Raw genomic sequence first — 57,512 nt, 5'->3', positions numbered from 1 at the left:
GGGGGGGGGGGGGCTCGCCGGCGGAGGGGGGGGGCCAGCCAACACAAGGGGGACTGACCCCCCTCTTCCGCGCGCAATCCCGCTCCCACAGTTGATCTCGACGCTCTTAAAAAATGCTGGCAATCCCCACCGCTGATATGCGCCACTAGCGTCATTGATTGATCCCGCGCAACCGCGCGGTGCACCTGGAGACCCCGTTTATGAGCGAGAGTGTGTTTGCCGATCGCATCGTGCAGAACCTGCTCGACACCGACTTCTACAAACTGACGATGATGCAGGCGGTGCTGCACAACTACCCCAACGTCGAAGTCGAATGGGAGTTTCGTTGCCGTAACAGCGAAGATCTGCGGCCGTATCTGGCCGAGATTCGCTACCAGATCGAGCGGCTGGCCGAGCTGAGCCTGAGTGCCGACCAGTTGAGCTTTCTCGAGCGCATCACCTTCCTCAAACCGGATTTCCTGCGCTTTCTCGGCCTGTTCCGCTTCAACCTGCGCTACCTGCACACCGGCATCGAGAACGGCGAACTGTTCATCCGTCTGCGTGGCCCGTGGCTGCATGTGATTCTCTACGAAGTGCCGCTGCTGGCGATCGTCAGCGAAGTGCGCAACCGCTATCGCTACCGGGAAATCGAACTGGTGCAGGCGCGGGAACAGCTGTATCGCAAGTTCGACTGGCTCAGCGCCAACGCCTCGGCTGACGAACTGGCGCAATTGCAGGTCGCCGACTTCGGCACCCGCCGACGCTTTTCGTACCGCGTGCAGGAAGAAGTGGTCAACGTGCTCAAGCACGATTTCCCCGGGCGCTTCGTCGGCACCAGCAACGTGCACCTGTCCCGGGAACTGGACATGAAACCGCTGGGCACCATGGCCCATGAATGGATCATGGCCCACCAGCAACTCGGCCCACGGCTGATCGACAGCCAGATCGCCGCCCTCGACTGCTGGGTGCGCGAGTACCGTGGCCTGCTGGGGATTGCGCTCACCGATTGCATCACCACCGACGCGTTTCTCGGCGACTTCGACCTGTTCTTCGCCAAGCTCTTCGATGGTCTGCGCCACGATTCCGGGGATCCGGTGCAGTGGGGTGAAAAGTGCATCGCCCACTACCACAAGCTCGGCATCGACCCGATGAGCAAGACCCTGGTGTTCTCCGACAGCCTGACCCTGCCGAAGTCGCTGGAGATCTTCCGCGCGCTGCACGGGCGGATCAACGTCAGCTTTGGCATCGGCACCAACCTGACCTGTGACATTCCGGGTGTCGAACCGATGAGCATCGTGCTTAAAATGACCGCCTGCAACGGCCAGCCGGTGGCGAAGATCTCCGACGAGCCCGGCAAGACCCACTGCAAAGACCCGAATTTCGTCGCCTATTTGCGACATGTGTTCCAGGTTCCTGCCGATTCCAGTCTATCTAGCAAGGAGTGAATTCATGCAAGCCGTACAGCGTGAGATTGCTGAACAGCTCAAGGTGCAACCGCCATTCGCCGGGCATCAGGCCCTCGAAGCGGAAGTCGCCCGGCGCATCACCTTTATCCAGGATTGCCTGGTCAATTCCGGCCTCAAAACCCTTGTGCTGGGCATCAGCGGCGGTGTCGACTCGCTGACCGCCGGCCTGCTGGCCCAGCGCGCCATGCGTGAGCTGCGCGAGCGCACCGGCGACGACGCCTACAAGTTCATCGCCGTGCGCCTGCCGTACGAAACCCAGTTCGACGAGCACGACGCCCAGGCGTCGGTGGACTTCATCGCTCCGGACGAACGCCACACGGTGAACATCGGCCCGGCGGTCAAATCACTGGCCAAGGAAGTGGCGGCGTTCGAAGGCAAACATGCGGTGTCGGTGGATTTCGTCCTCGGCAACACCAAGGCGCGGATGCGCATGGTCGCCCAGTACACCATCGCCGGCGCCGCGCACGGTCTGGTGATCGGCACCGACCACGCGGCGGAAGCGGTGATGGGCTTCTTCACCAAGTTCGGTGACGGCGCCTGCGACCTGGCCCCGCTCAGCGGTCTGGTGAAAAACCAGGTCCGGGCGATCGCCCGCAGCTTTGGCGCACCGGAATCGCTGGTGGAAAAAGTGCCGACCGCGGATCTGGAAGACCTGTCGCCGGGCAAACCGGACGAAGCCTCGCACGGCGTAACCTACGCCGAGATTGATGCCTTCCTGCACGGCGAGCCGGTGCGTCAGGAAGCGTTCGACATCATCGTCAGCACCTCCACCAGCCCCCACCACAAGGGGGCCATGCCGTTCGCGCCTTGACGGGCGACCGAATAAAAAAGCCCGCTGAGGAGCGATCCCCAGCGGGCTTTTCTTTGGCCAGTTCACCTGTCGATGCTCATGGCCTCTTCGCGAGCAGGCTCGCTCCCACATTGACGGCGCGAACCTGTGGGAGCGAGCCTGCTCGCGAAGAACGATAACGCGGTGAACCTGCTTACTTCACAGCAATGGTGCCTTTCATCATCGAGATGTGGCCCGGGAAGGAGCAGAAGAAGCCGTAATCGGTACCGGCAGTCAGCTTCGATACATCAATGGTCAGCGTGTCTTTCTCGCCGGCACCGATGATCTTGGTGTGAGCGATAACGCGCTCGTCGCCGTCTTTCAGGTAGTTCTTGTCGATGCCAGCGGCCAGGCCGTCGGTGGCGATCGGCTGCATGTCAGCGGTTTTGCTGACCACCAGGTTATGACCCATGACGTTCTTCGGCAGGCTGCCAGAGTGGGTCAGTTCGACGGTGAAGGTCTTGCAGCTCTTGTCGATCACGATCTCCTTGGTGTTGAAGGACATCTGGTCGGTGGAATCAACGGTGGTTTTGCACTCGGCAGCCATCAATTGGCTGCTGGCCAGCGCCAGCAGGGATACCGCAACAACTTTGGAAAACATGGTGAATCTCCAAGGCAGGGTTAACAAAAACACTAATGGTGGAAAGACTGCCTGAAATCTTCGCAAGTTCCTATGACTTGAGTCAAAAATTGTATACAACTTTCAGGCTATGACACTCATCGAAACAATCTACCGGCGATAATCCCGGGTCGGGCCTATGATCGGCGCATCTACTGAAACGGAGTGCCTGTCATGTTCTTTAACGGTCTGTTGTGCAGTTTGCTCGCCGCCTACGCCTGTGGCGCAAGCGGTACCTTTGAATCGCCAGAACGCGAAGCTTAGCCCTTGGATCAAGACGTGCCAGCCATTACCCTGTGACGGATTGACCCAGGAGGAAGGCATGTCTCTCAAATCCGTTTGTGTATTTTGCGGTGCCAACGCCGGCACTGATCCGGCTTATACCGAAGCCGCCCAAGCCCTTGGCCGGGCACTCGCCGAGCGCCAGCTGACGCTGGTTTACGGCGGTGGTGCCGTGGGCCTGATGGGCCTGGTGGCGGACGCCGCACTGGCCGCCGGCGGCGAGGTGATCGGGATCATCCCGCAAAGCCTGATGGACAAGGAAATCGGCCACAAAAGCCTGACCCGTCTCGAAGTCGTCGATGGCATGCACGCGCGCAAGGCGCGCATGGCCGAGTTGAGCGATGCGTTCATCGCGTTGCCCGGCGGCCTCGGCACGCTGGAAGAGCTGTTCGAAGTCTGGACCTGGGGCCAGCTCGGCTACCACGGCAAACCGCTGGGGCTGCTTGAGGTGAACGGTTTCTACAGCAAACTCACGGCTTTTCTTGACCATATCGTCGGCGAAGGCTTCGTTCGCGCCCCACACCGTGACATGCTGCAAGTGAGCGAATCAGCACAATCGCTGCTCGACGCCCTGGATAACTGGAAGCCGACCGTCACGCCCAAGTGGGTCGACCAAAAACCCGGCTAACCGCCGGGCACCGATACAGGGCAGAATACGCGCCGCTCAACCTCACCTTCGACCCCAGAGGATCGCCCATGGCCAAACCCAATTACTCCTTCGCCAAACGTCAACGAGACCTGGAAAAGGAAAAGAAGAAAGAGGAAAAGCTTCAGCGCAAGAAACAGCAGGCTGAAGAAGCGGCACTGAACCCTGACGGGGAAGTGGCGACTGATGACGATGTTGATGTTGATGCACCGAAAGACCAGGCGCCCGACGCCTGAGCCCCACCGGGTTTGATGATCGAGTCAGACCCTGCGGATTTGTGACGGGGCTGGCGGCTCAGCCGCTGGCTCTCACAGCCCTCCCCGTTTTCCGAACACGATACGACCTCCTGTGGGAGCGGGCTTGCTCGCGAAGGCGTCTTCACCTTCAACATTGATGTAACTGACACACCGCCTTCGCGAGCAAGCCCGCTCCCACATGGGGTGCTGTGTTATTCCAATGGCATCACCGTGACGCGGACCTCCGGGTCGTGACTGCCGCCCCCCAGAATCACCCCGCGCAACGGCGACACATCGGAAAAATCCCGACCCCACGCCAGGGTGATGTGCTCCAGCGCCGGCTGCACATTGTTGGTCGGATCGAAATCCACCCACCCGAGTACCGGACAGAACACCGACACCCAGGCATGCGACGCGTCGGCGCCGATCAGCCGTGGCTGTCCCGGCGGCGGTTGGGTCAGCAGATAACCACTGATGTAGCGCGCTGCCAGCCCTCGCGAGCGCACGCAAGCGAGCATCAGATGCGCGAAGTCCTGACACACGCCACGCCGGCGCTCCAGCACCTCGACCAGCGGCGTCGCCACTTGCGTGGCCTCGGCATCGAAGGTGAATTCGCTGAAAATCTTCTGCATCAACGCCTGCACGCCCAGCAACAAGGGCCTTCCCGGTGGAAAACAGCTTTCCGAAAATTCGACGAAACTGCGTTTCAAATGCACGTAGGGTGACTGAAACCGATAGCGACAAGCCTCGAGCATTTCGGCGGACAACGGCTGACTGCTGTAGGTCAGCGCGTTGCGCGTCTGCTCCCACGCCGGGGACAGACTGAAATCCGCCAGTGGCCGCGCCAGCACCTCAACCGTGAGCCGGGCGTTGACCTGCAACTCATCATGCGGGCGCTCGAAGGCCAGTCGGGTCAGCGGATTGCCGAACACGTCCAGCTCATCCCGCCGCGTCGTCGGCTGCGGGCTGATCAGCAATTGCTGCTCGATGCAGCGTTGCCACGTGCACTCACGCGGCCACAGGTGCGCCAATTGCTGTGCCAGCGAAACCGGGCTGTCGTAGTGGTAACAGGTGTCGTGGAAGATCTGGTAATGGGCGCTCATCAGACGGACACCGTGCGCTGGCTGACATCATCGACATGGGCAAAATGGCGCAGCGCCAGACGATCGGACACCTGACCGCTGGCTTCGGCAATCTCTTGCAGCAGATCCGCCAGACCATCGAGCGCGGCACGCACGCTGTTTTCCCCGAACAGCGGGTTCTCCAGACAGCCCAGATCGAACCGCGCCAGACGCTCGACCAATTGCGGCAGCCCGGCCTCACGAGGTACGCCGAAATCATCGTTCAAGCGTTTCAAAGTGCGGGTCACCAGTTTCAACTGAAACAGCACCGCGTGCGGGTTCTGCTCATCCAGCAGCAACAGGTCGAGCACCGGAATCAACTGCGCCACCGCCAGATACCGCGAACGGTAGGTGATGCTGCTGTTGCCCAGCTCCAGCAGCCATTCCAGCCCCGCCTGATCGAACGCCCCGGCGCCGCGCAGAAACGCCGCCAGACTGCTGCTGAGAAACTGCAACCGCTCGATGCGCCGGCCGATCATCAAAAAGCGCCAGCCTTCGTCGCGCGTCATGTCGTCGAGCGCGAATCCCGAGAGCGCAGCCAGCGACATCACCAGCCGGTTGAGGAAATCCAGCAACTCGCCGAAGTCCGGCTCTTCGGTGTCCAGTTCCAGCGCCTCGCGCTGCAACTCGACCAACGCCTGCCAGTTCTCCCGCGAAAGCTTGCCGCGCACCTGCGAGGCCGCCCACTGCAAGCGCTGCAGGTTGGAGCGCAGGCTGAACGACCAGTCCTCGCCGAGCAGCGCCGCCAGCAGCCGCTCCGGCAGCTCACCCTCCTCCGGCAGCAACATCAGCCGCTCGCCCAGCTCCACGGCCGCCTGCAAGGCTTGCGGATCATCGCCATCGACATACCGCGCGAGCATGATCCGCAGCAGTCGCGCACTGTCGTCACAACGCTCGCAGTAACGACCGAACCAGAACAGGTTTTCCACCACCCTCGAGGGCAGATAAGGATCGCGGCGCACCAGATCGTGTACGCCGACGTTGCGCTGGGTTTTCCATTGTTCGCCGCTCGGCGCACGCTCGCCCAGCACCCAAGTGTCCTTGCTCGCGCCACCGCGCTGCATCGACACCACTTCGGCATCGGCATCGGCGGCGACCCGGGTCAGCCCACCGGGCAATACGCGATAGCCGTCACCACTGGCCACCGCGTACACGCGCATGCCGATCGCTCGCGGTTGCAGTTGGCCGTCTTCGGCCTGCCAGATCGGCGCCTGGGACAGCTGCGCCAACTCTTGCGCGACATACGCGTATGGCCGCGCCTGCATGCGCTCGGCGAGTGCCTGGCGCTGTTGTTCACTCAGATCGCGGCCGAATACCGGGGCGAAGCTTTGCGAGGGAAAAGCCGGTTTGATCAGCAGCTCGGGAAGCTTTTCCAACGCCTGCGCCAGCACTGGCGCCTCGCCGCACCACCAGGTGGCGATGGACGGCAGCAGCAGTTCTTCGCCGAACAGGTACTGATTGATCTTCGGCAGAAATCCAAGCAACCCCGGCGACTCCAGCACGCCGCTGCCCAACGCATTGGCCACCAGCACCCGGCCCTGACGCACCGCTTCCAGCAGGCCAGGCACACCAAGTGCCGAATCGGTGCGCAGCTCCAGCGGGTCGCAGAAGTCATCGTCGAGCCGGCGCATGATCGCGTGCACCCGGCGCAGACCACTGAGGGTTTTCAGGTACACCGTGGCATCGCGCACGGTGAGGTCGCCGCCCTCCACCAGCGGGTATCCGAGCTGGCGTGCCAGATAAAGGTGTTCGAAATAGCTTTCGTTGAAGCGCCCGGGCGTGAGCAACACCACCAGCGGCGCGTCGTCAGCACACGGTGCCTGACGCGCGAGGGTTTCCTGCAGGGTGCGGAAGAACCCAGCCAGATGCTGCACTTTCAGATCGCGGTACAACTCGGGAAAGGCGCGCGACACAATGGTGCGATTTTCCAACGCATACCCCGCGCCCGACGGCGCCTGAGTACGATCCGCCGTGACCCACCAGCGCCCGTCCGGTGTGCGCGCCAGATCCACGGCGTATAGATGCAGAAAGGCATCTTCCGGTGGCGCGATGCCCTGACACGGCCAGAGAAAATTGTTGTGGCCGAACACCAGCTCCGCCGGTAACAGCCCTTCGCTGATCAGCCGCTGTGGCCCATACAGGTCGGCCAGTACCGCGTTGAGCAGGCGTGCTCGCTGGGCAATCCCCGCTGACAGTTGCTGCCACTCATCAGCAGCGATCACGTGCGGCAGAAGGTCCAGCTCCCACGGACGGTCGGCGCCCTTGGGATCGGCATAGACGTTGTAGGTCACGCCGTTTTCCTGAATCTGCCGGGCCAGCAACGCCTGCCGCTGCACCAGTTGCGCCGGGGTGCTGCGCTGCAATTGATCGAACAGCCGCCGCCAGTGCGGGCGCACTTCCCCGCTGTCATTCAGCAGTTCGTGATAAGTGCCCGCGGTCAGCGGGTAGCGGTCTAGCAGGTCAGGCATGGAAAGCTCGGCAGACAGCAGGGAACGGTCAGACTAACGCAGGCACATGACGTGCGGATATACGAAAAATCCGCATGTCGTGCAGGACTTAGAAACGTCGCAAATCGAGCGTCATCGGCAGCTCGTCGGAGATTGTCAGGTTCGGTATCGGAAGTTTCCCCGGCGTGTGTCCGATGCGGAAAAACCGCGCCATGCGCCGGCTCTCAGCTTCGTTGGCATTGACCGGTAACGTCTCGTAATTGCGCCCGCCCGGGTGCGCCACGTGGTACTGGCAACCGCCCAGCGAACGCTGCATCCAGGTGTCGAGCAGGTCGAACACCAGCGGCGCGTGCACCGGGATGGTCGGTTGCAGGCAGTTGGCCGGTTGCCAGGCCCGAAAGCGCACGCCGGCGACGAACTCACCGATGCGCCCGGTCGGTTGCAGCGGCAGCGGAATACCGTTGCAGGTCAGCAGATAGCGCTGCGGCGGCAAGCCGCTGAGCTTGATCTGCAAACGCTCCAGCGACGAATCGACATAACGCACCGTGCCGCCCGCCGTACCCTCCTCGCCCAGTACATGCCAAGGTTCCAGCGCCTGGCGCAGCTCCATCTCGATGCCGCTGACCGCGTAATCGCCGACCTTGGGAAAACGGAACTCCAGATGCGCAGCGAACCACTCGGCGCGCAATGGATAACCGGCGTTGTTCAGTTCAACGATGACGTCGGCGAAATCCTGCTCGATAAAGTGCGGCAGCATGAAGCGGTCGTGCAGCTCGGTGCCCCAGCGCGCCAGTTTCGGCGGCGCATAGGGCTCGCGCCAGAATCGCGCAACCAGCGCACGCAGCAACAACTGCTGAGCCAGGCTCATCCGCGCATGCGGCGGCATTTCGAAGGCGCGCAGCTCCAACAGGCCAAGGCGCCCGGTAGCGCCATCCGGCGAATACAGTTTGTCGATGCAGAACTCGGCACGATGGGTGTTGCCGGTGACGTCGATCAGCAGATTGCGCAGCAGGCGATCCACCAGCCACGGCGCACACGCTTCGCCCGGTTCAGGCATCTGCGCGAAGGCGATTTCCAGTTCGTACAAGGCGTCGTTGCGCGCTTCATCGACCCGCGGCGCCTGCGAGGTCGGGCCGATGAACAAGCCGGAAAACAGGTAGGACAGCGACGGGTGGTTGTGCCAGTAACTGATCAGGCTGCGCAGCAGGTCCGGGCGGCGCAGGAATGGTGAGTCTGCCGGGGTCGCGCCACCGAGGACGAAATGGTTGCCGCCGCCGGTGCCGGTATGGCGCCCGTCGATCATGAATTTCTCGGTGGTCAGGCGGGTCTGCCGCGCCTGTTCATAGAGAAACTCGGTGCGTTCGACCAGTTCGTCCCAAGTCGCCGACGGCTGCACGTTGACCTCGATCACGCCCGGGTCCGGGGTGATGCGGAAGTTGCTCAGGCGCGGATCGCTCGGCGGCTCGTAACCTTCCAGCAGCACCGGGCAATGCAGCTCTTCGGCGGTGGCTTCGATGGCCGCCACCAGTTCCAGATAGTCCTCGACCCGCTCCAGCGGCGGCATGAATAGATACAGACGCCCTTCGCGGGCCTCGGCACAGAAGGCGGTGCGGGTCAGCCAGTCGGCGGACTCGTCGATTTTCGGCGCACGTTCGGCGGCTGCGGCGGGTTCGGCATGACTGTTGAGCTGCGCGGTGTCCGGCAGCTCGGGAAAGTCCTGATTCGGATCGTTGGGATGAATGAACGGATACTCGGCGGCCTTCACCCACGGCTGTGAACCGAGTGGCAAGCGATAACCCAACGGCGAATCCCCCGGCACCAGTCGGCAATGCTCGTCGCGCAGATACCAGCGCCCGCTCTGCCATTGATCACCCTTGGCAGTGCGGGCCAGCGGTAGCACCTTGCCGATTACTTTATCCAGCCCCTGAGCGAAAACCTTGCGCAGACGCGCACGCTCCAGCGGTTCTTCAAGACGCGAGTCTTCAGCGCTGACGTTGCTCGGCAATGCGCCCTCACGCCAGAGGTAATAAAAATTGTCTTCGTAGGCTGGAAACACGAAACGAGCAGGCAGTTTCAGGCGTTCGGCAACACTCGCGAGAAAGCGTCCCGCCAGTTCGCCATCGGCGCCGTAGTCCTGCTGCTCATCGGCGATCAGCGCGCTGTTGTGCCAGATCGGCACGCCATCGCGGCGCCAATAGCAGTTGAGCGACCAGCGCGGCAATTGCTCGCCCGGGTACCACTTGCCCTGACCGAAATGCACCAGACCTTTCGGCGCATAGTGCTGGCGCATGCGCTGGAACAGTTCGGCGGAGAGGCGGCGCTTGTCCGGGCCCAGCGCGGCGGTGTTCCACTCGGCGCCATCGGGGTCGTCGATGGAGACGAAGGTCGGCTCGCCGCCCATGGTCAGGCGCACATCGTCTTTGAGCAGGTCGGCATCGATCTGTCGGCCCAGCGCCTGAATCGCCAGCCACTGCTCATCGGTATAGGGCTTGGTCACCCGTGGCGCTTCCCAGATGCGCTCCACCGACATTTCGTGGCTGAACTGGCATTCGCACGGCTCGACCAGACCACTGATCGGCGCGGCTGAGGATGGATCGGGGCTGCAGGCCAGCGGGATATGCCCTTCGCCGGCGAACAATCCGGACGTAGCATCCAGACCGATCCAGCCGGCCCCCGGCAAGTACACCTCGCACCACGCGTGCAGGTCGGTGAAATCCACCTCGGTACCGGACGGACCGTCGAGGCTCTTCACGTCGGCGGTCAGTTGAATCAGATAACCGGAGACGAACCGCGCGGCCAGCCCGAGGTTGCGCAGCAGTTGCACCAGCAGCCACGCCGAGTCGCGGCAGGAGCCGGAGGCATGTTCGAGGGTGTGTTCCGGGGTTTGCACGCCCGGTTCCATGCGGATCAGGTAGCGGATGTCTTCGCTGAGGCGCTGATTGAGCATCACCAGGAAATCCACGGCGGGCAGCGGCGTACGGTCGATCCCGTCCAGATAGGCTTTGAATGCCGGGGTCAGCGGCAAGGTTTCGAGGTACGGCGCCAGCTCTTTGCGCTCATCGGCCGCGTAAGTGAAGGGGATTTTCTCGGCGTAGGGTTCGAGGAAGAAGTCGAACGGATTGAACACCGCCATCTCGGCCAGCAGGTCGACCTCGATGCGCAACTCGTCGGTTTTCTCGGGGAATACCAGACGCGCGAGGTAGTTGCCCTGCGGGTCTTGCTGCCAGTTGATGAAATGCTGCTCGGGCGAGACCTTCAGCGCATACGAGAGGATCCGCGTGCGGCTGTGGGCGGCCGGGCGCAGGCGTACGATCTGCGGGCCGAGTTCGACAGCGCGGTCGTAGCGGTAATGCGTGACGTGATGCAATGCGACATGAATCGACACGGCGTGCCTCCTGCGAGCCTAAGCGTATTCGAATGCGCGCAAGACTTATGCCATGCAGGGGCTTGGGCGCTTTCCCGGAATGCTCAGGGCAGTACAGCACCAAAATCGGGCGATGCGGGGAAATGGTTCGAGGAAGTTGCGCCTAAATGTGGCGGAAGCGGTAGATGCGGCGCCTGAGATGACGCCTTCGCGAGCAAGCCCGCTCCCACAGGAGACCGCATTCCAACTGTGGGAGCGGGCTTGCTCGCGAAAGGGCCAGTCGTTTCAGCACACTTCTTGAACCCTGAAATGCAAAACGCCAACCCGAAGGTTGGCGTTATGTTGAAACAAAAAGCGACTTAGCGCGGAACGACGGGCTTGCGAGCCGGTTTCGGCCCCTTGCCCTTGGCTGCTTCCTTGCGCTCCTTGGCCGCCTGCTGGTTGCGGGCGAATGCCGCAGCCTTGGCCTGTTCACGCTTGTCCCAAGGATTGCCACCGTCGCTGGCACGCGGCGGCAGGCCGTTGTGCTGGGTGAGAATCTTGGTGGTCTTCTCTTTCGCGACCTTGTGGCTGCCGGCCGGCGTCGAGTTCTTGCGACGGGCGCTCTGGTAGCTGTCGGTGGCCGGTTGATGCAGCGGAATCAACTGATCCTTGCCCGGACCGATCAGGTCACCACGTCCCATGCGAATCAACGCTTCGCGCAGCATCGGCCAGCCTTTCGGGTCGTGATAACGCAAGAACGCCTTGTGCAGACGACGCTGCTCTTCGCTCTTGACGATGGTCACGCCGTCGCTCTTGTAGGTGACCTTGCGCAGCGGGTTCTTGCCCGAGTGGTACATCGCGGTGGCGGTGGCCATAGGCGACGGATAGAACGCCTGCACCTGGTCGGCACGGAAGCCGTTGCCCTTGAGCCACAGCGCCAGGTTCATCATGTCTTCGTCGGTGGTGCCCGGGTGCGCGGCGATGAAGTACGGGATCAGGTACTGCTCTTTGCCTGCTTCCTTGGTGTACTTCTCGAACATGCGCTTGAACTTGTCATAGCTGCCAATGCCCGGTTTCATCATCTGGTTGAGCGGACCTTCCTCGGTGTGTTCCGGGGCGATCTTCAGGTAACCGCCGACGTGGTGGGTCACCAGCTCTTTGACGTACTCCGGCGATTCAACCGCGAGGTCGTAACGCAGGCCGGAGGCGATCAGGATCTTCTTCACACCCGGCAGGGCACGGGCACTGCGGTACAGCTGAATCAGCGACGAGTGGTCGGTGTTCAGGTTCGGGCAGATGCCCGGGAACACGCAGGACGGCTTGCGGCACGCGGATTCGATTTCCGGGCTCTTGCAGGCGATGCGGTACATGTTCGCGGTCGGGCCACCGAGGTCGGAGATGACGCCGGTGAAGCCCGGGACCTTGTCGCGGATCTCTTCGATTTCGCGAATGATCGACTCTTCGGATCGGTTCTGGATGATCCGGCCTTCGTGCTCGGTGATCGAGCAGAAGGTACAGCCGCCGAAGCAGCCACGCATGATGTTCACCGAGAAACGGATCATGTCGTAGGCCGGAATCTTCTCCTTGCCGTACGCCGGGTGCGGAACCCGTGCGTAAGGCATGCCGAACACGTAGTCCATTTCTTCAGTGGTCATCGGAATCGGCGGCGGGTTGAACCAGACGTCGATCTCGCCATGTTTCTGCACCAGCGCGCGGGCGTTACCCGGGTTGGTTTCCAGGTGCAGCACGCGGTTGGCGTGGGCGTACAGGACCGGGTCGTTACGCACCTTTTCCATCGACGGCAGGCGGATCACGGTCTTGTCGCGGGTCATGCGCGGGCTGGCCAGGATCTGTACGACCTTGGCTTCCTCGGGATCATCCACCGGGCCCTTCTCTTGCTCGATGGCGCAGGCCTGGGTGTCCTGGGTGTTGACGTACGGGTTGATGATCTTGTCGACCTTGCCCGGACGGTCGATGCGCGTGGAATCGACTTCGTACCAGCCCTGCGGCGTGTCACGACGGATGAACGCGGTGCCGCGCACGTCGGTGATGTCTTCGATCTTGTGCCCGTAGGACAGACGCTGGGCCACTTCGACGATGGCGCGCTCGGCGTTGCCGTACAGCAGAATGTCGGCGCTGGCGTCGATCAGGATCGAGTTGCGTACACGATCCTGCCAGTAGTCGTAGTGGGCGATGCGGCGCAGCGAAGCTTCGATGCCGCCGAGGACGATCGGCACGTGTTTGTAGGCTTCCTTGCAGCGCTGGCTGTAGACCAGGCTCGCGCGATCCGGACGCTTTCCCGCCATGCCACCCGGGGTGTAGGCGTCGTCGGAACGGATTTTCTTGTCCGCGGTGTAGCGGTTGATCATCGAGTCCATGTTGCCGGCCGCGACGCCGAAGAACAGGTTCGGCTCGCCGAGCTTCATGAAGTCGTCTTTGGACTGCCAGTTCGGCTGGGCGATGATCCCGACGCGGAAGCCCTGGGACTCCAGCAGCCGGCCGATGATCGCCATGCCGAACGACGGGTGATCGACGTAGGCATCACCAGTGACGATGATGATGTCGCAGGAATCCCAGCCGAGCTGATCCATCTCCTCCCTGCTCATCGGCAGGAATGGCGCTGGCCCGAAACATTCGGCCCAGTACTTCGGATAGTCAAATAACGGCTTGGCTGCTTGCATGTCGATAACCGGTGTTGGCTTTCATTGAATTTCGCGGGCGCGGAATATAGCACAAATTTTGACCAATTCCGACGGCTGTGGTCGGAAATTGCGCCACGCCCATTCGCGAGCAAGCCCGCTCCCACATTTGAATGCATTCCAAGTGTGGGAGCGGGCTTGCTCGCGAAGGCGTCAGTTCAAACGATGAAGCATTTACTCGTCGTCGTCGAAGTTGTAACTGCCCGGCGCAAGGTTTTCGAAGCGGGTGTACTTACCGATAAAGGCCAGGCGGATAAAGCCGATCGGGCCGTTCCGCTGCTTGCCGATGATGATTTCGGCGATGCCCTTGTGTTCGGTTTCCGGGTGATACACCTCGTCCCGGTACACGAACATGATGACGTCGGCGTCCTGCTCGATCGCTCCGGATTCCCGCAAGTCGGAGTTCACCGGACGCTTGTTGGGACGTTGTTCCAGGGAGCGGTTGAGCTGCGACAGCGCCACCACCGGGCAGTTGAATTCCTTGGCCAGGGCTTTCAGGGATCGGGAGATCTCGGAAATCTCGTTGGTCCGGTTGTCACCGCTGGAGCCGGGAATCTGCATCAGCTGCAGGTAGTCGATCATGATCAGACCGATGTCGCCGTGTTCGCGCACCAAGCGCCGGGTCCGCGCACGCATTTCCGACGGGCTGATGCCGGCGGTATCATCGATGAACAGCTTGCGATCGTTGAGCAGGTTGACCGCCGAGGTCAGGCGCGGCCAGTCGTCGTCTTCGAGCTGGCCGGAACGCACCTTGGTCTGATCGATACGACCGAGGGACGAGAGCATACGCATGATCAGCGATTCACCTGGCATCTCGAGGGAGTACACCAGCACCGCCTTGTCGCTGCGCAGTACGGCGTTTTCCACCAGGTTCATCGCGAAGGTGGTTTTACCCATCGACGGACGGCCGGCGACGATGATCAGGTCGGACGGCTGCAGGCCACTGGTCTTCTCGTCCAGGTCGGTATAACCGGTGGACAGACCGGTGATTGCGTCGGCGGTGTTGAACAGGGTGTCGATGCGATCGATGGCCTTGGTCAACAGTTCGTTGACCCCCACCGGGCCGCCGGTCTTCGGCCGCGCCTCGGCAATCTGGAAGATCTGCCGTTCGGCCTCGTCGAGGATCTCTTCAGCGGTACGGCCTTCGGGGTTGAAGGCGGCGTCGGCAATTTCGGTGCTGATACCGATCAACTGGCGCAACGTCGCCCGCTGGCGAACGATCTGCGCATAGGCCTTGATGTTGGCGACGGACGGCGTGTTTTTCGCCAGCTCGCCGAGGTAACCGAGGCCGCCGACCTGGGACGTCTGACCTTCCTTGTCCAGTTGCTCGGCAAGGGTCACGACGTCGATCGGCATGTTCTGATCGGCCAGTTTGGCGATCGCACGGAAGATCAGACGGTGGTCATGTCGGTAGAAATCGCCGTCGGAGACTTGATCGAGCACGCGTTCCCAGGCGTTGTTGTCCAGCATCAGACCACCGAGTACGGCCTGTTCGGCCTCGATGGAATGCGGCGGCACTTTCAGCGCGGCGGTTTGCAGATCGTATTGCTCGGGAGCGGTGATTTCGTTCATGGCCACTTGGAGTCAGGTTTGAAAACGGGATTACCAGAAAGACAAAGGGCACGACCTGTAAACAGGATCGTGCCCGATGTTACCGGCAAGCACCCGAGGGTGCCAGCCGACAAGTATTGCTTAAGCTGCTACCACGACAACGCGTACGGTGGCTTCAACTTCGGCGTGCAGGTGCACAGCCACGTCGAATTCACCCACGTTGCGGATGGTGCCGTTCGGCAGACGAACTTCGCTCTTCTGCACTTCAACGCCGGAAGCGGTCAGTGCGTCAGCGATGTCGTGAGTACCGATCGAACCGAACAGCTTGCCTTCGTCGCCAGCGGTGGCAGTGATGGTCACTTCCAGCTCGGCCAGTTGGGCAGCACGGCTTTCAGCCGATGCTTTACGGTCTGCGGCGGCTTTTTCCAGCTCGGCACGACGCTCTTCGAACGCAGCCAGGTTGGCAGCGGTCGCAGCGGTAGCCTTGCCGAAAGGCAGCAGGTAGTTACGGCCGTAACCGGCCTTAACGTTTACTTTGTCGCCCAGGTTGCCCAGGTTGGCGATTTTTTCCAGAAGGATCAGTTGCATGTGGAAATCCTCTTAACTTTTAACCTTCACCGTTCGCGTTATCGGTGTCTTTCGACACGTGACGACCGCGAAAATCAATCAGGCTGTCGACAATGGCCAGAACCACGAGCAACGGATAGAGCAGCTGCATGAACAACAGCAGCGTGACGTACAACCCCACCAGCCAGAAACCGGCCAGTCGCTTCTGCCCGACCAGCCCGTGAATCAGGGCGAGTCCGGCGAACACCAGCGGTACGCTGCACAACGGCGTCAACATGGCCATCTGTGCACCGAGATTCGGGCCCAGAAGCATCAACGCCAGCAGCAACATCGCCGGCCCCAGCGGGATCCGGATGGCGCGAAACTCGCGACCAAAACCACCCGGGTTGTACAACAACGCCTGCCAATGCCGCCCGACAATCAGGCTCAGCACGCTGACGATCTGCAACAACGCCGCAATCAGTCCGGTCAGGACCGGTGCAATCAGGGACGCGAAGCGCGCTTGCTCATCGACCGACAATTGCTTGTAGGTTTCACCAAGAAGCGCCGGCATGACCTTTATCAAGGCCTGCGCGAGCATCTCGATCTGGGCCGCAAACGCTGCCCCGAGCACCACTGAAAACACCACTCCAATCACTACGCTGACCAGCAGCGTGCGAACCCAGGATTCGCTTGCGCGCAACACCAACGCAAGCCCCGAAGACCCCAGCAGCACCAGAAGTGCCCGTGGATCATCGGCATACAGCCACCAGATCAATGCCGGCAGCAGCCCCAGGGACAGGACGCCAATGGCGTCCGTCAGTCCGCGCCGCAGAAGCACCAGGCTCCCGGCGGCAGCACCCAACCAATACAACAACGGCAATGTTGCACATCCGGCCACCACGAGAGTGGCCTGCATACGGCCTCGCATGATGAACTCAGCTAAGGCACGCATGCATTCAATCCTTTGCTACTTGTCGACTGCCCGGTCTCAGCGGCCGTGGCTGTCGGTGTAGGCCAGCAGGGCCAGGAAGCGGGCGCGCTTGATAGCGGTGGCCAGCTGACGCTGATAACGAGCTTTGGTACCGGTGATGCGGCTTGGAACGATTTTGCCGGTCTCGGATACGTAGGCTTTCAGAGTGTTGAGATCTTTGTAATCGATCTCTTTCACGTCTTCAGCGGTGAAGCGGCAGAATTTACGACGACGGAAGAAACGTGCCATTTGATAGGCTCCTTAAAAGGTCCGTGGATTACTCGTCAGCGTTATCGCTGTTGTCGCTGTCATCACCCTCAACGCCATCAGCGTCGGAGTGCTCAGGACGGTCGCGACGCTCACGGCGCTCACTGCGGTTTTCTTCAGCCTTGAGCATCTCGGACTGGCCGGTAACGGCTTCGTCGCGACGGATGACCAGGTTACGGATCACTGCATCGTTGTAGCGGAAGTTGTCTTCCAGCTCGGCCAGGGCCTTGCCAGTGCACTCAACGTTCAGCATCACGTAGTGAGCCTTGTGAACATTGTTGATTGCGTAGGCCAGTTGACGACGGCCCCAGTCTTCCAGACGGTGGATTTTGCCGCCGTCTTCTTCGATCAGCTTGGTGTAACGCTCAACCATGCCGCCGACTTGCTCGCTCTGGTCAGGGTGGACCAGAAAGATGATTTCGTAATGACGCATGAATGCTCCTTACGGGTTGTAGCCTGCCGCTCAAAAACGGTCAGACAAGGAGTGAATGACACTTATGGACTTGCTGGCGCGGGGCACATGCGTGCCTGCCGTCACAGCAAGGGGCGCAATTGTAGAGAAGGGACTGCGCAGGTGCAAGGCAATTGGTGATTATTTGAACAATCACCGGATACAGGCCACACCACAAAACAATGTAGGAGTGAGCCTGCTCGCGATGAGGGCGCAACATTCAACTTTGATGCTGAATGTAACTCCGCTATCGCGAGCAGGCTCACTCCTACAGGGGATTTGCAACAGGTCAGGCTTTCTTGGCAGCAGCCTTGGCCTTGGCGCCGCGTTGACGCTGTGCTTCGAACAGGCACACACCGGTGGCCACGGACACGTTGAGACTGCTGACGCTGCCGGCCATCGGCAGGTTCACCAGATAGTCGCAGTGCTCGCGAGTCAGGCGACGCATGCCTTTGCCTTCGGCGCCCATGATCAGGATGGTCGGGCCGGTCAGGTCCTGGTCATAAATGCTGACCTCGGCCTCACCCGCCGTGCCGACCACCCACAGACCGCGCTGCTGAAGCTTTTCCAGAGTGCGCGCCAGGTTGGTCACCGCCACCAGCGGAATCACTTCCGCCGCGCCGCAGGCCACTTTACGCACCACCGGCGTCAGGGTTGCCGACTTGTCCTTGGGCACGATCACCGCCAGCGCGCCGGCAGCATCCGCCGAACGCAGGCAGGCGCCGAGGTTGTGCGGGTCGGTCACGCCGTCGAGCACCAGCAACAGCGGTGCGCCTTCGGTGCGGTCGAGCAGCTCGTCGAGCATCGCCTCGCCCCAGACCTGGCTCGGACTGACGTCCGCCACCACGCCCTGGTGTACGCCTTCAACCCAGGCGTCCATTTCGCGGCGCTCGGCCTGACCGATCTGCACACGATTTTCGTTGGCCAGCTCGATCAGGGTCTGCACGCGCGGATCGTTGCGGCTTTCGGCCAGCCAGATCTGCTTGACGCGTTTCGGGTGGTGACGCAGCAACGCTTCTACCGCGTGAACGCCGTAGATTTTTTCCAACTGACTCATGACTTCGCCTTCGGTTTACGCGACCCGCCACTTTTGGCTGGAGCCGAACCCGCTTTTGGCGGGCCTTTACGGTGTTTGCTCGGTTTGGCTGGCTTGCCGCCGGCGGCCTTATCAGGCGCCGACCGTCCGGTCTTTCCCCCAGACGCCGCTTTACCACCGCTTTTGGCTTCGGCCAGCAAGGCCTTCTTCAATTCACGGCTTTTGCGCAGCTCGGCGTTTTTCGCCACAGCATCGCTCGGGCGATAAGCCTCGACGGCTTTCTCTTTGGCTGGACGACGGCTGGCGGTTTTCGCCGGAGCCTTGTCTTCCACAGCCTTGGTCGCTGCCGGAGCAGTGCTTTCGCTGCCGCGCTTCTTGCGACCAATCGGCGCGCTGATGGTTTTTTCGGCCATCTCGAAGTCGATCTTGCGCTCGTCGAGGTCGACGCGCATCACGCGCACTTCAACGGTATCGCCAAGACGGAAGCTGCGACCAGTACGCTCGCCCGCCAGGCGATGATGCACAGGGTCGAAGTGGTAGTAATCGCCCGGCAGCGCGGTGACGTGCACCAGGCCTTCGACGTAGATGTCGGTCAGCTCGACGAACAGGCCAAAACCGGTCACCGCAGTGATCACGCCCGGGAACGACTCACCGACGCGATCCTTCATGAACTCGCACTTGAGCCAGTTCACCACGTCGCGGGTGGCTTCGTCGGCACGGCGCTCGCTCATCGAGCACTGCTCGCCGAGTTGCTCCAGCGCCGCTTCGTCGTACGGATAGATGCGCGCCTTCGGAATGGTCATCGCCCCGGCACGACGAACGTGCGGAGTGTCCTGTTTCGAATGGATCACGCTGCGGATGGCGCGGTGCGTGAGCAGGTCCGGGTAACGACGGATCGGCGACGTGAAGTGGGTATAGGCTTCGTAATTCAGGCCGAAGTGGCCTTCGTTCTGGGCGCTGTACACCGCCTGGCTCAGGGAGCGCAGCATCACGGTCTGGATCAGATGGAAATCCGGACGATCCTTGATGCTTGCCAACAGGGCCTGATAGTCCTTTGGCGACGGGCCGTCCTTGCCTTTGTGCAGGGACAGGCCGAGCTCGCCGAGGAACGCGCGCAGTTTTTCCAGACGCTCCGGTGGCGGGCCGTCGTGGACACGATACAGCGCTGGGATTTCGTGCTTCTTGAGGAATTCGGCGGTGGCCACGTTGGCCGCCAGCATGCATTCCTCGATCAGCTTGTGCGCATCGTTACGGGTGGTCGGACGGATTTCGGCAATCTTGCGCTCGGAACCGAAGATGATCCGGGTTTCTTGGGTTTCGAAATCGATCGCGCCACGCACGTGACGGGCAGCCAGCAACACTTTGTACAGCGCATAGAGCTGCTTGAGGTGCGGCACCACGTCGGTGTATTCGCCGCGAAGCTTGCGCGCTTCGGTGGCTTTCGGGGTCTCCAGCATCGCGCTGACCTTGTTGTAGGTCAGACGGGCGTGGGAATGGATCACCGCTTCATAGAAGCAGTAGTCGGTCATTTCGCCGGACTTGGAGATGGTCATCTCGCAAACCATGGCCAGACGATCGACGTGCGGGTTCAGCGAGCACAGGCCGTTGGAGAGCTGCTCAGGCAGCATCGGCACCACGCGCTCGGGGAAATACACCGAGTTGCCGCGTACCTGGGCTTCGTTGTCCAGCGCCGAACCGATCTTCACGTAGCTGGAAACGTCGGCAATCGCCACGTACAACTTCCAGCCGCCAGAGAACAGGCGCAACTTGCCCGGCTTGGCTTCGCAGTAGACCGCGTCGTCGAAGTCGCGGGCATCTTCGCCGTCGATGGTGACGAACGGCAGATGGCGCAGGTCGACACGCTTCTCTTTGTCTTTCTCTTCGACTTCCGGCTTGAGCTTGGCGGCTTCTTTGAGCACCGCTTCAGGCCAGACGTGCGGAATGTCGTAGGTACGCAGCGCGACATCGATTTCCATGCCCGGCGCCATGTAGTTGCCGACCACTTCGACCACATCGCCTTGCGGCTGGAAGCGCGGCGTCGGCCAGTGGGTGATTTTCACCTCGACGAACTGACCGATCTGCGCGTTGGCGTTGCGACCTGGCGTAACCAGCACTTCCTGCTGGATCTTCGGATTGTCGGCAACAACGAAACCGATACCGCCCTCTTCGAAGTAGCGACCAACAATCGTTTCGTGGGCACGGGACACCACTTCGACGATCACGCCTTCACGGCGGCCACGACGGTCGAGACCGGAAACACGGGCCAGCGCACGGTCGCCATCGAACACCAGACGCATCTGCGCCGGGCTCATGAACAGGTCATCGCTGCCGTCGTCCGGCACCAGGAAGCCGAAACCGTCACGGTGACCGCTGATGCGGCCGAGGATCAGGTCGAGCTTGTCCACCGGCGCATAGGTGCCACGGCGGGTGTAGATCAATTGAGCGTCGCGCTCCATGGCGCGCAGGCGGCGGCGCAGGGCTTCGATCTGGTCTTCTGTGGTCAGACCAAACTCTTCGACCAGTTGCTCGCGGGCAGCAGGCGAACCCCGATCGGCGAGATGCGCCAGGATCAGTTCGCGGCTGGGAATAGGGTTTTCATATTTTTCCGCTTCACGAGCGGCCTCGGGATCGAGGGACTGCCAATCGGCCATTAGAGAGTTTTCACCTTGTCTATATGCGGGTTAGTTTGGCATAGGCGCCATCAAACGGGAAATTTCCGACTATATAAGGCCCTTCTGGAGCCTTGTATCGACGCCTGAAAGCCCTTTTGAACACCGCTGGTAAAAAAATTCATTTTTTTTGCTGACAGGGGTTTACAGTTAAAAAGGCGCTCCGTATAGTGCGCGCCATCGACGACGTACACACGTTGACGAGATGCCCAGGTGGTGAAATTGGTAGACACGCCAGCTTCAGGTGCTGGTGACCTTACGGTCGTGGAAGTTCGAGTCTTCTCCTGGGCACCAATTTCGAGCTTGAGACTAGATCAGTTTCAAGGCTCACACAAAACCCGCGAAAGCGGGTTTTTTGCATTCTAAGCAACGGATTTGTTAAAACTGATTAATTAAAATTAAATCAGGGGTTTACAGATCAAAAAGCGCTCCGTATAGTGCGCCACATCAACAGCGGCAACGCTCGCGATGAATGCCCAGATGGTGAAATTGGTAGACACGCCAGCTTCAGGTGCTGGTGACCTTACGGTCGTGGAAGTTCGAGTCTTCTTCTGGGCACCAATTCAAACTCAAGGTTACGACGTTGAGTTTCCCGAAAACCCGCGAAAGCGGGTTTTTGCGTTTCTGGCGTTTGAAAACCTGCAAGCCTCTGTGGCGAGGGAGCTTGCTCCCGCTGGGATGCGCAGCATTCCTCGCTTTTACATCAGTCATGCCCTCTCTCAGGATTAACGACTGCTATGCAGCCGAGCGGGAGCAAGCTCCCTCGCCACAAATGATCACCAGATCATGCTCTAGCAAACCTCCGCCCTCCTCGCAAGGCGCACTTGAGAAACAATATCGTTTATCATTGTTGCAAGTTTTTGCAATGCGACAGTGAGGAACCCTGCGAATGATGTTTCGAAATACCCTGCGCCGCGGCTTGACCTTCACCCTGCTCGGCCTGGCACTCGCCACTCCCCTCACCCAGGCAGCCGATGCGGTTTCCCTGACGCTCTACAACGGTCAACACAAGGAAGTCGGCGATGCGATCGCCAAGGCTTTCGAGGCCAAGACCGGCATTCACGTCAACGTACGCAAGGGCAGCAGCAACCAGCTCGCCAGCCAGGTCATCGAAGAAGGCGACCGCTCCCCCGCCGACGTGATCTACACCGAAGAATCTCCCCCACTGAACAACCTCGGCGAACAAGGTCTGCTGGCCAAGACTGACGACGCCACGCTGGCCGTGCTGCCCAAGCAATACGTCGCTGGCAACGGCACCTGGATCGGTGTCACCGCGCGGGTTCGCGTGGTTGCCTACAACCCGAAACTGGTCGATGAGAAAGACCTGCCGAAGTCGGTGATGGAATTCTCCGATCCGAAGTGGCAAGGCAAAGTCGGATTCGTCCCGACCAGCGGCGCATTCCAGGAACAAGCCGTGGCGATCATCAAGATGCACGGTCGCGACGCCGCTGAGGAATGGCTGACCGGGCTGCGCGCTTTCGGTAAAACCTACAGCAACAACATGGTCGCCCTCAAAGCCGTGGAAAACGGCGAAGTCGCCACAGTGCTGGTGAACAACTACTACTGGTTCGCCCTGCAGCGTGAGAAAGGCAAACTCGACTCGAAACTGCATTACTTCACCGGCGGCGACGTCGGCGGACTGATCACCGTATCCAGTGCTGCCGTGCTGAAATCCAGCAAACATCCAAAAGAAGCCCAGCAATTCCTTGCCTACATGGCCAGTGAGGAAGGCCAGCGCGTGATCACTCAGACCACCGCCGAATACCCGCTGCACAAAGGTATGGAATCGGATCGCGGGCTCAAGCCGTTCAGCGAACTGCAAGCGCCAAACGTGACCCCGGCCGATCTGGGCAACGCCGAAGAAGCCTTGGACCTGGAACGTGAAGTTGGCCTGAACTGATGGCCACATCGTTATCCGCCCCCGCCGCGCGCGGGGGTTACGTGCCACGGCGCAAACGATCGTCGATCTGGCTGGTGCTGCCGGTGTTATTGCTGGTGGTCATGAGCCTGTTGCCACTGGCCTATGTCGGCCTGAAAGCCTGGCAGGCCGGCTGGGCCGAAGCGCTGCACCTGTTGTGGCGCCCTTACGTATTCGGTCTGCTGCGCAACACCCTGGCGTTGATGGTCGGCGTAACGCTGACTTGCGGCGTGATCGGCTTGTCACTGGCGTGGCTGCTGGAGCGCAGCAATCTGCCGGGACGACGCCTGTGGGGGGTGATTCTGTGCCTGCCGTTTGCGGTGCCGGCGTTTGTCAGCAGCTTCACCTGGGTATCGTTGAGCGCGCAGTTCGAAGGCCTCGGCGGGGCGATTCTGGTGATGAGCCTGTCGAAGTATCCGCTGATCTTTCTGCCGGTCGCGGCGACCCTGCGCAACCTCGATCCGTCCCTTGAAGAATCCGCCCGCACCTTGGGACAGAATCGCTGGGGCGTGTTCTTCCGCGTCACCCTGCCGCTGCTCTGGCCGTCGCTGCTGGCCGGTTCGCTGCTGATTGCCCTGCACATGCTGGTCGAGTTCGGCGCGCTGTCGATCATCGGCCTGCAAACCTTCACCACCGCGATCTATCAGCAATTCGAACTGGAATTCAGCAACGCCAATGCAGCGATGCTTTCGGCGGTGCTGCTCGCGCTGTGTCTGATGCTGCTGTGGCTGGAGCTGCGGGTGCGCGGTAAAGGGCGCCATGTGCGCACCGGCCAGGGTGCAGCGCGTCAGGCCGAGCAAGTGCGGTTGGGGCCGTGGGCGGTTGCCGGTCAGTTGTATTGCCTGTTGCTGGCGATCGTCGGCAGCGGGATTCCGTTGGGCATGCTGGCGTACTGGCTGGCGGTCGGCTCATCGGCAGCCTTCCCGGTCGCGGCGATCACTGAGGCCCTGCTGTCGTCGCTGGCCTTGTCGCTGGGTGGCGCGGCGCTGTGCCTGCTGCTGGCGGTGCCGGTCGGGCTGCTGGTGGTGCGTTACAAGGGCCAACTGGCGATCTGGGCCGAACGCTTGCCGTATCTGCTCCACGCCTTGCCGGGCCTGGTAATCGCGCTGACGCTGGTGTATTTCGCCCTGCACTACGTGCCGGCGCTGTACCAGACCTCGGCGTTGCTGCTGATCGCTTATGCGCTGCTGTTCCTGCCATTGGCACAGGCGCCGATTCGCACGGCACTGAACAAGGCTGCGCCGCAGCTGGAGGAAGCGGCACGCACGTTGGGGGCATCGTCATTCACCGCGTTTTGCCGGGTGACCCTGCCGATCATCTTCCCGGCACTGGGTGCGGCGTTTGCGCTGGTGTTTCTGGATGCGATGAAGGAATTGACGGCGACGCTGCTGCTCAGTCCGACCGGGCTGAACACGCTGGCGACCGAGGTCTGGGCGCATACGGCAAATGTCGAGTTCGCGGCGGCAGCGCCTTATGCGGCGTTGTTGATTGTGGTGTCGGGGTTGCCGGTGTATCTGCTGACGACGCGGATGTATCTGAGCCGCTGAAATCGCCTTCGCGAGCAAGCCCGCTCCCACAGTTTGACCGAGCTCCCACCTGGGAATGCGATCGAATGTGGGAGCGGGCTTGCTCGCGAAGAGGTCCGCCCGGACACCTTTAAGCCCTGAACTGCCCCAGGCTGGCTTTCAACTGCGCCGCCAGCCCATCCAGCACCTTGCCACTGGCCGTGGTTTCCACCACCGCCTGCGCCGCTTTCTCGGCCTGGGCATGAATCGTTTCGACCCGCCCACGCACTGCCTGCGCGCCCTGCGCCTGATGCGCCGCTGCCTGCGTTGCCAGACCGATCGCCGCATGCACCTGCTCGACCGAGGCCTGCACTGACTGCTGCAACCGTGCGCTGTCGCGTAACACCAGCAAACCTTCGCTGGCCTGACGCCCCGCCTGGCCGATCGCTTCTACCGCTTCACGCGCGCCCTGCTGCAACGCGACGATGTGCGCCTGAATGTCACCGGTCGAGCTTTGCGTCTTGCTCGCCAAGGCGCGCACCTCGTCCGCGACCACGGCAAAACCGCGTCCCGTCTCACCGGCCCGCGCCGCTTCGATCGCCGCATTCAGGGCCAGCAGGTTGGTCTGCTCGGCTATGCCGTGAATCACCGTCAGCACCACTTCAATCTGTTCGCTCTGCTGCGCCAGTCGCTCGATGACTTTCGCCCCGGTATCAACCTGCCCTGCCAGCGCCTCGATCAGGCTGCCGACTTTCGCCGAGGTACGAGTGTTTTCATCGGTGGCCTGACGAATATCCACCACCTGCTTCAACGCCGCCTGCATGGCATGGCTTTCCGACTGCGCCTCATCAGCCATTTGCGACAGCGCGCGCAGGCTTTCCGCCACTTCGTCACGCTGCATCCCGGCCGCTGCGTCGGCACCGGCATTGCGCAGGGTCATGGCGCCGATTTCCACTCCGGTCCGCTGGGCCACGTCGCCCGCCTCGCGCACGATCGGCTGCAACTTATCCACAAAGCGATTGACCGCCGAGGCCATGTCGCCGATCTCGTCCTTGCTGTGGATCTGCACGCGCTTGGTCAGATCGCCCTCGCCTGCCGCCAGATCGTCCATCGCCGCATTGAGCATCTTCAAGCGATTGACCACCCGGTGCCCCAGCACCACCGCCAGCAACAGCAGCACGCCGCAACCGACGAGTGCCAGGCCCATGCCGATGCGCCAGCGCAAGGTCGCGGCGGCTTCCTGCACGGTGCTGCTGGTATTGGCTTTCATCTCGGTCGCGGTGGATTGCGCCGACTGCAGGCGCGCCTGCATTGCCGTCGCGCTATCGGCAGCGGCACCCTTGAGGCTATCGCCGACCAGTTGATCGCTGCTGGCGATCAGCGCCGAGAAGCGCTGGTCGAGCGCCGCCAGATCGGTGTCCACCGAAGCCGTCGATACGCCCATCAGCACCTTGCCGATTTCCACGCCGTTGGGATTGATCGAGGCCTCGAGGTAGTAGACCGACGGATCGTTTTTCGCCGCGTCCAGCACCTTGTCCAGCGCGCGCTCGCCCTGGCCTTTTTCCAGCAAAGCCTTGTTGATCGGATTTTCGCGGTTGAGGTAACGCGTCAGGTGTTGACCGGTGGCATCGTCGTAAACCACGAACAACACGTTGGGATTGCGCTGGGCGCGACGAGCAAATTCGGACAGGGTCGGCACGTCGCTGTCCCACATGGCGCGCGGCGCCACCGAGGCGAGCAACTGAGCCATGTCATTGGCCGAGTCCTTGAGATCTTTTTCCAGTGTCGTACGCAGTTGCGCCTGCTCGTCCTTCAGACGCGCGGACAGGCCGGCGGTCAGACGCTGCCGGGTACTGGAGGAAAGGTTATCGAGGCTTGAGGTGACTTCACGCCCGGCCTGCTCCAGCTCGCTGGAGAGCTTTTGGCTGTCAGCGCCCAGACGAGTGCCGAGATCGGCTTCCAGCGCCGTGACCGTGCTTCGTGTCAGGGCGACTGCCACCAGCACTTGCACCAAAAGGGCGATACCAAGGGTAACGAACACGGGCCGCAACAAACGGCTTTGTAACAGTGAGAGAACGGCCGACACTGTGAATCCCTCTACTTCTGACGCCATTAATTTGATGGCACTCTTGTAGGAAGATTTACAGCAAAGGTCATGCCGTCCAACAGGCATAAACGACAAAGGCCCCGATTAAGGGGCCTTTGTTTTTTACATCAACGACTTATCAAGCGAACGGATGACGCAGCACGATGGTTTCGTTGCGATCCGGGCCCGTCGAAATAATGTCGATCGGCGCGCCGATCAACTCTTCAACGCGTTTGATGTAGGCACGAGCGTTAGCTGGCAGCTCTTCCAGGGTTTTGGCACCCACGGTCGATTCGGTCCAGCCCGGCACTTCTTCGTACACAGGCTGCAGGCCCACGTAGCTGTCAGCGTCAGTCGGCGCCACGGCATTGCCTTGCGCGTCCTTGTAGCCGGTGCAGATGTTGATGGTTTCCAGACCATCGAGTACGTCCAGCTTGGTCAGGCAGATGCCCGAGATGCTGTTCACATCGATAGCGCGACGCAGGATGACGGCGTCGAACCAGCCGCAACGACGGGCACGGCCGGTGGTAGCGCCGAACTCGTGACCTTGCTTGGCCAGGTGCGCACCCACGTCGTCGAACAGCTCAGTCGGGAATGGACCCGAACCGACGCGAGTGGTGTAAGCCTTGGTGATGCCCAGGATGTAGTCGAGGAACATCGGGCCAACGCCCGAACCGGTCGCCACGCCACCGGCGGTGGTGTTGGAACTGGTCACGTACGGGTAGGTACCGTGGTCGATGTCGAGCAACGAACCCTGAGCGCCTTCGAACATGATGTCTTTGCCGGCGCGACGCAGGTCGTGCAGCTCGGCAGTCACGTCGAGCATCAGCGGCTTGAGCAGCTCGGCGTATTCCTTGCACTCGGCCAAGGTCTTTTCGAACTCGATGGCCGGCTCTTTGTAGTAACCGACCAGCATGAAGTTGTGGTAATCCACCAGTTCACGCAGCTTGTCTTCGAAGCGCGGCATGTTCAGCAGGTCGCCCACGCGCAGGCCACGACGGGCAACCTTGTCTTCGTAAGCCGGGCCGATGCCGCGACCGGTGGTACCGATCTTCAGCTCGCCACGGGCTTTTTCACGGGCCTGGTCCAGCGCCACGTGGAAGGACAGGATCAGCGGGCAGGACGGGCTGATACGCAGGCGCTCGCGCACCGGTACGCCTTTCTCTTCCAGCTTGGTGATCTCACGCAGCAGGGCGTCAGGTGCAACCACCACGCCGTTGCCGATCAGGCACTGCACGCCTTCGCGCAGCACGCCCGACGGGATCAGGTGCAAGACGGTTTTCTCGCCGTCGATCACCAGGGTGTGGCCAGCGTTGTGGCCACCTTGGTAGCGCACTACGGCGGCAGCATGTTCGGTCAGCAGATCAACGATCTTGCCTTTGCCCTCATCACCCCATTGGGTGCCCAGGACTACGACATTCTTACCCATAACACTTGTCCTCATTCGCGCAAACTTGGTGCCGGCGATGGCCGGCAGGAAAACTCAAGAAGCCAGTGGCGATACTTGCCAAAGCCCGTTCTGCTGAATCAATTGCCGGTCGCAGTCCGCATCACGGGCGGCGGCCAAAGGTTGTCCAGGCAATGCCTGAACGACACGCTGACCCTCACTGCGCAACTGGCAAACCTGCTGCCAGAGTGCCGCATCCGTACTGTCAGGCATCCAGATACCGCCAGACGGTAGCTCGATCTCAGCACGCCCCAGGGTCACCAGGGTTTTCAAATCGGTAGAGAAGCCGGTCGCCGGACGGGCACGACCGAAGTCGGCGCCGATGTCGTCGTAACGACCGCCCTGAGCGATGGACTGGCCCACGCCCGGGACAAACACCGCGAACACCACACCGGTGTGGTAGTGGTAGCCGCGCAGCTCGCCCAGGTCGAAGTACAGCGGCAACTCCGGGAAACGCGTCGCCAGACGATCGGCGATCTCCAGCAAATCTTCCAGCGCCGCCAGAACCGGCGCCGGTGCATTGGCCAGACGCTCACGGGCCGCACTCAGTACTTCACGTCCGCCACACAGATCGACCAGCGCCCGCAGCATGCCGGACAGATCGGCCGGCAGGCCTTCGGTCAAGGTAATGACCTCGTCGATGGCCTTGCGTTGCAACGCATCGAACAACTGCTGCTCGACTTCACCGGACAGACCGGCGGCGCGCGCCAGACCACGGTAGATGCCGACATGGCCAAGGTCCATGTGTACATCCGGCACATCGGCCAGTTGCAGCATGGCGAGCATCAGGCTGATCACTTCAACGTCGCTGCTCGGGCTGGCATCGCCGTACAGCTCGGCACCCAGCTGAATCGGGCTGCGCGAGGACGACAGTGCACGCGGCTGGGCATGCAGCACGCTGCCGGCGTAGCACAGACGGCTCGGACCTTCGCGACGCAGGGTGTGCGCATCGATGCGCGCCACTTGCGGCGTGATGTCGGCACGGAACCCCATCTGCCGACCCGACTGCGGGTCGATGACCTTGAAGGTACGCAGATCCAGGTCCTGGCCCGCACCGGTCAGCAGGGATTCCAGGTACTCGATATGGGGAGTCACGACAAACTCGTAACCCCAGCTCTGGAACAGATCCAACACCTGACGACGCGCGACTTCAATGCGCGCCGCTTCCGGTGGCAGTACTTCTTCGATGCCATCTGGCAGCAGCCAGCGGTCTACCGTTGCCATTACGCCATTCCCCTTTGATCCGGGCGGCCAGCCTGCGGGCGAGCCTTGAGTGAAGCAGAAAATGACCGATCCGTTCAAAACGCACGCGCATGAACGACGCGGCGAAAGGCCTGTTACCGGCTTCGCCCATCACTTTCCTCGAAAAACGCTCGGGCCATTCAACCCGATGCCTGCAACAAAAAACAGCAATCAAATGTGCAGACGCAAAAAAGCCGGGAATTTCCCGGCTGCCGCATCATACACACGTTTTCCCAAAGGATCACCCCGCCCGAGGTTTTAGCCGCCGGGCGGAATGATTCAGGTCAACGTCGTATCAAGGCTTGGACTTTTCCAGGTAACGGAAGAAGTCGCTGCTTGGGTCGAGAACCATGACGTCGGATTTGTTCGCGAAGCTTTCACGGTAGGCACGCAGGCTACGGTAGAAACCGTAGAACTCCTGATCCTGGCCGTAGGCCTTGGAGTAGATCGCAGCGGCCTGGGCATCGCCATCACCGCGAATCTCTTCGGACTCACGATAGGCTTCAGCCAGCAGCACGCGGCGTTGACGATCGGCGTCGGCACGGATGCCTTCGGCCAGCTCGTTACCCTTGGCGCGGTGCTCGCGAGCTTCACGCTCACGCTCGGTGCTCATACGTTCGAACACGCTGCGGTTCACTTCCTTCGGCAGATCGATGGCCTTGACCCGGACATCGACGACTTCGATACCCAGCTCTTTTTCCGCCATCTTGTTCAGCGACGCGGTGATGTCAGCCATCAGCGCATCACGCTCACCCGACACCACTTCGTGCAGAGTGCGCTTGCCGAACTGGTCACGCAGACCGGATTCCAGACGACGGGACAGACGCTCATCGGCGATCTGCTTGAGGCCGGAAGTCGCGGTGTAGAAGCGCTCGGCATCTTTCACCCGCCACTTGGCGTAGGCATCAACCATCACGGCTTTCTTTTCCAGGGTCAGGAAGCGCTGTGTCGGTGCATCCAGCGTCATCAGACGTGCGTCGAATTTACGCACCTGGTTAACGTAAGGCACTTTCACATGCAGGCCCGGCTGGACATCGGCCTGAACCACACGACCGAATTGCAGCAGCACCGCGCGCTCGGTCTGAGCCACGATATAGAAGCAGTTCCAGCCCACCAGCACCACGACAACGCCAACGATCAGGGCGATCAGCGATTTATTGCTCATCAGCGGGTCTCCCTTGTACGTGTCTGCGGCAGGTCAGTGACATGCGGCGCGACGTCCGTGTTGTTGCTGGCGGCAGCCGAACCGGTAACCGGTGCATTGCTGCCCGAACTGTTCTGGATCATTTTGTCCAACGGCAGGTAAAGCAGGTTGCTCTGGCCGTTCTTGTTGCCGGTCACGAGTACCTTGCTGGTATTGCTGAAGACTTCCTGCATGGTGTCCAGGTACAGACGCTGGCGGGTGACTTCAGGGGCCTTGCGATACTCGGCGACCAGTTTGGTAAAGCGATCCGCCTCACCCTTGGCGCGCGAAACCGTTTCGTCGCGGTAACCGTTGGCATCCTCGAGGATACGCTGGGCCTGACCACGGGCTTCCGGCACGACGCCGTTGGCGTAGGTTTCCGCCTGGTTGCGCGAACGCTGCTCGTCTTCACGGGCGCGGATCACGTCGTCGAAGGCTTCCTGCACTTCACGCGGTGCCGCTGCGCTCTGTACGTTGACCTGGGTGACGGTGATACCGGTGCGATAGGTATCGAGGAAACGTTGCAGACGCTCCTTGATTTCGCTGGCCATCAATTCACGACCTTCGGTCAGCACCTGATCCATGGCGGTCGAACCCACCACGTGGCGCAGGGCGCTGTCGGTCGCATGCTGCAGACTGATTTCCGGCTGATCGACGTTCAGCACGAAGTCCTGCAGATTGCTGATCTTGTACTGCACGGTCAGCGGCACTTCGACGATGTTCTCGTCTTCGGTCAGCATCTGGCCCTGCTTGGTGTAGGCACGCTCACGCGTGACGTTCTCCATGTACTTCTTGTCGATCGGCGGGAAGTAGATGTTCAGGCCGGGGCCGACAGTCTCGTAGTACTTGCCGAAGCGCAGCACCACGGCTTGCTCCTGCTCGTCGACCACATAGACCGCGCTGTACAGCCAGACAGCCGCCAGCACCACGAGGCCGATGCCGAGCAGACCGCCGAAGCCGCCACCACTCCTGCCCGAACCACCGCCGTCATCACCACCGCGTTTCTTACCACCACCGAACAACCCGTTCAGGCTTTCCTGCAGCTTTCGGAAGGCCTCGTCGAGATCCGGTGGCCCCTTGCGGTCGCCGTTATTGCGGCGCTTGCCACCCCAAGGATCCTGATTATTCGAGTTGCCACCCGGCTCATTCCAAGCCATAGCGCTCTCCATCTGATAAAGCAAAGACGCACCCACGGCGCGCCGACCAATGCTACAGAATGCCTGCCGTTGCGGCACAACCGCTTTGCCAGGCTTTTATTGCAAAGTGTGTTGCTCGATGAATTCCATCGGCTGCAATCCTTCGCGGCTTACCAGTCGATTCAACTCGACACGGGGCAAACGAACGGCCAGCAGGCAGATGCCTTCTTCGTCATGCTCTTCTTTCTGTACCGCACCAAGTTCGAAGAACTGCGCACGCAGTCGAGCGAACCGTTGCGGCAAGCGCAATGTCCCCACAAACAAATCACTGCCCAGCAACTCGGCAATGGCTTGCTCAAGCAATTCCAGCCCCGTGCCATCGCGCGCCGACAGCCAGACCCGCTGCGGTTTGCCATCGGCATCGCGCTGGATCTGTGGCTCAACGCCTTCAAGCAAATCGAGTTTGTTGTATACCTCGAGGATCGGCAAGTCCTGGGCTCCGATCTCGCCCAGTACCACCATCACCTGCTCGATCTGCAACATGCGATCCGGTTCGGCCGCATCGATCACGTGCAACAGCAGGTCGGAATTGCTCGACTCTTCGAGCGTAGACCGAAATGCCTCGACCAGCTTGTGCGGCAAGTGCCGAATGAAACCTACCGTGTCCGCCAGAACGATCGGCCCCAGGTCGTCCAGTTCCAGACGGCGCAGGGTCGGGTCCAGCGTGGCGAACAATTGGTCGGCCGCGTACACCTCGGACTTGGTCACATTATTGAACAGCGTGGATTTGCCGGCGTTGGTATAGCCCACCAGAGACACGGTAGGGATATCCGCACGGGAGCGGCCGCGTCGCGATTGCTCGCGCTGGCTGCGCACTTTTTCCAGACGACCCTTGATCTGACGCAGACGAACCCGCAGCAGACGCCGGTCGGTTTCGAGCTGGGTTTCACCCGGGCCACGCATGCCGATACCGCCACCCTGACGCTCAAGGTGAGTCCAGCCGCGAACCAGGCGGGTGCTCATGTGATCAAGCTGGGCCAGTTCTACCTGGAGCTTGCCTTCATGGGTACGGGCGCGCTGGGCGAAGATATCGAGAATCAGGCCGGTACGGTCGATCACGCGACACTCGAAAACACGTTCGAGGTTACGTTCCTGACTGGGCGTGAGAATGTGATTGAAAATCACCAGATCGGCCTTTTCGGCATGGACCAGGTCGCGTAATTCCTCGACCTTGCCGCTGCCAATCAGGAATTTGGCGGTTGGCCGATGACGCGGTACGTTAAAAAACGCAACGGTCTCGGCGCCCGCCGAATTAGCCAATTCCTGAAACTCCTGCGGATCTTCGCGCGCCTCAGGGTCCTGACCTTCCAAGTGAACGAGGATGACTCGCTCACCACCACCGTGGCGCTCAAAGAACAAAGGAGACTCCTATCAGGCGTTACCTGGCTCAGCGTCACCTGCATCGGATTCGGTTGCGCTAGGCAGACGAATTGGACGTACTGGCACGACTGTCGAGATAGCGTGTTTGTAAACCATCTGGCTGACGGTGTTTTTCAGCAGGATAACGAACTGGTCGAATGACTCGATCGTGCCTTGCAGTTTGATACCGTTGACCAGGTAGATGGAAACCCCAACTTTCTCTTTACGTAAAGTATTCAAGTAAGGGTCTTGTAGCGAATGCCCTTTTGACATGTGCCGCACTCCTTTAAGGATTCAATAATAAAAATAGGTAATTCAGATGGCTTTGGCCGCCACACCCCCAAGGATAGACGGCAATTGCAAGGACTCAGCTCAATATGGAGATGGTCCCAAGGTATTTCAAGGCGCGTGGCAGATTGTCGCAATCAAGACTGTCCAGCCAGTGCAGTTCTTCCCAGCTGCGCAGCCAGGTGAACTGGCGCTTGGCCAATTGACGCGTGGCAATGATGCCGCGTTCCTGCATTTCAGCTAACGACAGCTTGCCATCCAGGTAGTCCCAGACTTGGCGGTAGCCTACCGCACGTATAGACGGCAACCCGGAATGCAGGTCACTTCTTTTACGCAGGGCTACGACCTCGTCGATGAACCCCTGTTCCAGCATATTTGTGAATCTTTGTTTAATGCGCTCATGCAGTACCTGGCGATTTGCCGGAGCAATGGCCAAGTTCGCGACAGTATAGGGCAATTGTTGCCGTCCCGAAGCGGCTGCTTCAGTACTTTGCGCAGATTGTTGCTGACGCAGGGCAGTCATGCTCTGACCGCTGACCCGATAAACCTCCAGCGCCCGACTCAGGCGCTGCGGATCGTTCGGATGAATGCGTGCCGCCGACACCGGATCGATGCTCGCCAGCTGATCGTGCAGGGCTTGCCAGCCAAGGCGTGCAGCCTCTTCTTCGATCTGCGCACGGACCTCGGGATCCGCCGCCGGCATGTCCGCCAGGCCATCAACCAACGCCTTGTAATAGAGCATGGTGCCGCCAACCAGCAGCGGAATTTTCCCGCGTGCGGTGATTTCAGCCATGGCTTGCAGGGCATCGCGGCGGAAATCCGCAGCCGAATAGGCCTCGGCCGGATCGAGAATGTCGATCAGCCGGTGCGGAAACTCGGCCAGTAGTTCTTTCGATGGCTTGGCGGTGCCGATGTCCATGCCGCGATAGACCAGCGCCGAGTCGACGCTGATCAGCTCGCACGGCAGCACCTTGGTCAGCTCGATGGCCAGGTCGGTCTTGCCCGCAGCGGTCGGGCCCATCAGGAAAATCGCTGGAGGAAGCTGGCTCATCAACGACCGCGCAGGAACAGTTTGTCCAGATCGTCCAGGCCCAGTTGGGTCCAGGTCGGTCGGCCATGGTTGCATTGACCGCTGCGTTCGGTGTTTTCCATGTCGCGCAGCAGGCCGTTCATTTCCGGCAGGGCCAGGCGCCGGTTGGCACGGATCGCGCCGTGGCAGGCCATGGTGCCGAGCAGTTCGTTCAGGTGCGCCTGAATCCGGTCGCTGGTGCCGTATTCCATCAGGTCCGACAGCACGTCACCCACCAGACGATTGGCCTCGGCCTGCTTGAGCAGCGCCGGAATCTGGCGGATTGCCAATGTTTCTGGGCCCAGACGCTGCAGCTCGAAGCCCAGTTTCTGGAACCATGCAGCGTGTTCTTCAGCGCAATCGGCTTCACGCTGACTGACCGCCAGCGACTCCGGCACCAGCAGCGGCTGGCCGCTGAGGCCTTCGCTGGCCATGGCGATTTTCAGGCGTTCGTACATGATCCGCTCGTGCGCGGCATGCATGTCCACCAGCACCAAACCCTGAGCATTCTCGGAGAGAATGTAGATGCCCTTGAGTTGCGCCAGCGCGTAACCGAGCGGCGGAATGTCTTCCTGGCCGGCTGGCAGCGCGTTGGCATTCGCTTCCGGCAGCGGTGCGAAGAACTCGCGGTAAGCAGCTTGTGCCTCGGCGGCCGGCACAGCCGACTGCGGACGCGGCGTGTACTGATATTGATAAGCGCCGCCAGCGCTGGCGCCCGACGAAGTATTGAACGCCGGTTGCGCCTGCGGCTGTTCCAGCAGCGCGTTGGCCGCCAGACGCATTTCGCCCTGCGGGCCGAACTCGCCGGCCTCGATGCCGCTTGGACGGACCACAGCGGTGGTGACAGAGCCGGCCAACTGATCTTCCGGACGCACATCGCCCAACGCGCGGTGCAATGTGCCGTAAAGGAAGTCATGCACCATGCGTCCGTCACGGAAGCGCACTTCGTGCTTGGTCGGGTGCACGTTGACGTCCACCGCCGCCGGATCGACTTCGAAAAACAGCGCGAAGGTCGGATGACGACCGTTGAACAGCACATCGCGATAAGCCTGACGCACCGCGTGGGCCACCAGTTTGTCGCGTACCGCACGGCCGTTTACGAAGAAATACTGCAAGTCCGCCTGGCTGCGGTTGAAGGTTGGCAACCCGACCCAGCCCCACAAGTGCAGGCCATTGCGCTCGATCTCGATCGGCAGCGCCTGTTCGAGGAAGCCCGAACCACAGATCGCCGCCACACGCCGAGCGCGGGCTGCATCATCGTGGGCCTCGTGCAGGCTGAGGATGGTCTTGCCGTTGTGGCGCAGATGGAAGGCCACGTCGAAACGCGCCAGCGCCAGTCGCTTGATCACTTCTTGCAGGTGATCGAATTCGGTTTTTTCGGTCTTGAGAAACTTGCGCCGCGCCGGGGTATTGAAGAACAGATCGCGCACTTCCACCGAGGTACCGACCGGATGCGCCGCCGGCTGCACCCGAGGCGCCATGTCGCGACCTTCGGTTTCAACCTGCCAGGCCTGATCAGCATCGCGTGTGCGCGAGGTCAGGGTCAGGCGCGCCACGGAGCTGATCGACGCCAGCGCCTCACCACGGAAGCCCAGGCTCATCACCTGCTCCAGGTCTTCAAGATTGCGAATCTTGCTGGTGGCGTGACGGGCCAGGGCCAGCGGCAGGTCATCGGCGGAAATGCCGCTGCCATCGTCACGCACCCGCAGCAGCTTGACGCCACCCTGCTCGACATCGACATCGATGCGCTTGGCACCGGAGTCGAGACTGTTTTCCAGCAACTCCTTGATCACCGAAGCCGGGCGCTCGACCACCTCGCCGGCGGCGATCTGGTTCGCCAGCCGCGGGCTGAGCAGTTCGATGCGTGCGGCGTTCAACACCTGATTCATTCTTTGGACGCCAGTTCGGTGCCGGGAATGGTCAGGTGCTGGCCGATCTTCAGCTCATCGCTACTGAGGTTGTTGGCACTGCGCAGCGTCGCGGGGGACACCTGATAACGCACGGCGATCATCGCCAGCGTCTCGCCCGGGCTCACGCGGTGATCGCGCGGGCCTTGGGCGATCTTGCCGGAATCACGCAGCCAGGCAATATAGGTGCCCGGTGGCGGATTCTGCTGGAAGAACTGGCGCACGCCGCTGCTGATCGAACGCGCCAGCGCCTGCTGGTGGCTCGATGCCGAGAGCTTGTTCGCCTCGTTGGCGTTGGAGATAAATCCGGTTTCGACGAGGATCGACGGGATGTCCGGCGACTTCAGCACCATGAATCCGGCCTGCTCCACGCGCTGTTTGTGCAGCGGGGTCACGCGGCCGATGTTGGTCAGGACTTTCTGGCCGACGTTGAGGCTGGAGGTCAGCGAAGCGGTCATCGACAGGTCAAGCAGTACGCCGGCGAGCATGCGGTCCTTGTCGTCGAGGCTGACGTTGCCGGCACCACCGATCAGGTCGGAACGGTTTTCGCTGTCGGCCAGCCAACGGGCGGTTTCCGATGTCGCGCCGCGATCAGACAGGGCAAACACCGAGGCACCGAAGGCTGCCGCAGACGGCGCAGCGTCGGCGTGGATCGAAACGAACAGGTCAGCGCCCTTCTTGCGGGCAATTTCGGTACGGCCGCGCAACGGGATGAAGTAGTCACCGGTACGGGTCAGCTCGGCGCGGAAACCTTTCATGCCGTTGACCTGACGCTGCAGCTCGCGGGCGATCTGCAGCACCACGTCTTTCTCACGCTGGCCGCGCGAGCCGGACGCACCCGGGTCTTCGCCGCCGTGACCGGCGTCGATCACCACAATGATGTCGCGCTTGCCGGCCGGGGCCGGTGGCAACTTGATCGCCGGTTCAGACGGTGTCACAGGCACTGCCGGCACGGTGGCGACCGATGGCGTTGGCGCAGGCGGCGGCGCGGCATCGGCCGGGTTGTCGAACAGGTCGACCACCAGACGGTTGCCATATTGCGCGTTCGGCGCCAGCGAGAAACTTTTCGGGGTGACGGCTTTTTTCAGGTCGATGACCACTCGCAGATCGGTCGGCGTGCGCTGGGCCGAGCGCATCGCGGTGATCGGCGTGTTAGCAGTCGAGACCTTTAACGGCGCCCCCAGGGTGGCGCCATTGATGTCGATCACCAGCCGATCCGGTGCGGTCAGGGTGAAGACGCTGTGCTGCACCGGACCGCTCAGGTCGAAGACCAGTCGCGTGTTGTCCGGCGCCCGCCACAGGCGCACGCTGTTGACCTTTGTCTCGGCCACAGCGTTGACGGTTACTGCCATCAACATCAGTCCAACGGCAGCCACCAACGCGCGAAAGCGCATACCTAACCCCATCATTTAATTGGATTCCAATGCCAAAGCGGCACACCAGGCCTCGCCACGCGAGCCCTGGGATAAAATTTTCAGCGAACGCCCGCTGTCTTGCGGGCTAATGGTAATGGTCAGGTCAGGCTTTGGCAAAAAGCCTGCACCTTTATCGGGCCACTCGATCAGGCACAGTGCGTCGTCTTCGAAATAGTCGCGGATGCCGAGGAACTCCAGCTCCTCCGGATCGACCAGGCGATACAGGTCGAAGTGGAAGGCGCGCACGTCGCCGATCTCGTAGGGTTCGACCAGGGTGAAGGTCGGACTTTTTACCGCGCCAACGTGCCCCAGCCCACGAATGATGCCCCGCGACAGGGTGGTTTTGCCCATGCCCAGATTGCCTTCCAGGAAAATCAGGCCGTGACCCTGGGTAACGCGGGCGATCCGTGCGCCAAAGTCGCTCATGGCCTGTTCATCGGCCAGGTACAGGGTTACTTCAGACACGGTGCATGCTCCTCCAACAACTGACGAATGACTGGAATCAGATCACTGGCCGCCAGTCCACGGCCGAATTTACCTTGTTGCGCGCCGGCATTGGCGTGCAGCCAGACTGCCAGGCACGCGGCATCGAAGCCATCCATGCCTTGGGCCAACAACGCGCCAGTCAAGCCGGCGAGTACGTCGCCCAGGCCGGCGGTGGCCATGGCCGGATGGCCTTGATGACACAGCGCCAGACGCCCATCGGGGTGGGCGATCAGGCTGCCGGCGCCTTTGAGCACGACGACGGCCGAGTATTTTTTGCTCAACGCCCGCGCGGCGGCCGGGCGATCTGCCTGCACCTCAGCGGTACTCACACCCAGCAGGCGTGCCGCCTCGCCCGGATGCGGGGTGATCACGCATTCCTTGGGCAGACTGACAAATCCGCTCGCCAGCAGATTCAATGCGTCGGCGTCCCAAACCTGTGGCAGCGGCGCATTGGCGGCAGCGGACAACAGTGCCCGCCCCCAACTCGCCTGTCCGAGTCCCGGACCAACCACCAGCACCGAAACCTTTTCCAGCAGCCCCATCAACTGATTGGCCGACGACGTGCCGAGCACCATGACTTCCGGCATCCGCGTCAGCGCTGCCGGGACATGTTCCGCACGGGTTGCCAGCGACACCATGCCCGCGCCGCTGCGCAAGGCCGTTTCGCTACTGAGCAGAATCGCCCCGCCAAAACCCTGATCGCCACCGATCAGCAGCAAATGCCCGAAGCGCCCTTTGTGTGCCGCGGGCGCACGCGGGGCCAATCGTGGAAGATTAGCCGCCGAGAGACGCAGAGCGCTGACAGGAATGTCACGGTAGATGTCGGCGGCGGCTTGTAGATCGTTAAACACCAACGCCCCGACCTGATCCGCCGCATCCCCGGTGAACAGGCCGAGCTTCAAGCCGATGAAAGTCACGGTAAGGTCAGCGTGAACCGCAATGCCGAGGACATGTCCAGTATCGGCAGACAGCCCGGAAGGAATATCCACCGCCACCACCGGCAGGCCACTGGCATTGATCGCCTTGATCGCAGCGGCATACGGCTCACGGACATCGCCGGCCAGCCCGGTGCCGAGCAAGGCATCGACAATCACCCCGCGCAGCTCGCTTTGCGAAGTCCAACCCTGCACGGCGACGCCATCGTTGATGGCCTGCGCGTAAGCCTGTGCTGCATCGCCCTGCAAACGTTGCGGATCACCGACGGCCAGCACCCGCACCGCCCACCCGGCCCGGTGCGCCAGTGTGGCGATCAGAAAACCATCACCGGCGTTGTTGCCATGCCCGGCAAGCACAGTCATTTCGCTCGCCGACGGCCATTGCCGCACCAATGCACGCCAGGTCGCGTGCGCGGCGCGCTGCATCAATTCGAAGCCCGGCGTGCCCGCAGCGATCAGCCGCGCATCGAGTGCTCGCACCTGTGCGGCGCCATACAGCGCGTCGGGTAATTGATCTTTCGTGTGCGGCATGCGTCTTCGGGCTCCGATGTCTGGCAGAATTATACGCACCTCAGCTCCGGTTTCTCTCGCCTCATGTCCGCCATCACCACAGATCTGCCCGCCCTCGCCCAATCGATCAAGGATTGGGGCCGCGAGCTGGGCTTCCAGCAAGTCGGCATCAGCGGTCTGGACCTGGCCGAGCATGAGCAGCACCTGGAGCGCTGGCTCGCCGCCGGCTACCACGGCGAAATGGATTACATGGGCGCCCACGGCAGCAAACGCTCGCATCCGGAGCAACTGGTTCCGGGTACGTTACGCGTGGTTTCGCTGCGCATGGACTACCTGCCCGGCGACACGCAAATGGCGCAAATGCTCGCCCAACCGGAGAAAGCCTACGTTTCGCGTTATGCCTTGGGCCGCGATTACCACAAATTGATCCGTAAACGTGTGCAGCAATTGGCCGACAGGATTCAATCGGAGATCGGCCCGTTCGGTTTTCGCGCTTTCGTCGACAGCGCCCCGGTGCTGGAAAAAGCCATCGCCGAGCAGGCCGGGCTGGGCTGGATCGGCAAAAATACCCTGGTGCTGAACCGCAAGGCCGGCAGCTATTTCTTCTTGAGCGAACTGTTCGTCGATCTGCCGCTGCCGGTGGACGAACCGCACAGCAGCGAACATTGCGGGCGCTGCACGGCGTGCCTGGACATCTGCCCGACCAACGCCTTCGTCGGCCCGTATGTGCTGGACGCCCGACGCTGCATCTCCTACCTGACCATCGAACTGAAAAACGCCATCCCCGAAGACCTGCGCCCGCTGATCGGCAACCGCGTGTTCGGCTGCGACGACTGCCAGATCGTCTGCCCGTGGAACCGCTTCGCCAAGCCATCCGGGGAAAGCGATTTCAAGCCACGGCACAACCTGGACAACGCCGAACTGGCGGAACTGTTTCTGTGGGACGAGGATAAATTTCTCAGCAGCACCGAAGGCTCACCGCTGCGCCGTGCCGGTTACGAGCGCTGGCTACGCAATCTGGCGGTCGGGCTGGGCAACGCGCCGTCGAGCATTCCGGTGCTGGAGGCCTTGAAGGCGCGCCGTGACTACCCATCAGAGCTGGTGCGTGAACATGTTGAGTGGGCGCTGAAACAGCACGCTGAACGCCGTACTTGAGGCTATGCCGGCTTTCTCCACTTGGCTGTGCGCCCCTTACCTGTCGGCTCAATCAGCCCTTCTGCTTTCAGTGATCGTAAAACCAGGCGCACTGTATCGCGACTGACTCCCGGACAGGACTCTTCAATTTCCGAGATGGAAAAAGGGAGGACTCGCTTCAAGGCTTCGTCTCTGATTCGGTCGCTTTTACCCCCTCGACGCTTCTCAATCGTACCCACTCGCTCTTCGAACTCTTTGTACGCTCTAAGCAATGCCCCCCAAAAATAATCCATCCATGGCCGAACATCATGCGTGCCCTCGTGCCATCCCTGAGAACTCAGTTCGAGTGTTGCGTAATAGCCCTCCTTTGACTCCTCGAATATCCGTTCAAGACTGATAAATCGCCCGACTCGGTAATCAAATTGATAGAGCAGCAGCAATGTCAGCAGACGAGCGACGCGACCATTTCCGTCAGAGAAGGGGTGTATGCAAAGGAAGTCGAGGACCGTAAGCGGCACTAAAACCAAAGGGTCAGCCAGATTCAATGCCAGCGCCCGGTGGTAATGCCCCAGGGTTTCAGTCACCGCAATAGGGGTCATATGAGCAGGAACAGGTTGGAAGCGAATCCGCGATGAACCATCGGCATGACGCTCGATGATGTCGTTGTTCATCGCCTTCCATTCACCACCATCCTGAGGTAGATAGCGGTAAAGAAGACTGTGTAATTGTCTAAGAACACCTTCGGAAAATGGCATCCCATCGGCAGATTCATGGATGAGTGACAGTGCGTCCCGATAGCCAGCAATTTCCTGTTCGGATCGGCTCTTGGGATCAGTGTTTTTGCTCATCAGTGACTTCAGCCGCGCTGGCGCGACAGTTACACCCTCCAGTCGGTTAGATGACTCCGTGGATTCGATTACGGCTATCTGCGTAAGCCCTTGGAGGACCTGCGGCGATTGAGCAACGAACAGTTGTTGCTTACCCCGAAACTCTCCCAATGCACGAAGCGTCGCAATCTGAAGACCGTCGAAGCGCAAGGCGTCAAGAAATTCCGGGGTGAGTGAGTGCATGATTCAGGCAGCCGTCTAAATGAGGTAAAAAGACTTAAATAGGGTATTTCAGGACAAAATACCCCTTTTAGGCTTTATTTTTTACCCTATTTAGAGGCGCGGCATCTATTCAACATTCCCGACAGAATATTTCCACTCGCCCGCCAGCGTGAGGTCAAGGTGCGTCGTTATAAACGAACTTGGGCATTTCCCAGTGGAAACGGATTGCCAGCAACCGCAACAGAAAACCGCCGAACAAGGTAATCAGAATCGCCTGTTCGCTCGGCACATTCAGGTACAGGCAGAGCATGTAGCACCACGCGGCGGCGAACGAGACGCTGGCGTACAGTTCGCGGCGGAAGATCAGCGGGATGTCGTTGCAGAAGATGTCGCGCAGGATGCCGCCGAAGACGCCGGTGATCACACCGCTGACCGAGGCCACCAGCATGCCGTGGCCCATTTCCAGAGCGGTCATGCAGCCGATCAGGGTGAACGCCACCAGACCGACCGCATCGAGCACCAGAAACAGTGAGCGCAGATGACGCATCCAGCGTGCGGTGAATACAGTGAGCATCGCGGCGGCCGAGGTCAGCACCAGGTATTCCGGGTGCTTGACCCACGTCAGCGGATAATGCCCGAGTAACACATCGCGCACCGAACCGCCGCCCAATGCCGTGACGCAGGCGATCAACACCACCCCGAACCAGTCCATGCCGCGCCGTCCGGCAGACAGCGCGCCGGTCATGGCTTCAGCGGTAATGGCGATCAGATAGAGCATCAGCAACATGGCGGCGGTCCTGGCAGGAAGGCGCGCAGTCTAGCCATTTCAGCGCCGCACCAGAAGGGGGCGCGCTCCGGGATGCATTTCTGACTTGAATCTTACGGGACTCTGACGCCCTCTTCGCGAGCAAGCCCGCTCCCACAGGGGGAACGCATTCCAAATGGTGGGAGCGGGCTTGCTCGCGAAGACGTCAGGGCAGACACCCCTCAATCAGAATTTGATGAAGTGCTTACGGTAGTGCTGCAGCTCGGCGATCGATTCGCGGATGTCGTCCAGCGCCAGGTGAGTGCTGCCCTTCTTGAAGCTGTCGCGCACGTCCGGTGCCCAGCGTGCGGCCAGCTCTTTGAGCGTCGACACGTCGAGGTTGCGGTAGTGGAAGTAGCTTTCCAGTGCCTTCATGTGGGTATAAAGGAAGCGACGATCCTGGCAGATGCTGTTGCCGCAGATCGGCGACTTGCCTTTTGGCACCCACTTTTCCAGGAAAGCGATGGTTTCGGCCTCGGCCTCGGCCATGCTGATACGGCTGTCACGCACGCGCTGGGTCAGGCCCGAGTTGCCGTGGGTGCGGGTGTTCCACTCGTCCATGCGGGCGAGCACTTCGTCACTGTGGTGAATGGCGATCACCGGGCCTTCGGCCAGGGTGTTCAGGTCACTGTCGGTGACGATGGTGGCCATTTCGATGATGACGTCGTTTTCCGGATCCAGACCGGTCATTTCCAGGTCGATCCAGATCAGGTTCTGCGGGTTTTGCATATTCGGGCTCCTAGGCAATGCTGCGCAGTTTAGCCTAGGCCGGTGCCCGGGCGTGCTAAACTCGCGGCCGTTTTACCTAATCGCTGCATTCTTCAGACGGAACACCCATGGCCAAACGCCAACTCAATCGTCGTCAAAACTGGCGCATCGAAAAGATTCAGGGCGAGCGCGCCGCCCGCGCCGCCAAACGCGAGTCCTCGGCGGTCGAAGCCCTCGAGGGCGGCGACCTCGGCCCCGAGCAGCACGGTCTGGTGATCGCCCACTTCGGTGTGCAGGTCGAAGTCGAGGCCGTGGACGGCGAACAGGCCGGCCAGGTTTTCCGTTGCCACCTGCGCGCCAACCTGCCGGCGCTGGTAACCGGTGATCGGGTGGTCTGGCGCGCCGGCAACCAAGGCATCGGGGTGATCGTCGCGCAACTGCCGCGCACCACCGAACTCTGCCGCCCCGACAGCCGAGGCCAGCTCAAGCCAGTGGCCGCCAACGTCGACATGATCGTCATCGTCTTCGCACCGCTGCCCGAGCCGCATGCCAACCTGATCGACCGCTACCTGGTCGCTGCCGAACACGCCGGCATCCGCCCATTGCTGTTGCTGAACAAGTTCGACCTGATCGACGAGCAGAACGCCCCGGCACTCAACGCCCTGCTGGCGGTGTACCGCACGCTGGGTTATCCGGTGCTGGAAGTCTCGGCGCATCACGGCAATGGCATGGAACAGTTGCAGAAGCAGCTCGACGGGCGCATCAGCGTGTTCGTCGGCCAGTCCGGCGTCGGCAAGTCGTCGCTGGTCAACAGCCTGCTGCCGGAAGTCGAGACCCGCGTCGGCCCGTTGTCGGAGCTGTCCGGTCAGGGCACGCACACCACGACCACCGCACGCCTGTTCCACTTCCCGGGCGGCGGCGAGTTGATCGACTCCCCGGGTATCCGTGAGTTCGGTCTGGGCCACGTCAGCCGCGCCGACGTCGAAGCCGGTTTCATCGAGTTCAACGACCTGCTCGGCACCTGCCGCTTCCGCGACTGCAAGCATGATCGCGAACCCGGTTGCGCACTGCTCAAGGCCCTGGAAGACGGCCGCGTGCAGCAGCAGCGGATGAACAGCTACCGCTCGATCATCGCCAGCCTGCCGGAAAACGGCTACTAAACATCTGCACCGGCAGCCTCTCGCCCGAGGGCTGCCGGATGTCGGACCGCGCCTGACAAATCCTCGATTCCGTTAAACGTCAGACTCTTCTGACAGACTCGTTCGCACCTGTTTGCAGGACATTTCTCTTTCACCGCCCAGCCCTTGTAGGCTCGCGTCAGATGCCTAGATTGGGGTCCTCCTTCGCACCTTCGCGACCTTCGAGGAACCCCATGCAGACCTACCATTTGTTCATCAGCCATTCGTGGAACTACGCCCACGCTCACGACAATCTGGTACGCCTGCTCGGCGCCAGACCGGATTTCAGTTTCAAGAATTTTTCCGTGCCGCCGCACAACCCGATCATGGGCGCGCAGACCGACAAGCAACTCGAAGAAGCCATCGAGAACAAGATTCGTCCGTGCTCGGCGGTGCTGATCATGGCCGGGATGTATTCGACTTACAGCAAGTGGATCAACAAGGAAATCGAGATCGCCAAGCGCATGGGCAAAGTGATCATCGCGATCAAGCCGTTCGGCGCCGAGCGTATTTCCAGCGTCGTGCGTGACGCGGCGCACGCCGAGTGCGCGTGGAACACCAACAGCATCATCGGTGCGATCCGTCAGCACACGGCGGTGTAACCATGCGCAAGGGACTGTTTATCGGCATCAACCACTACGACCACGTCTCGCCCTTGAGCGGCTGTAACAACGACGCCATGGCCATGGCGTCGGTGCTGGAGCGTCATGCCAACGGGCGACCGAACTTCAGCAGCAAAGTGCTGACTTCAGCCGAAGAAAAACTCACGCTCAGCCACATGAAACAGCAGATCCAGAGCCTGTTCTCAGGCGATTGTGACGTGGCACTGCTGTACTTCGCCGGCCATGGTCAGTTTGACACCAGCATCGACGAAGGACTCCTGATTCCCCAGGACTATCAGCCTGGCGGAGACGGGATCCGCATCAGCGACATTCTGGAGTGGGCGGACAAGGCCCCGCACATCAAGAACAAAATCATCATTCTCGATTGCTGCCAGGCCGGCGCAGCAGGCGCCATGCGCAATCTGCGTGGCGGCAGCAGTGTGATCGGCGAAGGCGTGACCATTCTCACGGCCTGCAAAAAAGAGCAGTACGCCCTGGAAAGTCGCGGTCATGGCGTATTCACGGATCTGTTGCTGCAAGCGCTGCACGGTGGCGCTGCCAACGTACTCGGCAAGGTCACCCCCGGTAGCGTTTACTCGTTTGTCGACAATGCGCTGGGCGCCTGGGAACAGCGTCCGGTGTTCAAGACCAATGTCTCGCAGTTCGTACCGCTGCGCGAAGTCGCGCCGCTGATTGCCGAGGAAACCTTGCGCAAACTCAAGGACTGGTTCCCGGAGCCGAGCTTCGTTTTCAGACTCGATCCCAGCTACGAGCCCACCGAAGCGCTGTTCGACCCCGAGCACGGCGACATTTTCAAGCAACTGCAAATGTGCAATCGCCACAGCCTGATCGAACCGGTGGATGCCGAGCACATGTACTACGCCGCCATTAACTCCACTGGCTGCCGCCTCACGGCGCTCGGCGCCTATTACCGTGAACTCGCCCTCAAAGGACACTTCTGATGCCCGTATTCATCAGCTACCGCCACATGGATCGCCCGCAGGCCATGGCGATCAATGCGCAATTGATGCAGGCCAACATCAAGACTTACCTCGACGTACTCGACCCGGAGTCGCAGACCACCGACGACATCACCGGGGTGATCACCCGCAACATCACCGAATGCACGCACCTGCTGGCGGTGGTTTCGGAGAAAACCGCACTGTCGTGGTGGGTGCCGTTCGAAATCGGCGAAGCGACGATCAGCAATCGCCGGATCTGCTCGTTCCGCACCGGGCAGGCAAAGTTGCCGGAGTATCTGGACAAGTGGCCGAAGCTGAGCACGGCCAGTGATCTGAATTTCTTCATCGATGCCTATCGTGAAGAAGTATCGAGCAAGCGCTCGATGACGCTGGATTCGAGCAACGAATCCTTCAGCGGCACCTATAAGCGCAACGCCGATCTTTTCCATGAACAACTGAAGAACCGGATTCGGCGCGGTTTCTGAGGCCAATCGACAGCCACAAAAAAGCCGACATCACTGTCGGCTTTTTTGTCGCTCACTGTTTCGGCGCAGGGGCCGGTGCAGCGGCTGGCGGAGCTGTTGGCGCTGGCGCCGCAGTCCCCGGCGCGGCCGGTTTCGGTGCGGCGTCATCGAACAGGTTCAAACGTTCGCGCAACTCATGGGCCGGCACCGGTTGCTGATCCGCCGGCAGCGCGTTCGGATCGACCGGCGTCGCCGGAGCGGCGCCGTTCTGACCTTCGGCGGCAGGCTTGGCCGCGTCGGCACCTTGCGAACCTTCGATGGCTGCCTGGGCCTTTTTGGTCAGGACCACAATGTCGATGCGGCGGTTGACCGGGTTGAACGGGTTTTCCTTGTCGAACAGCGCCGACGAGGCATAACCGACGACCCGCGCCACCTGCGAATCCGGATAGCTGCCTGCCACCAGCGCACGCCGCGCGGCGTTGGCACGGTTGGCCGAGAGTTCCCAGTTGCCGAAATCGCCGGTGCCGGTGTACGGCTTGGCGTCGGTGTGGCCGCTGATGCTGATCTTGTTCGGCACCGCTTTGATGGTGTCGGCCATGGCCAGCAGGATGTCTTCGAAGTACGGTTTCAGGCGTGCGGAACCTGAGTCGAACATCGGCCGGTTTTCCGCGTCCATGATCTGGATGCGCAAGCCGTTCGGGGTGATCTCGAACAGGATCTGATCCTTGAACTTCTGCAGCTGCGGGTTCTCGTCGACCTTGTTCTGCAGTTCTTGCAGCAACAGCTCCAGGCGTTCTTTCTCGACCTGCTCGGCCATGCCTTCGACCTGCTCGGTGTCGACCGTGACCTTGTCCGGTTGCGGCTGCGACTTCACCTCGGGGTTGAGGGTGTTTTCCGGTGCCAGGGTCGGCGTGCCACCCAGATCAATGATGTACGGCGTGCCACTTTCGGAGAAGCCGACCGGGTCCTTGAAGTAACCGGCGATGGCGATCTTCTGCTCCGGTGTTGCAGTGGACAGCAGCCACAACACCAGGAAGAACGCCATCATCGCCGTGGCGAAGTCGGCGAAGGCGATTTTCCACGCCCCGCCGTGGTGCCCACCGGCTATGCGCTTGACGCGCTTGATGATTATCGGCTGATTATTTTCCATGGCTTAGCGACCGCGAACGGCTTGTTCCAGCTCGGCAAAGCTTGGACGGTGCGCCGGGTACAGAACCTTGCGCCCGAACTCCACGGCCAGCGATGGCGGCATGCCGGAAGCCGACGCCACCAGCGAGGCCTTGATGGCTTCGTAGACGTTCAGTTCTTCCTTGGCATCGTGCGCCAGGGAATGCGCCAACGGCCCGAAGAAACCGTAGGCCGCGAGAATACCGAAGAAGGTACCGACCAGTGCCGCACCCACGTGCAGACCGATGGATTTCTGATCGCCTTCACCCAGCGACGCCATGGTCACCACGATACCCAGTACCGCCGCGACGATACCGAAACCGGGCATGGCGTCGGCGATGCCGTTCACCGCATGGGACGGGTGCTCGAGGTCTTCCTTGAGGCTGTAGAGTTCCATGTCGAACAGGCCTTCCAGCTCATGCGGAGCCATGTTGCCGGAGGACATGATGCGCAGGTAATCGCAGATGAACGCGGTCATGCGTTCGTCTTTGAGCACGGCCGGGTACTTGGCGAAGATCGGGCTCGCGGCAGCGTCTTCGATGTCGCCTTCGATGGCCATCATGCCTTCGCGGCGGCTCTTGTTGAGGATCTCGTAGATCAGGCCGAGCACTTCCAGATAGAACGTGTGGCTGAAGCGCGAACTGAACATGCTCAGGGATTTCTTGAGCACGTGCATCGTCATGTAACCGGGGTTGGCCTGGAGGAATGCACCGAGGGCCGCACCACCGATGATCATCACCTCGAAGGGCTGGATCAGGGCGGCAATTTTGCCGTGGGAGAGCACGTATCCGCCGAGCACGCTCGCGAATACGACGATGATGCCGATAATTTTAGCCATAGGTAGAAAGTACTTATTTAAGTCGGGTTCAAGGTCATATTCGGAAGTTAAAAAATCTCTTCTTCTACTTATCGGCAAAACTGCGCCAGACTATAGCCAGTTCAGGCGAAAAGCCAATTTAGCCCATGCCGGGCGCGTCTACAGTCAGTGAAGATCTCGTCCAGAAATGGCTAATGAAACGAACGTCCCACACGCAAAACCGACCACGCTCGAGGGCTGGGTCAAACTGCTCGATGGCGTGCGCCTGCCCGTGCCGCAAGAGGCGCACGACAAGGTTTGCCGGGCGATCCGTGACAACCGCAGCTCGCTGCGCGATATCGCCGACCTGATGCAGGACAGCCCGGCGCTGGCCTTGAGCATCATCCGTGAGGCAAATCGTCACACCCACGGCACCATGGCCGCTCCGGCGGAAAATCTCGAGGTGGCGATCAACCGTCTGGGTCTGGCGCGTACCGAAGAATTGCTCGCACGTCTGCCCGTCGAACCGCAGATGCAGATCCCCAAGGCCTTGCGCCAACTGCAGATGATCAGCCAGCACGCAACACAACAGGCCAACGGTTTTTTTGCCAGTCGCCTCGCACGACTGTGGCAGGACATTCACTGGGGCAGCCTGTTGTTTCTGTCGCCGTTATGGCCGCTGGCGCTGACGTTTCCCGAATTGCTCGAAGAGTGGGAGCTGCGGGTTATCCACAAGGGCGAATCGGCGCGCACGGTCGAGAAGCAACTGTTTGGTGTGCGCCTGCTGAAGATCGCCGAGGCGCTGGTACAGGTCTGGCACCTGCCGATCTGGGTGCAGCAGGGTTATAAACTGCTGCTCAGCGAACAGCGCGAACTGGTGAAAGTACTGCGCATCGCCCGCGACAGCGAACATCCGTTGCGCCAGCAGAATCGCCTCGACGACGATCCGACCCTGCGCCGCTGGCTCAACCAGCCGGCCAACACCGTGTTGCTGGCCAACGGCCTGGCGCTGTCGGCACAACAGGCCTGGGACAGTCCGCACAGCGAGCGCTGGCAGTACCTGACCAGCCTTTATCTGCAAATCTCGATGGACGAAGTGCAGCAGCAGTTGCACCAGCAAGCCGCCAACAGTGCGCGCCAGCATGCCATGCCCGATCTGTGGCACCCGGCCGTTTCATTATTATGGCCATGGGGCACCCATCGCTTGCCGGCCGGGATGCTGCCGGCGGCGGCGCCGAATGCCGAGGATCTGACTCAATGGCGCCGGCAATGCGCCGAACTGCTGGCCGAGCCGAGCCGCTTCACCAATGCCATGAGCCTGACCGTCGCCGCCCGTGATGCGCTGGTCGCCAGCGGCATGCGCCGGGTGATGATTCTGATGGCCGACCGCACGCAATCGAATCTGCGGGTCAACCAGACCTTCGGTTTGCCGAAGGAAGCCGCCGCGCTGAATTTTGTCGTCAGTCAGAGCAAAGTCTTGCAGCGCCTGCTCGCACAACAGGCACAGGTGCGGATCAACCCCGAGAACAACGCACAGTTTTCCGCATTGTTGCCGCCGGGCCTGCGTGCGCTGTTCCGTGGCGAGCATCTGTTCCTGCGTTCGCTGGTCAATAACGGCCGGGTGATCATGATCGTAGTCGCCGACCAGGGCGGTGGGCCGTTCGCCGACATCAGCGTGCAAGCCTTTGGCAAGACCGCACAGTGCATCGAAAAGGCCCTGCACAGCTTTAGCAGCCGTGGCCGATGAGGCTGCGCTACAATCCCCCCCTTTGTGCTCTGGAGACCTCACATGTCTGACTTCTCTGGCTTGCCGCTCGTCATCGAACCGAGCGACCTGCTCCCTCGGCTGGATGCCAGCGAACTGATTCTGGTGGACCTGACCAGTGTCGCCCGCTATACCGAGGGCCATCTGCCCGGCGCACGTTTTGTCGACCCCAAGCGCACCCAGCTCGGCCAGCCACCGGCGCCGGGGCTGTTGCCGGCCAAAGCCGATCTGGAGGCGTTGTTCGGTGAGCTAGGCCATCGCCGGGACGCGGTCTACGTGGTCTATGACGACGAAGGCGGTGGCTGGGCCGGGCGTTTCATCTGGCTGCTCGACGTGATCGGTCACGACAAGTATCACTATCTCGACGGCGGTCTGCCGGCGTGGCTGGAAGCGGGCATGCCGATGTCGATCCAGGTTCCGCCTGCGGTCGGCGGCCCGGTGGCGCTAACCCTGCACGACGAGCCGACGGCAACCCGCGAATACCTGCAAAGCCGTCTCGGCGCCGCCGATCTGGCGATCTGGGACGCACGCGGGCCGCTGGAATATTCCGGTGAGAAAGTGCTGGCCGCCAAGGGTGGACACATCCCCGGCGCGGTGAACTTCGAATGGACCGCCGGCATGGACAAGGCGCGTCAATTGCGGATTCGCACGGACATGCCGCAGATCCTCGAAGACCTCGGGATCACCAAGGACAAAGAAATCATTACCCACTGCCAGACCCATCACCGGTCGGGCTTCACTTATCTGGTGGCCAAGTCCCTCGGTTATCCGCGGGTCAAGGGCTACGCCGGTTCCTGGGGCGAATGGGGCAACCACCCTGACACGCCTGTCGAGATTCAAGGTTCTAAGGACAACTAATGAAAGAGCGTCTGTTTATCCTCAGCCAGTACCTGCTGCCTCATCACCTGCTGTCGCGCCTGGCCGGCTGCGTCGCCGAATGCCGCGTGCGCTGGTTCAAGAATGCCTTCACCCAGTGGTTCGCCAAGCGTTATCAGGTGGACATGTCGCAAGCGCTGGTCGAAGACCTGACCGCCTACGAGCACTTCAACGCGTTCTTCACCCGTGCCCTGAAAGACGGCGCGCGGCCACTGGATCAGACTCCGGGCGCGATCCTCAGCCCGGCCGACGGTGCGGTCAGCCAGCTCGGCCCGATCGAACACGGTCGGGTGTTCCAGGCCAAGGGCCACAGCTTCAGCGTGCTGGAACTGCTCGGCGGTGACACTGCGAATGCCGCGCCGTTCATGGGCGGCGACTTCGCCACCATTTACCTGTCGCCGAAGGATTACCACCGCGTGCACATGCCGCTGGCCGGCACCCTGCGCGAGATGGTCTACATCCCGGGCCGGATCTTCTCGGTCAACCAGACCACTGCGGAAAACGTTCCGGAGCTGTTCGCCCGCAACGAGCGTGTAGCATGCATTTTCGACACCGAACGCGGGCCGATGGCCGTGGTGCTGGTCGGCGCGATGATCGTCGCTTCGATCGAAACCGTATGGGCCGGTCTGGTGACCCCACCGAAGCGCGAACTGAAAACCTTCCGCTACGACGAAGCCGCCCGCGCGCCGATTCATCTGGAAAAAGGTGCGGAACTGGGGCGCTTCAAACTGGGTTCGACGGCGATCGTGCTGTTTGGCCCGGATCAAGTGAAATGGGCTGAAGAACTGGTGGCGGGTTCGCCAGTGCAAATGGGTCAGGCCCTGGCCCTGCCGACGGCCTGAGCCGGCTGATCCGCCCTTTCACACGTCTGTGAAGGGGCGGACACGACCTGGGAGGCGCCGTTACTCTATCTGCCCACGGAAGCCGATCGGCCCTTCGTTGGCGTAGGTATTGGTGCCACTGAGGTTTTTCCCTCCATCGCTGGAAGTGACGCTCAACGCAACAACGTTCTGATTGTCCCGGCCACCGATCACCCACTTGCCACCCGGATGCCATGGGGCATCATTGCCACCCCACTGGTTCTCGACGTTGTATTGATTCTGACCGGTGCGCTGCGCCTTGAAGCCAATCGGGCCTTCGCCGGCGTAAGTCATGGTGCCGGTGAAGCTTTTGCCGCCATCGCCCGACTTGATCTCGATGGCGACGACTTGCTGGTTGTCCCGCCCGCCCAGCACCCAGGTTCCACCCGGATGCCACGGTGCCGAACTACCGCCCCATTGATTTGCCACTGCATATTTAGACATGAACCTCATCTCCTTGAAGTTTCGGGAGACCTGCCCGAGGTTGACGGCAGGCCGTGCAACCGTGCGTTTCCGATCGCACGTCTGAGAGACTAGTAGGGCTTGTTGAATGGCATCCGGCCAGTAGACCAGCGGTCAAAAAGCCTGACGCCATCCGGCGAAACAGACCACAGCTGCTAGAGTTCTTGGTGTTGCCAATTTCGCCGCTGGAGCCAGTCACGGCATGAGTGAGTCACGCCCCCAACCCTCCCTGCGCGCCCCGATCCCGACGCAAACGCGCCTGTCGTTCTGTGAAGCCACCCCGCGCGACCTCAAGCGCTGGATCGCCGGCCTGCCCAAGGCCAACATCGGCGAAACCGCCCGCCAGTTGTACCAAGGCCTGGGCGAACTTAACCAATTGCTCACCCCTAGTGACAATCGCCTGCAACTCCTCGAACTGCTGCGCCCTGAGGTTTACTTCGTCTGCCAGCATCTGGAGCGGCACTTCCTGCATCAGGCAATCATGCTCGATGACCGCTCGCGCAAGATCAGCAACCTGTGTCAGGCGCTGCAAAGTCATCTGGCTATCGGCTACAAGCAGATCGTTCTGCGCATTGTCCCCAAGTACCACAAAGAGCGGGCGGCGCTGGTCAGTCAGGCCCTGCAACGGGCCGCGCATGCGCTCAAGGGGCAACTGCTGCGGGCGACGCAGTTGTACAGTCCGCCGCCGGAACATCTGTGGTTCGAGCTGCATCAGTTGTATCGCTGCGCTTGCGCCTTGCAGTTGCAACAGCGTCGGGTGCATGACGATCTGGCGAGCCTGAGCAGCGAACTGAGCCTGGAACAGACCTACATTGCCGCCCTGCTGCTGGGCAGCGCCCGTTGCAATCAACTGCGCCAGAACCAGATCGCCCGGCTGGCCGAAGTGCTGGAGCCGTGGAGTGCCCTGCTCAAGCTGCATCCCGGCAGCCCGCAGGATGGACTGTTCGCCATCAGCGCTGAACTGGACGCCGGCCCGCGCTACCGCAGCATGTTTCGCAAAGAACAACAGGGCGCATTGCTGGGCTTAGATCCGCAACCGCTGGTGAACATGATCGAAGCGCATTTACTGCAGCAGGAGACGTCGACGCCGCTACCGGTCCCGGCAGGACTGAGCCTCGATACCCTGCAACATTTGCACGCCAGTTGGGGCCAGGCCGCCGAGCGCAGTTTTCAGCGCACCGCCGGTCAAGGCAGCCTGACCGTGTGCGTCGGCATGAGCGCCCTGCACTTTTACCTGGGCGGCGAACGCAGCTTCAGCGAACTGCTGAAACATCCGGGTGCTCGCGCGGCCAATTTCAGTCGCGTGGTGGTCCAGGGCGAAAAGGACAGCTGGAGCCAGGCCTTCGACGCCGCACCGCAGGGCGGGACTGAAGAGTTGCTGCCGTACGAAGAAATCCAGTACGACCATCTGGGCGAAGACGAGAGCAACGCGGACAGCCCTCCGCACTACCCGACCTACAGCTTGCCGGTGATCAACCACAGTCCCGGCGGCTATTGTCTGGCGTGGCCAAGCGAAGTACCCGTCGAATTGCAGGCCGGGGAAATGCTCGGGATTCAGGACAGTGCGAATCAGGGCTGGAGCATCGCGGTGGTGCGCTGGATTCGTCAGGTGCGCGGCAGCGGGCCGCAAATGGGCATAGAACTGGTGGCGCCACACGCCGAACCTTGCGGTTTGCAACTGGTGCGCTCGCGAGATGATCACAGTCAGTATTTGCGCGGTCTGCTGCTACCGGAGATCAGCGCCATCGACTTGCCCGCGACCTTGCTCGCCCCGCGCCTGCCGTTTCAGGAAGGCAATAAAGTGCTGATCAACACCCACGGCGAAGAACACCGCGCCGGGCTGGATCGACGGGTGGCGAGTACGCACAGTTTCAATCAGTTTGCCTATCGCTCGCTGGAGGCCGCGCAGCATGGCGGGGGCGAGGAGGATTTCGATTCGTTGTGGAAGTCGCTTTAGATCGGGTTGAGCCCTTCGCGAGCAAGCCCGCTCCCACAGGAGACCGAGTTCAATGTGGGAGCGGGCTTGCTCGCGAAAGGGCCCGCTCAGACAACCGAGATTTCAGAGCTGCCCATCGCGATCGCGAAAGCCCAGCAGATACAGCACACCATCCAGCCCAAGGGTGGAAATCGCCTGCTTCGCCGACTGCTTGACCAGCGGCTTGGCGCGGAACGCCACACCCAGCCCGGCAATCGCCAGCATTGGCAGGTCATTCGCGCCGTCGCCCACAGCGATGGTCTGCTCCAGACGCAAGCCTTCCTTGTGCGCCAGTTCCTTCAGCAGATCCGCTTTACGCTGCGCATCGACGATCGGCTCGATGGCCACGCCGGTGCACTTGCCGTCGACCACTTCCAGTTCGTTGGCGAACACGTAGTCGATACCGAGTTTGGCCTGCAGCTGTTTGGCGAAGTAAGTGAAGCCGCCGGACAGGATCGCGGTCTTGTAGCCCAGGCGCTTGAGTTCGGCGAACAGGGTTTCCGCGCCTTCGGTCAGGCGCAGCGAAGCGCCGATCGAGTCCAGCACGCTGACATCCAGACCTTTGAGCAACGCCAGGCGCTCTTTGAAGCTGGCGCGGAAGTCCAGTTCGCCGGCCATCGCGCGCTCGGTGATGGCCGAGACCTGCTCACCGACACCGGCGGCCTTGGCCAGTTCGTCGATGACTTCGGCTTCGATCAGCGTGGAGTCCATGTCGAACACCGCCAGACGCCGGTTGCGGCGGAACAGCGAATCTTCCTGGAAGGCGATGTCGACGTTCAGCTCCTGCGCAACGCTGAGGAATTCGGCACGCAGCGCCTGCGGATCAGCCGCTTCACCACGCACGGAGAACTCGATGCAGCCCTTGCCCTTGTCCGCCGGAGTGTCCAGCGGCATGCGACCCGACAGACGGTCGATATGGTCGATGTTCAGGCCATATTTGGCGGTGATCGAGCTGACCGCCTGCAATTGGCCGGCGGTTACTTTGCGGGTCAACAGGGTGACGATGTGGCGTTTTTTGCCCTGATTGCCCACCCATTGCTGGTAATCCTCTTCGGACACCGGGGTGAAGCGCACCTGCTGGTCGAGCTCGTAGCCCTTGAACAGGATGTCCTTGAGCACGGCTTTGCCTTGCTCGGAGTCGGGAATCTCGACCAGGATGCCGAACGACAGGGTGTCGTGGATCACCGCCTGACCAATGTCGAGAATGTTCACACCACCTTGTGCCAGAACGCCGGTAATGGCCGCAGTCAGACCCGGACGGTCGACTCCCGTGATGTTAATCAGGACGATTTCGCGCAACGCGCACCCCCGCAACTGGAAAAAAACCGCATTCTACCCACTTTCAGTGACCATCGGGCACCGCGAGCGCTTTGCCGGTCTAGGGCCTGTCGCTATACTGCGCGTCAACTTCACGGACAAAAGAGCCGAGCTCAGTGAACCGGCCCACGCCAGTTAAAACCGATAACTTCTTCCTGCTGATCTTCCGTGCACTGCGCCACCGCCGTGTGCCGATTGCATTGCGCATTGCCAGCCATAACGTGATCCTGGTCGCTCTGGCCCTGGTGATCTATGCCGGGGTGATGGGCTTGCAGTTCAAGCAGGCCATGCACGAGCAGGCCGATGCGCTGGGCGAAAGCCTGACCACGCAGACTGCCACCTCCGCCACTGAACTGTTGGTGTCCAACGACATCCTCAGCCTCAACGTGCTGCTCAACAACCTGACCAAGAACAAGCTGGTGGCACACGCCGCTATCTATAGCGTGGACAACCGCATCCTCGCCGAATCCGGTCAGCGTCCCAAGCACAGCCTGCTGGGCGAAGCCGAGGGCATGTACGAGAGCAAGATCACCTTCCAGGACGTGACTGCCGGGCAACTGCGCATCAGCCTGGACATGGATCAGTTCCAGCAGCCGATGACCATCAGCCTGCAGAGCATGGGCATTCTCAGTGCGATTCTGCTGGCCCTGTCGCTGGCCCTGAGCCTGCGCATGGGGCGCTATCTATCGACGCCGTTGCTGCAATTGCGCGTCTGGCTGCGGCGCATCGACGAACACACGCCGGGCATAGATCGTCAGGACGAAATCGGCGATCTGGCGCGTCAGCTGCACGCCAACTACGCTCCGGAGCCTGCGCCTGAACCTGAGCCAGAGCCGGAACCCGAGTTCGAGGAAGAGGATGAGCCAGAGTTCGAAGTGCGCAACCTGCGTGACCCGAGCTTTGACGAAACCCGCCCGATGGCCGCGCAAAAACCGGCGCCGCGCCACGTGGTCAGCACCGTTGAAGACGATGATGACGACGAAGACCCGTTTGCCGATCTGCGCGACGAGTCGCTGACCGAAGCTGTTCCGGCGCCGCGTAAAGCGACACCAAGCGTGCCGCAGCACAGCGCGGTGCTGGCGATCCAGCTGGGTTCGCAAGAGCAACTGCGGCGCCTGCCGCGTGCCCGTCTGGAAGAGTTGCTGGAGCGCTATCGCGATTGTCTCGATCAGGCCGCTTCGCTGTATCAGGGCGAAATCGAAACCCTGAACGATGGCAGCACACTGATGCTGTTCCACACCGAAGACAGCGGTGACGACTACCTGACCAACGCCATCTGCTGCGGCGAGTTGCTGCGGGCGCTGGGCCATCAGTTGCAGATCGAAGTCGCCGACAGCGGCATCACCCTGCAATTGCAACTGGGCCTGACCCTGGGCGACGAGTTGTTCGGCCTGAGCCAGATCGACCTGCTGCTGACCGATTCGGCTCAGGATGCCCTGGCCCTGTCGCAACACAGTCGCAACCTGCTGCTGGTCGAGCGCAAGATCGGAGACGATGCGCTGATTCGCCAGCGTGCGCGGATCCGCCCGATCGCCAGCCCTGAGGGGGCTTGCTGTGTCGAGCGGTTGATGGAGCCGTATCCGTCGATGCTCGAGCGGCAACTGGCGCGGATGCATGGGCGCCGGGCGTAAGCCTTAGGCCAGATGCACAGAAGCCCGCACGCAAATGGATGTCTGCGGGGTT

General features: G+C 61.3%; 47 protein-coding genes and 2 tRNA genes. 18 read left to right on the top strand and 31 right to left on the bottom strand.

Annotation, left to right across the window (positions count from 1 at the left end):
- Window positions 1–200: 200 nt before the first annotated feature.
- Entirely contained in the window at window positions 201–1,424 is a 1,224-nt protein-coding gene (pncB, locus tag LVD08_RS16740; RefSeq protein ID WP_003221154.1) for a nicotinate phosphoribosyltransferase, read from the top strand.
- Window positions 1,425–1,428: 4 nt separating this feature from the next.
- The gene (gene nadE / locus LVD08_RS16735) at window positions 1,429–2,256 is read left to right on the top strand and encodes an ammonia-dependent NAD(+) synthetase (RefSeq protein ID WP_247268693.1); all 828 of its coding nucleotides are present in this window, start codon (window positions 1,429–1,431) and stop codon (window positions 2,254–2,256) included.
- Window positions 2,257–2,428: 172 nt separating this feature from the next.
- Here nadE and azu read toward each other — a convergent pair whose 3' ends face one another.
- Entirely contained in the window at window positions 2,429–2,875 is a 447-nt protein-coding gene (gene azu / locus LVD08_RS16730; RefSeq protein ID WP_098966950.1) for an azurin, read from the bottom strand.
- 340 nt (window positions 2,876–3,215) lie between these two features.
- On the opposite strand from azu, the gene LVD08_RS16725 reads away from it, so the two are divergent.
- A complete protein-coding gene (locus LVD08_RS16725; protein ID WP_223007144.1) occupies window positions 3,216–3,803 on the top strand; it encodes an LOG family protein in 588 nt (195 codons plus the stop codon).
- Window positions 3,804–3,871: 68 nt separating this feature from the next.
- Window positions 3,872–4,057, top strand: a complete 186-nt coding sequence (locus LVD08_RS16720) for a hypothetical protein (protein ID WP_007967464.1) — start codon at window positions 3,872–3,874, stop codon at window positions 4,055–4,057.
- A gap of 212 nt (window positions 4,058–4,269) precedes the next feature.
- On the opposite strand, the gene LVD08_RS16715 is transcribed toward LVD08_RS16720, so the two are convergent.
- The 11 genes from LVD08_RS16715 to rnr form a co-directional block, all read right to left on the bottom strand.
- The gene (locus LVD08_RS16715; RefSeq protein WP_247268692.1) at window positions 4,270–5,160 is read right to left on the bottom strand and encodes a transglutaminase family protein; all 891 of its coding nucleotides are present in this window, start codon (window positions 5,158–5,160) and stop codon (window positions 4,270–4,272) included.
- Window positions 5,160–7,646: a circularly permuted type 2 ATP-grasp protein gene (locus tag LVD08_RS16710; protein WP_247268691.1), complete on the bottom strand. Its 2,487-nt coding sequence runs from the start codon at window positions 7,644–7,646 to the stop codon at window positions 5,160–5,162. Before LVD08_RS16710 ends, LVD08_RS16715 begins: the two co-directional genes overlap by 1 nt.
- Window positions 7,647–7,734: 88 nt before the next feature.
- On the bottom strand, window positions 7,735–11,010 hold the full coding sequence (locus tag LVD08_RS16705; RefSeq protein ID WP_247268690.1) for a transglutaminase family protein: 3,276 nt from the start codon (window positions 11,008–11,010) through the stop codon (window positions 7,735–7,737).
- 338 nt (window positions 11,011–11,348) lie between these two features.
- Window positions 11,349–13,652, bottom strand: coding sequence for a YgiQ family radical SAM protein (locus tag LVD08_RS16700; protein WP_007967456.1), 2,304 nt, complete (start codon window positions 13,650–13,652; stop codon window positions 11,349–11,351).
- A 192-nt stretch (window positions 13,653–13,844) separates the two neighbouring features.
- The gene (gene dnaB, locus LVD08_RS16695) at window positions 13,845–15,242 is read right to left on the bottom strand and encodes a replicative DNA helicase (RefSeq protein WP_003221138.1); all 1,398 of its coding nucleotides are present in this window, start codon (window positions 15,240–15,242) and stop codon (window positions 13,845–13,847) included.
- 120 nt (window positions 15,243–15,362) lie between these two features.
- Window positions 15,363–15,809, bottom strand: a complete 447-nt coding sequence (rplI, locus tag LVD08_RS16690) for a 50S ribosomal protein L9 (protein ID WP_003221136.1) — start codon at window positions 15,807–15,809, stop codon at window positions 15,363–15,365.
- Window positions 15,810–15,828: 19 nt separating this feature from the next.
- Window positions 15,829–16,722 (bottom strand): hypothetical protein, encoded by an 894-nt coding sequence (locus LVD08_RS16685; protein WP_247268689.1) that lies wholly within the window; start codon window positions 16,720–16,722, stop codon window positions 15,829–15,831.
- Window positions 16,723–16,758: 36 nt separating this feature from the next.
- A complete protein-coding gene (gene rpsR, locus LVD08_RS16680; protein WP_002551829.1) occupies window positions 16,759–16,989 on the bottom strand; it encodes a 30S ribosomal protein S18 in 231 nt (76 codons plus the stop codon).
- A gap of 28 nt (window positions 16,990–17,017) precedes the next feature.
- Window positions 17,018–17,440 (bottom strand): 30S ribosomal protein S6, encoded by a 423-nt coding sequence (gene rpsF / locus LVD08_RS16675; protein ID WP_003221133.1) that lies wholly within the window; start codon window positions 17,438–17,440, stop codon window positions 17,018–17,020.
- 307 nt (window positions 17,441–17,747) lie between these two features.
- Window positions 17,748–18,515, bottom strand: coding sequence for a 23S rRNA (guanosine(2251)-2'-O)-methyltransferase RlmB (gene rlmB, locus LVD08_RS16670; RefSeq protein ID WP_007967448.1), 768 nt, complete (start codon window positions 18,513–18,515; stop codon window positions 17,748–17,750).
- Complete coding sequence (gene rnr, locus LVD08_RS16665) at window positions 18,512–21,145, bottom strand: ribonuclease R (RefSeq protein ID WP_202369990.1); 2,634 nt, start codon at window positions 21,143–21,145, stop codon at window positions 18,512–18,514. Before rnr ends, rlmB begins: the two co-directional genes overlap by 4 nt.
- Window positions 21,146–21,370: 225 nt before the next feature.
- On the opposite strand from rnr, the gene LVD08_RS16660 reads away from it, so the two are divergent.
- From LVD08_RS16660 to LVD08_RS16645, 4 genes are all read left to right on the top strand, one after another.
- Window positions 21,371–21,457 (top strand) — tRNA-Leu (locus tag LVD08_RS16660).
- 180 nt (window positions 21,458–21,637) lie between these two features.
- Window positions 21,638–21,724, top strand: a tRNA-Leu gene (locus LVD08_RS16655).
- 328 nt (window positions 21,725–22,052) lie between these two features.
- On the top strand, window positions 22,053–23,063 hold the full coding sequence (locus tag LVD08_RS16650; RefSeq protein WP_003221127.1) for an iron ABC transporter substrate-binding protein: 1,011 nt from the start codon (window positions 22,053–22,055) through the stop codon (window positions 23,061–23,063).
- Window positions 23,063–24,628 (top strand): ABC transporter permease, encoded by a 1,566-nt coding sequence (locus tag LVD08_RS16645; protein ID WP_247268688.1) that lies wholly within the window; start codon window positions 23,063–23,065, stop codon window positions 24,626–24,628. Before LVD08_RS16650 ends, LVD08_RS16645 begins: the two co-directional genes overlap by 1 nt.
- Window positions 24,629–24,737: 109 nt before the next feature.
- Here LVD08_RS16645 and LVD08_RS16640 read toward each other — a convergent pair whose 3' ends face one another.
- The 12 genes from LVD08_RS16640 to LVD08_RS16585 form a co-directional block, all read right to left on the bottom strand.
- Window positions 24,738–26,672, bottom strand: a complete 1,935-nt coding sequence (locus LVD08_RS16640; protein ID WP_247268687.1) for a methyl-accepting chemotaxis protein — start codon at window positions 26,670–26,672, stop codon at window positions 24,738–24,740.
- A gap of 139 nt (window positions 26,673–26,811) precedes the next feature.
- Entirely contained in the window at window positions 26,812–28,101 is a 1,290-nt protein-coding gene (locus tag LVD08_RS16635; protein ID WP_003221122.1) for an adenylosuccinate synthase, read from the bottom strand.
- Between the two features lie 54 nt (window positions 28,102–28,155).
- On the bottom strand, window positions 28,156–29,343 hold the full coding sequence (locus LVD08_RS16630; RefSeq protein WP_047600701.1) for an ATP phosphoribosyltransferase regulatory subunit: 1,188 nt from the start codon (window positions 29,341–29,343) through the stop codon (window positions 28,156–28,158).
- Window positions 29,344–29,656: 313 nt separating this feature from the next.
- Window positions 29,657–30,526 (bottom strand): protease modulator HflC, encoded by an 870-nt coding sequence (gene hflC, locus LVD08_RS16625; RefSeq protein WP_027611416.1) that lies wholly within the window; start codon window positions 30,524–30,526, stop codon window positions 29,657–29,659.
- Window positions 30,526–31,701, bottom strand: a complete 1,176-nt coding sequence (gene hflK / locus LVD08_RS16620) for an FtsH protease activity modulator HflK (protein WP_007967435.1) — start codon at window positions 31,699–31,701, stop codon at window positions 30,526–30,528. Before hflK ends, hflC begins: the two co-directional genes overlap by 1 nt.
- 96 nt (window positions 31,702–31,797) lie before the next feature.
- Window positions 31,798–33,099 (bottom strand): ribosome rescue GTPase HflX, encoded by a 1,302-nt coding sequence (hflX, locus tag LVD08_RS16615; protein WP_003221114.1) that lies wholly within the window; start codon window positions 33,097–33,099, stop codon window positions 31,798–31,800.
- A gap of 12 nt (window positions 33,100–33,111) precedes the next feature.
- On the bottom strand, window positions 33,112–33,372 hold the full coding sequence (hfq, locus tag LVD08_RS16610) for an RNA chaperone Hfq (RefSeq protein WP_003221112.1): 261 nt from the start codon (window positions 33,370–33,372) through the stop codon (window positions 33,112–33,114).
- A gap of 94 nt (window positions 33,373–33,466) precedes the next feature.
- Complete coding sequence (gene miaA, locus LVD08_RS16605) at window positions 33,467–34,438, bottom strand: tRNA (adenosine(37)-N6)-dimethylallyltransferase MiaA (RefSeq protein WP_096794765.1); 972 nt, start codon at window positions 34,436–34,438, stop codon at window positions 33,467–33,469.
- Window positions 34,438–36,336, bottom strand: a complete 1,899-nt coding sequence (gene mutL, locus LVD08_RS16600) for a DNA mismatch repair endonuclease MutL (RefSeq protein ID WP_183783879.1) — start codon at window positions 36,334–36,336, stop codon at window positions 34,438–34,440. The genes miaA and mutL overlap by 1 nt, the downstream gene beginning before the upstream one ends.
- 5 nt (window positions 36,337–36,341) lie before the next feature.
- Complete coding sequence (locus LVD08_RS16595) at window positions 36,342–37,721, bottom strand: N-acetylmuramoyl-L-alanine amidase (RefSeq protein ID WP_371260346.1); 1,380 nt, start codon at window positions 37,719–37,721, stop codon at window positions 36,342–36,344.
- Window positions 37,722–37,772: 51 nt separating this feature from the next.
- Complete coding sequence (gene tsaE / locus LVD08_RS16590) at window positions 37,773–38,243, bottom strand: tRNA (adenosine(37)-N6)-threonylcarbamoyltransferase complex ATPase subunit type 1 TsaE (protein WP_007967425.1); 471 nt, start codon at window positions 38,241–38,243, stop codon at window positions 37,773–37,775.
- Window positions 38,231–39,730, bottom strand: a complete 1,500-nt coding sequence (locus LVD08_RS16585) for an NAD(P)H-hydrate dehydratase (protein ID WP_247268686.1) — start codon at window positions 39,728–39,730, stop codon at window positions 38,231–38,233. Before LVD08_RS16585 ends, tsaE begins: the two co-directional genes overlap by 13 nt.
- A gap of 63 nt (window positions 39,731–39,793) precedes the next feature.
- Between LVD08_RS16585 and queG the strand changes: the two genes are divergently transcribed.
- A complete protein-coding gene (queG, locus tag LVD08_RS16580; RefSeq protein WP_247268685.1) occupies window positions 39,794–40,864 on the top strand; it encodes a tRNA epoxyqueuosine(34) reductase QueG in 1,071 nt (356 codons plus the stop codon).
- A gap of 2 nt (window positions 40,865–40,866) precedes the next feature.
- Here the strand turns inward: queG and LVD08_RS16575 are convergent, their stop codons facing one another.
- The 3 genes from LVD08_RS16575 to orn all read right to left on the bottom strand — a co-directional run bounded on the left by LVD08_RS16575 (window position 40,867) and on the right by orn (window position 43,426).
- A complete protein-coding gene (locus tag LVD08_RS16575; RefSeq protein WP_027611410.1) occupies window positions 40,867–41,913 on the bottom strand; it encodes a Fic family protein in 1,047 nt (348 codons plus the stop codon).
- 154 nt (window positions 41,914–42,067) lie between these two features.
- Window positions 42,068–42,679 (bottom strand): trimeric intracellular cation channel family protein, encoded by a 612-nt coding sequence (locus LVD08_RS16570; RefSeq protein ID WP_003221099.1) that lies wholly within the window; start codon window positions 42,677–42,679, stop codon window positions 42,068–42,070.
- 204 nt (window positions 42,680–42,883) lie between these two features.
- Window positions 42,884–43,426, bottom strand: a complete 543-nt coding sequence (gene orn / locus LVD08_RS16565; RefSeq protein ID WP_003221098.1) for an oligoribonuclease — start codon at window positions 43,424–43,426, stop codon at window positions 42,884–42,886.
- A 107-nt stretch (window positions 43,427–43,533) separates the two neighbouring features.
- Between orn and rsgA the strand changes: the two genes are divergently transcribed.
- The 4 genes from rsgA (at window position 43,534) to LVD08_RS16545 (ending at window position 46,632) form a co-directional block, all read left to right on the top strand.
- The gene (gene rsgA / locus LVD08_RS16560) at window positions 43,534–44,565 is read left to right on the top strand and encodes a small ribosomal subunit biogenesis GTPase RsgA (RefSeq protein WP_123585491.1); all 1,032 of its coding nucleotides are present in this window, start codon (window positions 43,534–43,536) and stop codon (window positions 44,563–44,565) included.
- Window positions 44,566–44,777: 212 nt separating this feature from the next.
- Complete coding sequence (locus LVD08_RS16555; RefSeq protein WP_103368233.1) at window positions 44,778–45,185, top strand: TIR domain-containing protein; 408 nt, start codon at window positions 44,778–44,780, stop codon at window positions 45,183–45,185.
- A gap of 2 nt (window positions 45,186–45,187) precedes the next feature.
- Window positions 45,188–46,147 (top strand): caspase family protein, encoded by a 960-nt coding sequence (locus tag LVD08_RS16550; protein ID WP_027611407.1) that lies wholly within the window; start codon window positions 45,188–45,190, stop codon window positions 46,145–46,147.
- Complete coding sequence (locus LVD08_RS16545) at window positions 46,147–46,632, top strand: toll/interleukin-1 receptor domain-containing protein (RefSeq protein WP_247268684.1); 486 nt, start codon at window positions 46,147–46,149, stop codon at window positions 46,630–46,632. Before LVD08_RS16550 ends, LVD08_RS16545 begins: the two co-directional genes overlap by 1 nt.
- A 52-nt stretch (window positions 46,633–46,684) precedes the next feature.
- Here LVD08_RS16545 and motB read toward each other — a convergent pair whose 3' ends face one another.
- Window positions 46,685–47,761 (bottom strand): flagellar motor protein MotB, encoded by a 1,077-nt coding sequence (gene motB, locus LVD08_RS16540; RefSeq protein ID WP_097089862.1) that lies wholly within the window; start codon window positions 47,759–47,761, stop codon window positions 46,685–46,687.
- A 3-nt stretch (window positions 47,762–47,764) separates the two neighbouring features.
- Window positions 47,765–48,616, bottom strand: a complete 852-nt coding sequence (gene motA, locus LVD08_RS16535) for a flagellar motor stator protein MotA (RefSeq protein WP_007952169.1) — start codon at window positions 48,614–48,616, stop codon at window positions 47,765–47,767.
- Between the two features lie 166 nt (window positions 48,617–48,782).
- On the opposite strand from motA, the gene LVD08_RS16530 reads away from it, so the two are divergent.
- Genes LVD08_RS16530 through asd form a run of 3 tightly spaced genes read left to right on the top strand, consistent with a single transcriptional unit; the run spans window position 48,783 to window position 52,057 of the window.
- Window positions 48,783–50,321 carry an HDOD domain-containing protein gene (locus LVD08_RS16530; protein ID WP_098966923.1) on the top strand — a complete coding sequence of 513 codons (1,539 nt, stop codon included), beginning with the start codon at window positions 48,783–48,785 and terminating at the stop codon, window positions 50,319–50,321.
- Window positions 50,322–50,363: 42 nt separating this feature from the next.
- Window positions 50,364–51,197, top strand: a complete 834-nt coding sequence (gene rhdA / locus LVD08_RS16525; protein ID WP_247268683.1) for a thiosulfate sulfurtransferase — start codon at window positions 50,364–50,366, stop codon at window positions 51,195–51,197.
- Entirely contained in the window at window positions 51,197–52,057 is an 861-nt protein-coding gene (asd, locus tag LVD08_RS16520) for an archaetidylserine decarboxylase (protein ID WP_027611402.1), read from the top strand. Before rhdA ends, asd begins: the two co-directional genes overlap by 1 nt.
- 60 nt (window positions 52,058–52,117) lie before the next feature.
- Here the strand turns inward: asd and LVD08_RS16515 are convergent, their stop codons facing one another.
- Window positions 52,118–52,519: a lectin OAA family protein gene (locus LVD08_RS16515; RefSeq protein WP_027611401.1), complete on the bottom strand. Its 402-nt coding sequence runs from the start codon at window positions 52,517–52,519 to the stop codon at window positions 52,118–52,120.
- Between the two features lie 220 nt (window positions 52,520–52,739).
- Between LVD08_RS16515 and LVD08_RS16510 the strand changes: the two genes are divergently transcribed.
- A complete protein-coding gene (locus LVD08_RS16510) occupies window positions 52,740–54,494 on the top strand; it encodes a molecular chaperone (protein WP_247268682.1) in 1,755 nt (584 codons plus the stop codon).
- 102 nt (window positions 54,495–54,596) lie between these two features.
- Here LVD08_RS16510 and serB read toward each other — a convergent pair whose 3' ends face one another.
- A complete protein-coding gene (gene serB, locus LVD08_RS16505; protein ID WP_007967407.1) occupies window positions 54,597–55,811 on the bottom strand; it encodes a phosphoserine phosphatase SerB in 1,215 nt (404 codons plus the stop codon).
- A 134-nt stretch (window positions 55,812–55,945) separates the two neighbouring features.
- On the opposite strand from serB, the gene LVD08_RS16500 reads away from it, so the two are divergent.
- Window positions 55,946–57,460: an AhpA/YtjB family protein gene (locus LVD08_RS16500; RefSeq protein ID WP_247268681.1), complete on the top strand. Its 1,515-nt coding sequence runs from the start codon at window positions 55,946–55,948 to the stop codon at window positions 57,458–57,460.
- Window positions 57,461–57,512 lie beyond the last annotated feature (52 nt).

Origin of the sequence: Pseudomonas sp. YL2 (assembly GCF_023063025.1) — a bacterium.
Classification (GTDB): Bacteria; Pseudomonadota; Gammaproteobacteria; order Pseudomonadales; family Pseudomonadaceae; genus Aquipseudomonas; species Aquipseudomonas putida_A.
This window is presented reverse-complemented; position numbering and strand designations above follow the sequence as displayed.

Excerpts from the sequence above, each read along its gene's own strand:
- pncB (WP_003221154.1), top strand. The coding sequence starts at position 201 with ATGAGCGAGAGTGTGTTTGCCGATCGCATCGTGCAGAACCTGCTCGAC.
- nadE (WP_247268693.1), top strand. The coding sequence starts at position 1,429 with ATGCAAGCCGTACAGCGTGAGATTGCTGAACAGCTCAAGGTGCAACCG.
- azu (WP_098966950.1), bottom strand. The coding sequence starts at position 2,875 with ATGTTTTCCAAAGTTGTTGCGGTATCCCTGCTGGCGCTGGCCAGCAGC.
- LVD08_RS16725 (WP_223007144.1), top strand. The coding sequence starts at position 3,216 with ATGTCTCTCAAATCCGTTTGTGTATTTTGCGGTGCCAACGCCGGCACT.
- LVD08_RS16720 (WP_007967464.1), top strand. The coding sequence starts at position 3,872 with ATGGCCAAACCCAATTACTCCTTCGCCAAACGTCAACGAGACCTGGAA.
- LVD08_RS16715 (WP_247268692.1), bottom strand. The coding sequence starts at position 5,160 with ATGAGCGCCCATTACCAGATCTTCCACGACACCTGTTACCACTACGAC.
- LVD08_RS16710 (WP_247268691.1), bottom strand. The coding sequence starts at position 7,646 with ATGCCTGACCTGCTAGACCGCTACCCGCTGACCGCGGGCACTTATCAC.
- LVD08_RS16700 (WP_007967456.1), bottom strand. The coding sequence starts at position 13,652 with ATGCAAGCAGCCAAGCCGTTATTTGACTATCCGAAGTACTGGGCCGAA.
- dnaB (WP_003221138.1), bottom strand. The coding sequence starts at position 15,242 with ATGAACGAAATCACCGCTCCCGAGCAATACGATCTGCAAACCGCCGCG.
- rplI (WP_003221136.1), bottom strand. The coding sequence starts at position 15,809 with ATGCAACTGATCCTTCTGGAAAAAATCGCCAACCTGGGCAACCTGGGC.
- LVD08_RS16685 (WP_247268689.1), bottom strand. The coding sequence starts at position 16,722 with ATGCGTGCCTTAGCTGAGTTCATCATGCGAGGCCGTATGCAGGCCACT.
- rpsR (WP_002551829.1), bottom strand. The coding sequence starts at position 16,989 with ATGGCACGTTTCTTCCGTCGTCGTAAATTCTGCCGCTTCACCGCTGAA.
- rpsF (WP_003221133.1), bottom strand. The coding sequence starts at position 17,440 with ATGCGTCATTACGAAATCATCTTTCTGGTCCACCCTGACCAGAGCGAG.
- rlmB (WP_007967448.1), bottom strand. The coding sequence starts at position 18,515 with ATGAGTCAGTTGGAAAAAATCTACGGCGTTCACGCGGTAGAAGCGTTG.
- rnr (WP_202369990.1), bottom strand. The coding sequence starts at position 21,145 with ATGGCCGATTGGCAGTCCCTCGATCCCGAGGCCGCTCGTGAAGCGGAA.
- LVD08_RS16650 (WP_003221127.1), top strand. The coding sequence starts at position 22,053 with ATGATGTTTCGAAATACCCTGCGCCGCGGCTTGACCTTCACCCTGCTC.
- LVD08_RS16645 (WP_247268688.1), top strand. The coding sequence starts at position 23,063 with ATGGCCACATCGTTATCCGCCCCCGCCGCGCGCGGGGGTTACGTGCCA.
- LVD08_RS16635 (WP_003221122.1), bottom strand. The coding sequence starts at position 28,101 with ATGGGTAAGAATGTCGTAGTCCTGGGCACCCAATGGGGTGATGAGGGC.
- LVD08_RS16630 (WP_047600701.1), bottom strand. The coding sequence starts at position 29,343 with ATGGCAACGGTAGACCGCTGGCTGCTGCCAGATGGCATCGAAGAAGTA.
- hflC (WP_027611416.1), bottom strand. The coding sequence starts at position 30,526 with ATGAGCAATAAATCGCTGATCGCCCTGATCGTTGGCGTTGTCGTGGTG.
- hflK (WP_007967435.1), bottom strand. The coding sequence starts at position 31,701 with ATGGCTTGGAATGAGCCGGGTGGCAACTCGAATAATCAGGATCCTTGG.
- hfq (WP_003221112.1), bottom strand. The coding sequence starts at position 33,372 with ATGTCAAAAGGGCATTCGCTACAAGACCCTTACTTGAATACTTTACGT.
- miaA (WP_096794765.1), bottom strand. The coding sequence starts at position 34,438 with ATGAGCCAGCTTCCTCCAGCGATTTTCCTGATGGGCCCGACCGCTGCG.
- LVD08_RS16595 (WP_371260346.1), bottom strand. The coding sequence starts at position 37,721 with ATGTTGATGGCAGTAACCGTCAACGCTGTGGCCGAGACAAAGGTCAAC.
- LVD08_RS16585 (WP_247268686.1), bottom strand. The coding sequence starts at position 39,730 with ATGCCGCACACGAAAGATCAATTACCCGACGCGCTGTATGGCGCCGCA.
- queG (WP_247268685.1), top strand. The coding sequence starts at position 39,794 with ATGTCCGCCATCACCACAGATCTGCCCGCCCTCGCCCAATCGATCAAG.
- LVD08_RS16575 (WP_027611410.1), bottom strand. The coding sequence starts at position 41,913 with ATGCACTCACTCACCCCGGAATTTCTTGACGCCTTGCGCTTCGACGGT.
- LVD08_RS16570 (WP_003221099.1), bottom strand. The coding sequence starts at position 42,679 with ATGTTGCTGATGCTCTATCTGATCGCCATTACCGCTGAAGCCATGACC.
- orn (WP_003221098.1), bottom strand. The coding sequence starts at position 43,426 with ATGCAAAACCCGCAGAACCTGATCTGGATCGACCTGGAAATGACCGGT.
- rsgA (WP_123585491.1), top strand. The coding sequence starts at position 43,534 with ATGGCCAAACGCCAACTCAATCGTCGTCAAAACTGGCGCATCGAAAAG.
- LVD08_RS16555 (WP_103368233.1), top strand. The coding sequence starts at position 44,778 with ATGCAGACCTACCATTTGTTCATCAGCCATTCGTGGAACTACGCCCAC.
- LVD08_RS16550 (WP_027611407.1), top strand. The coding sequence starts at position 45,188 with ATGCGCAAGGGACTGTTTATCGGCATCAACCACTACGACCACGTCTCG.
- LVD08_RS16545 (WP_247268684.1), top strand. The coding sequence starts at position 46,147 with ATGCCCGTATTCATCAGCTACCGCCACATGGATCGCCCGCAGGCCATG.
- motB (WP_097089862.1), bottom strand. The coding sequence starts at position 47,761 with ATGGAAAATAATCAGCCGATAATCATCAAGCGCGTCAAGCGCATAGCC.
- motA (WP_007952169.1), bottom strand. The coding sequence starts at position 48,616 with ATGGCTAAAATTATCGGCATCATCGTCGTATTCGCGAGCGTGCTCGGC.
- LVD08_RS16530 (WP_098966923.1), top strand. The coding sequence starts at position 48,783 with ATGGCTAATGAAACGAACGTCCCACACGCAAAACCGACCACGCTCGAG.
- rhdA (WP_247268683.1), top strand. The coding sequence starts at position 50,364 with ATGTCTGACTTCTCTGGCTTGCCGCTCGTCATCGAACCGAGCGACCTG.
- asd (WP_027611402.1), top strand. The coding sequence starts at position 51,197 with ATGAAAGAGCGTCTGTTTATCCTCAGCCAGTACCTGCTGCCTCATCAC.
- LVD08_RS16515 (WP_027611401.1), bottom strand. The coding sequence starts at position 52,519 with ATGTCTAAATATGCAGTGGCAAATCAATGGGGCGGTAGTTCGGCACCG.
- LVD08_RS16510 (WP_247268682.1), top strand. The coding sequence starts at position 52,740 with ATGAGTGAGTCACGCCCCCAACCCTCCCTGCGCGCCCCGATCCCGACG.